At 58.0% G+C, this 55126-nt stretch carries 59 protein-coding genes and 1 tRNA gene (1 of these 60 running past the window's edge); 21 read left to right on the top strand and 39 right to left on the bottom strand.

All coding sequences use genetic code 11. The features are described 5' to 3' along the window. The 11 genes from G482_RS0101940 to G482_RS0101885 all read right to left on the bottom strand — a co-directional run. Positions 1–643, bottom strand: the 5' end (the start) of a protein-coding gene (locus G482_RS0101940) for a flagellar hook protein FlgE (protein WP_028448603.1). 872 nt of this gene lie to the left of the window's left edge; the window shows 643 of its 1515 coding nt (coding positions 1–643); it begins with the start codon at positions 641–643; its stop codon lies beyond the left edge, outside the window. 14 nt (positions 644–657) lie between these two features. Next, complete coding sequence (locus G482_RS16950; protein ID WP_051258654.1) at positions 658–1341, bottom strand: flagellar hook assembly protein FlgD; 684 nt, start codon at positions 1339–1341, stop codon at positions 658–660. A gap of 15 nt (positions 1342–1356) precedes the next feature. Further along, complete coding sequence (gene flgC, locus G482_RS0101930; RefSeq protein WP_028448602.1) at positions 1357–1770, bottom strand: flagellar basal body rod protein FlgC; 414 nt, start codon at positions 1768–1770, stop codon at positions 1357–1359. Positions 1771–1793: 23 nt separating this feature from the next. Beyond that, the gene (flgB, locus tag G482_RS0101925; RefSeq protein WP_028448601.1) at positions 1794–2198 is read right to left on the bottom strand and encodes a flagellar basal body rod protein FlgB; all 405 of its coding nucleotides are present in this window, start codon (positions 2196–2198) and stop codon (positions 1794–1796) included. Between the two features lie 274 nt (positions 2199–2472). Next, entirely contained in the window at positions 2473–2859 is a 387-nt protein-coding gene (gene speD, locus G482_RS0101920; RefSeq protein WP_051258653.1) for an adenosylmethionine decarboxylase, read from the bottom strand. Further along, positions 2856–3023, bottom strand: a complete 168-nt coding sequence (locus G482_RS20415; RefSeq protein WP_169721044.1) for a hypothetical protein — start codon at positions 3021–3023, stop codon at positions 2856–2858. The genes speD and G482_RS20415 overlap by 4 nt, the downstream gene beginning before the upstream one ends. Continuing rightward, positions 3020–4495, bottom strand: a complete 1476-nt coding sequence (locus tag G482_RS16945) for a DUF4178 domain-containing protein (protein WP_051258652.1) — start codon at positions 4493–4495, stop codon at positions 3020–3022. The genes G482_RS20415 and G482_RS16945 overlap by 4 nt, the downstream gene beginning before the upstream one ends. A gap of 21 nt (positions 4496–4516) precedes the next feature. Further along, positions 4517–4918, bottom strand: a complete 402-nt coding sequence (locus tag G482_RS0101910) for a GFA family protein (RefSeq protein WP_028448599.1) — start codon at positions 4916–4918, stop codon at positions 4517–4519. A gap of 107 nt (positions 4919–5025) precedes the next feature. Then, positions 5026–6138, bottom strand: a complete 1113-nt coding sequence (locus G482_RS0101900; RefSeq protein WP_028448598.1) for an SPFH domain-containing protein — start codon at positions 6136–6138, stop codon at positions 5026–5028. 172 nt (positions 6139–6310) lie between these two features. Next, positions 6311–6640, bottom strand: a complete 330-nt coding sequence (locus tag G482_RS0101890) for a hypothetical protein (RefSeq protein WP_028448597.1) — start codon at positions 6638–6640, stop codon at positions 6311–6313. A gap of 21 nt (positions 6641–6661) precedes the next feature. Next, complete coding sequence (locus tag G482_RS0101885) at positions 6662–7063, bottom strand: DUF350 domain-containing protein (RefSeq protein ID WP_034618613.1); 402 nt, start codon at positions 7061–7063, stop codon at positions 6662–6664. A 63-nt stretch (positions 7064–7126) separates the two neighbouring features. On the opposite strand from G482_RS0101885, the gene G482_RS0101880 reads away from it, so the two are divergent. The 3 genes from G482_RS0101880 to G482_RS0101870 all read left to right on the top strand — a co-directional run bounded on the left by G482_RS0101880 (position 7127) and on the right by G482_RS0101870 (position 11609). Then, positions 7127–8638, top strand: a complete 1512-nt coding sequence (locus G482_RS0101880) for a polyamine aminopropyltransferase (protein WP_028448595.1) — start codon at positions 7127–7129, stop codon at positions 8636–8638. Further along, the gene (locus G482_RS0101875; protein WP_211227550.1) at positions 8638–10266 is read left to right on the top strand and encodes an NAD(P)-binding protein; all 1629 of its coding nucleotides are present in this window, start codon (positions 8638–8640) and stop codon (positions 10264–10266) included. The genes G482_RS0101880 and G482_RS0101875 overlap by 1 nt, the downstream gene beginning before the upstream one ends. Before the next feature lie 98 nt (positions 10267–10364). Next, positions 10365–11609, top strand: a complete 1245-nt coding sequence (locus G482_RS0101870) for a glycoside hydrolase family 18 protein (RefSeq protein WP_028448593.1) — start codon at positions 10365–10367, stop codon at positions 11607–11609. Positions 11610–11673: 64 nt separating this feature from the next. On the opposite strand, the gene G482_RS0101865 is transcribed toward G482_RS0101870, so the two are convergent. Next, positions 11674–12000, bottom strand: coding sequence for a DUF2325 domain-containing protein (locus tag G482_RS0101865; RefSeq protein ID WP_028448592.1), 327 nt, complete (start codon positions 11998–12000; stop codon positions 11674–11676). Positions 12001–12272: 272 nt separating this feature from the next. Here G482_RS0101865 and G482_RS0101855 point away from each other — a divergent pair, with 272 nt between their 5' ends. The 4 genes from G482_RS0101855 to G482_RS0101840 all read left to right on the top strand — a co-directional run bounded on the left by G482_RS0101855 (position 12273) and on the right by G482_RS0101840 (position 15555). Continuing rightward, positions 12273–13484 carry a Re/Si-specific NAD(P)(+) transhydrogenase subunit alpha gene (locus G482_RS0101855; protein WP_028448591.1) on the top strand — a complete coding sequence of 404 codons (1212 nt, stop codon included), beginning with the start codon at positions 12273–12275 and terminating at the stop codon, positions 13482–13484. Further along, on the top strand, positions 13472–13828 hold the full coding sequence (locus G482_RS0101850) for a proton-translocating transhydrogenase family protein (protein WP_245575229.1): 357 nt from the start codon (positions 13472–13474) through the stop codon (positions 13826–13828). Before G482_RS0101855 ends, G482_RS0101850 begins: the two co-directional genes overlap by 13 nt. A gap of 2 nt (positions 13829–13830) precedes the next feature. Further along, on the top strand, positions 13831–15198 hold the full coding sequence (locus G482_RS0101845) for an NAD(P)(+) transhydrogenase (Re/Si-specific) subunit beta (RefSeq protein WP_028448589.1): 1368 nt from the start codon (positions 13831–13833) through the stop codon (positions 15196–15198). Positions 15199–15354: 156 nt separating this feature from the next. Next, on the top strand, positions 15355–15555 hold the full coding sequence (locus tag G482_RS0101840; RefSeq protein WP_211227548.1) for a Lar family restriction alleviation protein: 201 nt from the start codon (positions 15355–15357) through the stop codon (positions 15553–15555). Between the two features lie 85 nt (positions 15556–15640). Here G482_RS0101840 and G482_RS0101835 read toward each other — a convergent pair whose 3' ends face one another. Beyond that, positions 15641–16177, bottom strand: a complete 537-nt coding sequence (locus G482_RS0101835) for a DinB family protein (RefSeq protein ID WP_211227547.1) — start codon at positions 16175–16177, stop codon at positions 15641–15643. A gap of 108 nt (positions 16178–16285) precedes the next feature. After that, a complete protein-coding gene (locus G482_RS0101830) occupies positions 16286–18322 on the bottom strand; it encodes a carbohydrate-binding protein (protein WP_028448586.1) in 2037 nt (678 codons plus the stop codon). A 495-nt stretch (positions 18323–18817) separates the two neighbouring features. Here G482_RS0101830 and G482_RS0101820 point away from each other — a divergent pair, with 495 nt between their 5' ends. Beyond that, entirely contained in the window at positions 18818–19015 is a 198-nt protein-coding gene (locus G482_RS0101820; protein ID WP_028448585.1) for a hypothetical protein, read from the top strand. A 77-nt stretch (positions 19016–19092) separates the two neighbouring features. On the opposite strand, the gene G482_RS0101815 is transcribed toward G482_RS0101820, so the two are convergent. The 7 genes from G482_RS0101815 to G482_RS0101785 all read right to left on the bottom strand — a co-directional run bounded on the left by G482_RS0101815 (position 19093) and on the right by G482_RS0101785 (position 24836). Further along, a complete protein-coding gene (locus G482_RS0101815; protein WP_028448584.1) occupies positions 19093–20058 on the bottom strand; it encodes an NAD(P)H-quinone oxidoreductase in 966 nt (321 codons plus the stop codon). Positions 20059–20068: 10 nt separating this feature from the next. Next, positions 20069–21283: a putative hydroxymethylpyrimidine transporter CytX gene (gene cytX, locus G482_RS0101810; RefSeq protein WP_028448583.1), complete on the bottom strand. Its 1215-nt coding sequence runs from the start codon at positions 21281–21283 to the stop codon at positions 20069–20071. A gap of 197 nt (positions 21284–21480) precedes the next feature. Continuing rightward, on the bottom strand, positions 21481–21951 hold the full coding sequence (locus G482_RS0101805) for a GNAT family N-acetyltransferase (protein WP_028448582.1): 471 nt from the start codon (positions 21949–21951) through the stop codon (positions 21481–21483). Between the two features lie 125 nt (positions 21952–22076). Then, positions 22077–22514: a GNAT family N-acetyltransferase gene (locus G482_RS0101800; protein WP_028448581.1), complete on the bottom strand. Its 438-nt coding sequence runs from the start codon at positions 22512–22514 to the stop codon at positions 22077–22079. 45 nt (positions 22515–22559) lie between these two features. Further along, on the bottom strand, positions 22560–22865 hold the full coding sequence (locus G482_RS0101795) for a DUF1330 domain-containing protein (protein ID WP_028448580.1): 306 nt from the start codon (positions 22863–22865) through the stop codon (positions 22560–22562). A gap of 64 nt (positions 22866–22929) precedes the next feature. Then, positions 22930–24081 carry a cell division protein ZapE gene (gene zapE / locus G482_RS0101790; RefSeq protein ID WP_028448579.1) on the bottom strand — a complete coding sequence of 384 codons (1152 nt, stop codon included), beginning with the start codon at positions 24079–24081 and terminating at the stop codon, positions 22930–22932. A 149-nt stretch (positions 24082–24230) separates the two neighbouring features. After that, on the bottom strand, positions 24231–24836 hold the full coding sequence (locus G482_RS0101785) for a peroxiredoxin (protein WP_028448578.1): 606 nt from the start codon (positions 24834–24836) through the stop codon (positions 24231–24233). Between the two features lie 238 nt (positions 24837–25074). Here G482_RS0101785 and G482_RS0101780 point away from each other — a divergent pair, with 238 nt between their 5' ends. Then, entirely contained in the window at positions 25075–25956 is an 882-nt protein-coding gene (locus G482_RS0101780) for a type 2 periplasmic-binding domain-containing protein (protein WP_028448577.1), read from the top strand. 104 nt (positions 25957–26060) lie between these two features. Here G482_RS0101780 and G482_RS0101775 read toward each other — a convergent pair whose 3' ends face one another. Then, positions 26061–26666: an acetate uptake transporter gene (locus G482_RS0101775; protein WP_051258651.1), complete on the bottom strand. Its 606-nt coding sequence runs from the start codon at positions 26664–26666 to the stop codon at positions 26061–26063. A gap of 247 nt (positions 26667–26913) precedes the next feature. Here G482_RS0101775 and G482_RS0101770 point away from each other — a divergent pair, with 247 nt between their 5' ends. The 3 genes from G482_RS0101770 to G482_RS19960 all read left to right on the top strand — a co-directional run bounded on the left by G482_RS0101770 (position 26914) and on the right by G482_RS19960 (position 29205). Next, the gene (locus G482_RS0101770; protein ID WP_028448575.1) at positions 26914–27246 is read left to right on the top strand and encodes a DMT family transporter; all 333 of its coding nucleotides are present in this window, start codon (positions 26914–26916) and stop codon (positions 27244–27246) included. 48 nt (positions 27247–27294) lie between these two features. Next, entirely contained in the window at positions 27295–27768 is a 474-nt protein-coding gene (locus G482_RS0101765; RefSeq protein ID WP_034618609.1) for a methyltransferase family protein, read from the top strand. A gap of 99 nt (positions 27769–27867) precedes the next feature. Beyond that, complete coding sequence (locus G482_RS19960) at positions 27868–29205, top strand: DUF805 domain-containing protein (protein WP_084414422.1); 1338 nt, start codon at positions 27868–27870, stop codon at positions 29203–29205. Positions 29206–29274: 69 nt separating this feature from the next. On the opposite strand, the gene G482_RS0101755 is transcribed toward G482_RS19960, so the two are convergent. Next, positions 29275–30108 carry a sulfurtransferase gene (locus tag G482_RS0101755; RefSeq protein WP_028448572.1) on the bottom strand — a complete coding sequence of 278 codons (834 nt, stop codon included), beginning with the start codon at positions 30106–30108 and terminating at the stop codon, positions 29275–29277. A gap of 30 nt (positions 30109–30138) precedes the next feature. After that, complete coding sequence (gene hisN / locus G482_RS0101750) at positions 30139–30915, bottom strand: histidinol-phosphatase (protein ID WP_028448571.1); 777 nt, start codon at positions 30913–30915, stop codon at positions 30139–30141. Positions 30916–31171: 256 nt separating this feature from the next. Here hisN and bfr (G482_RS0101745) point away from each other — a divergent pair, with 256 nt between their 5' ends. Together bfr (G482_RS0101745) and bfr (G482_RS0101740) are read left to right on the top strand one after the other, a co-directional pair. Then, on the top strand, positions 31172–31645 hold the full coding sequence (bfr, locus tag G482_RS0101745; RefSeq protein WP_028448570.1) for a bacterioferritin: 474 nt from the start codon (positions 31172–31174) through the stop codon (positions 31643–31645). Positions 31646–31669: 24 nt separating this feature from the next. After that, positions 31670–32140, top strand: coding sequence for a bacterioferritin (gene bfr / locus G482_RS0101740; protein WP_028448569.1), 471 nt, complete (start codon positions 31670–31672; stop codon positions 32138–32140). A gap of 153 nt (positions 32141–32293) precedes the next feature. Here the strand turns inward: bfr (G482_RS0101740) and G482_RS0101735 are convergent, their stop codons facing one another. Then, positions 32294–32497, bottom strand: a complete 204-nt coding sequence (locus G482_RS0101735; RefSeq protein WP_245575228.1) for a (2Fe-2S)-binding protein — start codon at positions 32495–32497, stop codon at positions 32294–32296. A gap of 139 nt (positions 32498–32636) precedes the next feature. Between G482_RS0101735 and G482_RS0101730 the strand changes: the two genes are divergently transcribed. Beyond that, positions 32637–32912, top strand: a complete 276-nt coding sequence (locus G482_RS0101730; RefSeq protein WP_028448567.1) for a cupin domain-containing protein — start codon at positions 32637–32639, stop codon at positions 32910–32912. A gap of 36 nt (positions 32913–32948) precedes the next feature. Here G482_RS0101730 and G482_RS0101725 read toward each other — a convergent pair whose 3' ends face one another. Beyond that, on the bottom strand, positions 32949–33512 hold the full coding sequence (locus G482_RS0101725) for a LuxR C-terminal-related transcriptional regulator (RefSeq protein WP_028448566.1): 564 nt from the start codon (positions 33510–33512) through the stop codon (positions 32949–32951). A 31-nt stretch (positions 33513–33543) separates the two neighbouring features. Between G482_RS0101725 and G482_RS19355 the strand changes: the two genes are divergently transcribed. Further along, positions 33544–35415, top strand: coding sequence for a sensor histidine kinase (locus G482_RS19355; protein ID WP_051258650.1), 1872 nt, complete (start codon positions 33544–33546; stop codon positions 35413–35415). Here the strand turns inward: G482_RS19355 and G482_RS0101715 are convergent. Next, the gene (locus G482_RS0101715) at positions 35375–36499 is read right to left on the bottom strand and encodes a hypothetical protein (protein WP_028448565.1); all 1125 of its coding nucleotides are present in this window, start codon (positions 36497–36499) and stop codon (positions 35375–35377) included. The genes G482_RS19355 and G482_RS0101715 overlap by 41 nt on opposite strands. Positions 36500–36715: 216 nt before the next feature. Here G482_RS0101715 and G482_RS16935 point away from each other — a divergent pair, with 216 nt between their 5' ends. Beyond that, positions 36716–38677: a YadA-like family protein gene (locus G482_RS16935; protein ID WP_051258649.1), complete on the top strand. Its 1962-nt coding sequence runs from the start codon at positions 36716–36718 to the stop codon at positions 38675–38677. 121 nt (positions 38678–38798) lie between these two features. On the opposite strand, the gene dxs is transcribed toward G482_RS16935, so the two are convergent. The 3 genes from dxs to G482_RS0101695 are packed head-to-tail and all read right to left on the bottom strand — an operon-like array spanning position 38799 to position 41841. After that, on the bottom strand, positions 38799–40667 hold the full coding sequence (dxs, locus tag G482_RS0101705) for a 1-deoxy-D-xylulose-5-phosphate synthase (RefSeq protein ID WP_028448564.1): 1869 nt from the start codon (positions 40665–40667) through the stop codon (positions 38799–38801). 38 nt (positions 40668–40705) lie between these two features. After that, the gene (locus G482_RS0101700; protein ID WP_028448563.1) at positions 40706–41602 is read right to left on the bottom strand and encodes a polyprenyl synthetase family protein; all 897 of its coding nucleotides are present in this window, start codon (positions 41600–41602) and stop codon (positions 40706–40708) included. A 2-nt stretch (positions 41603–41604) separates the two neighbouring features. Further along, positions 41605–41841, bottom strand: coding sequence for an exodeoxyribonuclease VII small subunit (locus G482_RS0101695; RefSeq protein ID WP_028448562.1), 237 nt, complete (start codon positions 41839–41841; stop codon positions 41605–41607). Positions 41842–42021: 180 nt separating this feature from the next. On the opposite strand from G482_RS0101695, the gene G482_RS16925 reads away from it, so the two are divergent. Next, on the top strand, positions 42022–43785 hold the full coding sequence (locus G482_RS16925) for an SIS domain-containing protein (RefSeq protein WP_051258648.1): 1764 nt from the start codon (positions 42022–42024) through the stop codon (positions 43783–43785). Between the two features lie 73 nt (positions 43786–43858). Here G482_RS16925 and G482_RS0101685 read toward each other — a convergent pair whose 3' ends face one another. Then, positions 43859–44608: a c-type cytochrome gene (locus tag G482_RS0101685; protein WP_028448561.1), complete on the bottom strand. Its 750-nt coding sequence runs from the start codon at positions 44606–44608 to the stop codon at positions 43859–43861. 155 nt (positions 44609–44763) lie between these two features. On the opposite strand from G482_RS0101685, the gene G482_RS0101680 reads away from it, so the two are divergent. Beyond that, positions 44764–44840, top strand: a tRNA-Arg gene (locus G482_RS0101680). 84 nt (positions 44841–44924) lie between these two features. Here the strand turns inward: G482_RS0101680 and G482_RS16920 are convergent. Together G482_RS16920 and G482_RS0101670 are read right to left on the bottom strand one after the other, a co-directional pair. Further along, positions 44925–45863 (bottom strand): extracellular catalytic domain type 1 short-chain-length polyhydroxyalkanoate depolymerase, encoded by a 939-nt coding sequence (locus G482_RS16920; protein WP_051258647.1) that lies wholly within the window; start codon positions 45861–45863, stop codon positions 44925–44927. Positions 45864–45904: 41 nt separating this feature from the next. Then, entirely contained in the window at positions 45905–46807 is a 903-nt protein-coding gene (locus G482_RS0101670) for a LysR family transcriptional regulator (protein WP_028448560.1), read from the bottom strand. Between the two features lie 107 nt (positions 46808–46914). Between G482_RS0101670 and G482_RS0101665 the strand changes: the two genes are divergently transcribed. After that, entirely contained in the window at positions 46915–48018 is a 1104-nt protein-coding gene (locus G482_RS0101665) for an alkene reductase (protein WP_028448559.1), read from the top strand. 66 nt (positions 48019–48084) lie between these two features. Continuing rightward, complete coding sequence (locus G482_RS0101660) at positions 48085–49104, top strand: zinc-binding alcohol dehydrogenase family protein (RefSeq protein WP_028448558.1); 1020 nt, start codon at positions 48085–48087, stop codon at positions 49102–49104. 3 nt (positions 49105–49107) lie between these two features. On the opposite strand, the gene G482_RS0101655 is transcribed toward G482_RS0101660, so the two are convergent. The 6 genes from G482_RS0101655 to G482_RS0101630 form a co-directional block, all read right to left on the bottom strand. Further along, entirely contained in the window at positions 49108–50127 is a 1020-nt protein-coding gene (locus G482_RS0101655; RefSeq protein ID WP_028448557.1) for a LacI family DNA-binding transcriptional regulator, read from the bottom strand. 80 nt (positions 50128–50207) lie between these two features. Further along, positions 50208–51137, bottom strand: a complete 930-nt coding sequence (rbsB, locus tag G482_RS0101650) for a ribose ABC transporter substrate-binding protein RbsB (protein ID WP_028448556.1) — start codon at positions 51135–51137, stop codon at positions 50208–50210. 78 nt (positions 51138–51215) lie between these two features. Then, positions 51216–52154 carry an ABC transporter permease gene (locus tag G482_RS0101645; protein ID WP_028448555.1) on the bottom strand — a complete coding sequence of 313 codons (939 nt, stop codon included), beginning with the start codon at positions 52152–52154 and terminating at the stop codon, positions 51216–51218. Then, positions 52151–53626, bottom strand: a complete 1476-nt coding sequence (locus tag G482_RS0101640) for a sugar ABC transporter ATP-binding protein (RefSeq protein ID WP_028448554.1) — start codon at positions 53624–53626, stop codon at positions 52151–52153. The genes G482_RS0101645 and G482_RS0101640 overlap by 4 nt, the downstream gene beginning before the upstream one ends. 10 nt (positions 53627–53636) lie before the next feature. Further along, a complete protein-coding gene (gene rbsD / locus G482_RS0101635; protein ID WP_028448553.1) occupies positions 53637–54035 on the bottom strand; it encodes a D-ribose pyranase in 399 nt (132 codons plus the stop codon). Further along, positions 54032–54934, bottom strand: coding sequence for a ribokinase (locus G482_RS0101630; RefSeq protein WP_028448552.1), 903 nt, complete (start codon positions 54932–54934; stop codon positions 54032–54034). Before G482_RS0101630 ends, rbsD begins: the two co-directional genes overlap by 4 nt. Positions 54935–55126 lie beyond the last annotated feature (192 nt).

The raw sequence follows: 55126 nt of genomic DNA, 5'->3' as shown, positions 1-55126 counted from the left end.
TGCGGAAGTAATAGGTCTGCGTATGCGCCACACCCAGCGAGTCATAGACTGTCGCGGAGGTCGAGTAGTTGTAAGTGGTTGGGTCGGTCGATGAGAACGTAATGCTGGCCGGAATCACTTTATCCGCCGCATTCAGGTTCAGCCCCATGGTCAAACCTGCGCCGGTCACGCCTGAGGCACCGGTGGCACGCGCGCCGATATTGGAAAACTGCAGCTGAATCGGCTGTGGTGTAGAGCCTTCCAGGAAAATACCGGTACCAGCATCCACTGGCCAGCCAGTTAAAAACTGGCCGTTATTCACGATGAAACCTTCTTTATCCAGCTGAAACTGGCCATTACGTGCATAGCTGATACTGCCGGTTTGATCCTGCATGCGGAAAAAACCATTCCCGGTAATCGCAATATCCAGCGGGCTATTGGTGGTGGTGGTATTACCCTGCGAAAACTGCTGGGCAATCGTGGTCACTTTGGCACCAATCCCGGCAATATTGGCGGCCGTACCAAAGGTGCTGGCGTAGATATCGGCAAATTCAGCGCGCGAGCCTTTAAAGCCAACGGTATTCACGTTGGCAACGTTATTGCCGATCACGTCCAGATTTTTGGCCGCTGCATTCAGGCCACTTAAACCTTGCTGGAAACCCATGATTCGCTCCTTACTTAGGCTTTCGCATCGCGGATCTGCACGATGGTGCCGAATCCTGTTTTATTACCGTTGGTGAGATAGACACTCACGCCATCGCTACCAAACTCGACTGACTTGGCGATTTGCCAGGTTGTCGGTAGTAAAGCAATATCCTTGCCATCTTTCACGGCCGAGGCGGTAATCGTGTAATTACCGGCCGCGGCCATGCTGCCATCCGGTTTTTTCCCATCCCAATTCACCTGCACCAGACCGGATGTCGTGGTATTGACCGGCAATTTGGTCACTTCCACGCCTTTTTCGTCGCGAATCGTCACAAAGCCATTACTCGCCCCATCTGGCACGGTAACGCGCAGATCTGCAGCCGTTGAGCCATCAAAGCGGAAACCGTTGCCGGGCGAGAGGATTTCTTTGCCGATCAGATTTGCCGCCTGCATCACCTGCGTGCCGGCATACATGCCAGCCATTTGTGACATGGTTTGGTTGAGTTTTTCGATCCCGCTCACCGTATTAATCTGGGCGATCTGGCTGGTGGTTTGCGCGTTATCCATTGGATTCATCGGATCTTGGGTTTGCAGCTGCTTGACCAGCAATTTCATAAAGCGATCTTGCTGCTCTTCCATTTCCGTTTTGGTCGTGGTTTTGCGCGTATTGAGCGAGCTGTAATCAAACGAAGAACCAGAAACTGGGGTGGTAGCCATGATTTAACTCCTCAATTACACCTGACCCAGCGATAGCGTACGCATCAGCAGGGTTTTGGCGGTATTCATCACATCAATATTGATTTGGTAAGAACGTGAGGCCGAGATCATATTGGTCATCTCATCCACCACATTCACATTCGGCATTGCCACATAGCCATTGGCATCGGCAAACGGGCTTTTTGGGTCAAACACCATTTTGGGCGGCGATTGATCTTCGATCACCCCCGCCACCTGCACCCCAACGGATTGCTTATTACTCGCCGTTAAAGGCTGAGCCTGAAACACCACCTGCTTGGCACGATAGGGTTGGCCGTTGGAGCTGGTAATCGATTCCGCATTGGCCAGATTACTAGCCACGGCATTCAGGCGCGCCGATTGCGCCCGCATCCCCGAAGCCGCCACATCAAATACTCGAAACATCGACATGCTGTTGTGCGCCCTTTACTTGATTACTGGCCGGTCAGTGCCGTTTTCATCGATTCAATGCGCCGCTGCAGGAAGGTGACAGAGGCCTGATAGCGGATCGCATTGTCGGTAAATTCTTTCATCTCGGTATCCATATCGACGGTATTGCCATCGATCGAGGGTTGCCGCTCATTACGGTACTGCAGCCCCGGCGTAAAGAGATCGATGGTTTGGCTTGGCTGCAGATGCCGGGCATTGCTGGTGGCCAGCTGCGCTGGGGCCTGCTGCTGGCGCGCCGCCTCGTAGGCTGCTTTAAAGTCAAAATCGCGCGCCTTGTAGTTGGGCGTATCTGCATTGGCAATATTGGAGGCCAGCACTTCCTGGCGGTACGAACGCAGCTTGAGCGCGGTTTCCTGATTGCGGAAATGATTGTCGATTTTTGACAGCATGCCGAGGAGCTCCATAAGAACAGCCTAATGCAAGCACAAAATATGCCAACGCCAAACGCATACAGCTTCCCGCGCTGAGCGCCTGATTTAATGGCACTTTTAGCACGCCCCGGGGCCGATCTGCGGGCGCAATGGGCAAAACCGCTCGGCGGCAGCGGCAAGGCTTGCCGCCACGGCTGGCAGCGATGCGGCAAGCACAATAAAAAAGGGATACCCAAATAGGTATCCCCTTAAAATTTAGACTGGCATTAGCTTCCAGCGCCATACCCCTACACTAGCAACCGCGCATAATCACCTGCTCGCGTACCGTACTGGCCTGCAGCTGCACTTGCAACACCGCTAGCGCGGCCGCGGCATTGGCGGCGCCGCACATGAATAAATCCACCGCCGCATAGCCATGCTCGGGCCAGGTATGGATGCTGATGTGCGATTCCATCAGCAGCAGCATGCCAGTCACCCCCTGCGCGGGGCCGAAATGATGAAAATGCTGCTGCAACACCTGTGCTTGCCCGGCGCGGGCGGCGGCCAGCATGGCGGCGGCGATTAGATCTGGATCGGCCAGGTAGTTGGCCGGGCAACCGCTCAAGTCGGCAATTAAATGCCGGCCCACCGCCAGATTTGGCGGGGCCACGCTGGCCAGCGCCTGCGCATCACGCTTCATTTATGTCCCCCACCCGAGCTCCAGCCGCCTGAAGACGAGCCACTACTCCAGCCGCGGCTGCCCCCGGATGACGACGACGATGATTCGCTGCAAGACGAGAGATTAAACAAGGTGCAGATGGTGATGATGGCAATACAGTAGAGCTTATACAAACCGGCTTTCATTCATCATCCCCATTGCCTTGATTCAGCGGCCAATGCAGCGCATAGGCGGCGATCCCCGTCCAGAACAGCTGCTCGATCAGCTCATCGGCAAACAGCGCCAGCGGCAGATTGATGGCCAGCAAAATCAGCGTATAGCGCCATGCCAGGCTACGGCTCACCTCGCCATCGTCGCCCGCTGGGCGCAGGCTTTTAATGTCTTGTTTGCCAAACCACTGCGCGATTTGCTGATTACTCACCACCTTGGCTTGCGACCACACTACTTCTTCGGCGTTGACTTCTTTACTGAGCGTGAATTCGCCCTGCCGATATTCCTGCAAATGCACCCGATCGCCGACGCTCACCCGCCAGTTAAACGCCCCGGCGGCATACAACACTTTGGCGCCATAAGCGGGAAAACGCTGTGGATAGCGCTGGCCATCGAGCACCACATGCTGCGCGCTCCAGCTCTCCGGCAGACGATTAAGCACTGTCACCCAGCTCCAGCCATCTTGCGCTTCCACCAGCCAGCGAAAACCTTGCTGCCAGTTGTACAGCAGGTATTCGGTCCAGTGGCTATCCGCATCGTCGGTTTCGGCCATTTCGATCAGGCCGATGACGGTCCATTTCACGCCTTCGATCATCGCGCCATCGCCGCAATCCAGCGTGGCATGATAGCGCTCGGCTTCCGTATGCTTGGTCAGCACCAGCGCCCGATCGCCCGAGCAATCCACTTCCGAACCACACGCCGCGCAGACCAGTTGCGTCGCCACCCCGGCCCGATACGGCAAAGGGCTGCCGCAATTGGGGCAGTCGAGCACATGCGCCGCGCCCTTGATGCGCCCGGCGCTGCGCTGAATATCTTCATCACTGCGCAGTAATTGCATTTGCAGCGCCGCAAGCTGCACCGCCTCACCCACATAGAGTTGCGGCTGGGTTTGCGTTGCGGATACATCGGAATAATCCAGCGTCAGAAAGCGCTCGCCACTGCGACAATCCACCACCTGCGCCTGATAGCCATTGCCCACCACAAAGGGCAATTCGCCCTGCCCGCCGACGCAATTGGCCACCCGCTTGTCGGTCACCACAAATGCTCGCCCGCCGTGCTCGTAGCGCCCCTCGGGCTGCAGCGCTGTCCAGGCTGGCGCATTGCTGGCCAGCCCTAACGGCAAAGTCACCATATACTGGCCGCTGGCATCGGCCAGCCAGCCAAATTTGCCATCGGCAAAACCAATAAACCACTCATTCCACAGGCCCGCAGCATAGCGCAGCTGAATCCGCCCCAGCACCGTAAACGCACGCCCGGCAAAGACGCCACTAGCGCCAATTTGCAGCGGCGAATAGTCTTCGAGCACCTGGCCAATCTTGCCGAGGTCTTTCACCTCGTCAGCATTGCGCAGCACCCGGCTTTGACAATACTCGCAGACCGCCAAAGCCGAAATGGTGGAGCGAAAAAGCACCTCAGCGCCGCACGAGGGGCAAGCGGTACGGAACATCAACAATCATCCTTCATTCTGTTATCGCCCCGGCTGCCACTCGTCATACTCAGCCAAGCCCTCATACCCCAGCCAAGCCTTACGGTGTGAAGTCCAGATATGCATACCGCCGCGAATGCCCGGATCGTCTTGCAAGGTACCGACGCGCACAATCAGGTTTTCTTGCCCGGCTTTTTCGCCATACAAATGCGTACCGCATTCGCCGCAGAAATAGCGCGATTTACCCGGTGATGATTCAAAGAATTTAAGCTTATCTTGCCCCGCCAGCACCCGAAAATGCGCGCGCTTCGCGCCCGCGACGCTATTAAATGGCGTACCAAGTACGCGGCGGCAAGTATCGCAATTGCAATGAATTACCGGGGTAAAAAACTCGTCGACTTCATATTGCACCTGACCGCAGGCGCAGGCTCCCTGTACGCTCATTCTATGTCCTTGTGGTATTCATCAAACGCCCAGTACGCCCACATCATGCAGACTGCGCCGACCACACCCAAAATCATCACCAGTGTATTCATCGCATTGCTCCAGAATTAACCAATCAGCTTTTTCAACACTTCCGCTTTCGCGCTGTCGTAATCGGCTTGGCTAATCAAGCCCTGATCGAGCAAGCCTTTGAGCTGGCCGAGTTTGGCTTGCGGGCTGTTTGGATCTGCGGCAGGCGCAGCATTACCCTGGGCAGGTACTGGCGGCTGAACTCCTCCAGCCATTACCCCTACGCCCATACCCCCATCAGTACCAATCACCACCCCCGCGCCCGCTGGCGCTGCTGCGCCGCCTAGCCCCAGAGCATTGGTCATTGCGCCGGCCATCACTTGGCCGACGCCTACACCGGCGGCCATGCCAGCACCGATACCGGCCAAGCCACCTTCGTTTTGCGCTGCGAGCGGAATGGCGTTGGCGGCTTGGTATTGGGTATAGGTTTGCATATTGCCGATCATGCCCATCGTGATGCGCGTATCGATGGCTTTTTGCAGCTCTTCGGGCAGGCTGATGTTTTCTACCGCGAAGTTATCGAGCTCAAGGCCGTATTTGGCAAACACCGGCGTTAGTGCTTCGCTGATTTTCTGGCTCATCAAGCCTTGATTACCGGCCATATCGAGGAAAGGCACGCCCGCGCCACCGAGCGCCGAGGTCATCGTCGCGACGACAAGGTTGCGCAATTGCAGCTCGAGATCATCCCGCGTGTAAACCTCACGCGTGCCGCTGATTTCGCTAAAGAACAGTTTCGGATCGACCAATTTGTACGAATACACGCCAAACGCGCGCATGCGCACCATGCCAAAATCGGCGTCGCGAATCGTAATCGGCTGCGGCGTGCCCCATTTGCGACCGAGCTGCAGGCGGGTGCTAAAGAAATACACATCCGATTTAAATGGCGACTCAAACAGCTTGTCCCAGTTTTTCAGGTAAGTGAGCACCGGCAGCGTTTGCGTGGTGAGCTTATACATGCCCGCGCCAAACACATCGGCAATCTGGCCTTCATTAATAAACACTGCCGCTTGCGATTCGCGCACCGTCAGGCTGGCACCATACTGAATCTCGAAATCGGCCATCGGATAGCGATACGCCAACACGCCATCGCTGTCCTCATTCCACTGCAGAATGTCGATAAATTGCTTTTTAATAAACGAACCGAGACTCATGATGCACTCCATCTGCCAGGCAGAAAAAGACTTAAAATAAACCGCTTAAAATGTCCAAAATAGCATCGAGGCCGAACTCTAAGCCCCATTCGATCGCTTCTTCCAGTAAATCGAATCGCAACTGAGCTTTCTCTCGCGTACCCATCATTTACTCACTAACCGCGGTGGGAGATTATTTGCGCGTAATACGTCGACTTAAACTGGCCGTCGCTTGGGGTTTGGATAAGGCCGAAGTAGGATTGATCACTCGCAGGTCATCGCCTGGTTCGGAGTTAATTTGGCGCCCAAATAAAAACCCGTTGATGGTGAATTCCCCGCCAAAATTAATGACATTACCGAATACAAAACCATCGACTTTAATTTTAGCGCCAGCTCGTATCGTAATTGAGCCAAACACAAAGCCATCTACTTTGCAGATTTGCCCGGCTTTGACTTCTAGATGCCCCAGATGGAAACCATCGATCTTTTGACGCGTTTCAAATACCGACGACAGAAAAACCATTTTGATTCTCCAACACGTAAATTAAGACAAACACCCCGCATTAATCACCCCGACGGCCACCGAGATACACCCGGCTAGTATCCCCACCGCCACGTTATTGGCAGCGATCTGCGCGGGCATACCCTTGATGCATTTCACCAGAAAGGCATACACACCAATCTGCACTACCCCAGCCAGCGCGCCCCAGATTAAAAAGAATTCCAGGCGGTTTAAGTGCCAGGCGCTTGAGGCCAGCGCCAGCGAAAAACCGATCAGCGCGCCGGCCAGCGATAAGGCCGCGGCCACATTGCCTTCACGGATCAGCTTCAATTCGTCGTAGGGCGTGATTTTGATGTACAGCATCGCAAACACAATCAGCATCGCGACGCCGCTAGCGAGGTAGCTGAAATAGCCAATCAGCGGGGGCAAGTAGCTGGCAAACATGGGTATTCCTTACTTGTCTCAGGCATAATGCTGTCATTTTGCTCTAAAGCTATCGAAATATCCATGCGAGAAAAACTGCTGATCCTTTCGGTTTTTATTGTTGCCTCTTGCGGGCTGGCCTATGAGCTGATCGCGGCAGCGCTGGCCAGCTATTTGATGGGCGATTCGGTGTTGCAGTTTTCCTCGATCATTGGCTGCTATCTGTTTGCAATGGGTATTGGCTCGCATTTATCCAAATACGTGCCCGAAGGGCGCACGCTGGATCGCTTTATCGAGATTGAGCTGCTGGTGGGCCTGATTGGCGGTCTATCGGCAACGCTGCTGTTCGTGGTGTTTGCCTGGGCGGCCGCGCCGTTTCGCTCGGTGCTGTATGCCCTGGTGTTTCTCACCGGCACGCTAGTGGGGATGGAGATTCCACTGGTCATGCGGGTTTTGAATCAGCGCAAAACCGATTTTGCCGAGCTGGTGAGCCGCGTGCTGACGTTTGACTATATGGGCGCGCTAGCCGTATCGCTGCTGTTTCCGCTGGTGCTGGCACCGCATCTGGGGCTGGCGAGATCGGCGCTACTGTTTGGTTTGGTCAACGTGGGCATTGCCCTACTCACCACCAAAATCTTCCGTCACGAATTAGCCCACGCCAAACTGCATCTTTTACGCGGCGGCGTGGTGGCGCTGGTGTTGCTGGGCGCGCTGCTGGGGGCGGATAAGCTCACCAAATGGAGCGAAAAAACCCTGTATGGCGATGAAATCATCCACGCGCAAACCACGCCCTATCAGCGACTATTGATCACGCAGTGGAAAAACGACACGCGCCTCTACATCAACGGCAATCTGCAGTTCTCCAGCCGCGATGAATACCGCTATCACGAAGCCTTGGTGCACCCGGTGCTGGAAAAACTGCCGCAGGCCAAATCGGTGTTGGTACTCGGCGGTGGCGACGGGCTGGCGGTGCGCGAGATTTTGAAATACCAAAATATCGAGCACATCACCTTGGTCGACCTGGACCCGGCGATGACCGATTTATTCACGCATAACGAAAAACTGGTCGGGTTTAATCAACATTCGCTATCCAACCCGAAAGTCAAAATCGTTAACGCCGATGCCGCCCAGTGGATCGAGCAAAACCTGCAGGTTTTCGACGCAATTATTATTGATTTCCCCGACCCGAGTAATTTTGCGCTCGGTAAATTGTATTCGGTACCGATGTATCGCTTGGTGAAAAAACACCTGAGCGAAAACGGCCTGATGGTGGTGCAATCGACGTCCCCCTTGCATGCCCCCCGCTCGTATTGGTGTATAGATCAGACTTTGAAAGAGGTTGGGCTGTATACCACCCCATATCATGCGTTTGTGCCGTCGTTTGGCGAATGGGGCTTTATTCTGGCCAGCAACAAGCCCGGCTATACGCCACCGACGTCGTACCGCGTAAAAACGAAATTTCTCGATGGCGAAACCACGCGACAGATGTTCTTTTTCCCGCCCGATATGCAACCCGTTAAGGTCGAAGCGAACCAGCTGAATAACCAATCGCTGGTGCATTATTTCGAGCAAGATTGGTCGCAGGTGATTCGCTGATGTTTGCGATGAATCGCCGCCAATTTTTGCAAAACAGCGCCGCACTGGGGCTGGCGATGACGCTGCCGGCCTGTCGCGAGCTGAGCCACTGGGGCATCCCTATCCAGGTGTATCTGCCTGGCATGCAGGAGGGGCATCGCTTGCGCGACCATACCCCCCTGCCCAAACCCAGCGAAACTCGCCGAGTCAAAGTGGCGATTTTGGGCTCAGGCGTAGCGGGCTCGTTTGCCGGCTGGCGGCTACAGCAGGCCGGGTTGCGCGATGTGGTCTTAGTCAGTGGCCCCGAGCCGGCGGGCAATGCCGCCGCTGGGCAATTTGGCGCCAGCGCGGAGAGCGCCTATCCGCGTGGGGCCCATTATTTGCCCCTGCCCTCGCTGGCCTCGCGCCATGTGCGCGAGCTTTTGGCGGCCATGGGCGTCATCGAAGCCGACCCATACAGCGAACGCCCACGCTACAATGAAACCGCGCTGATTCACGCGCCGCAGGAGCGGCTGTGGGTACAGGTACAATGGCAAGAAGGCTTGTTGCCACATCAAGGCATCCCCGCGGCCGAAATCGCCGAGCAGCAACGCTTTATGGCCGCCATACAGCAGTTGCAGCATGCGGTGGGCGCGGATGGGCGCAAAGTGTTTGCGATACCGCTGGCGCTCTCAAGCCAGGACCCACTGTGGCGCGGGCTGGATCAACTCAGTTTTGCCCAGTGGCTGGCGCAACAAGGCTACCGCGCGCCCAGCCTCTTGTGGTATCTCGATTACGCCTGCCGCGATGATTATGGCATTGGCCTGGCGCAAACCTCGGCCTGGGCTGGGTTGCACTATTTCGCCGCGCGCGGCGGCGAAGCGCACAATGCCGAGCCGGGCGCCGTGCTGACCTGGCCCACCGGGCTCAATCCAATATTGCAATTTATGCAGCAGCCCCTACGCCAAGCCGGTGGCTGGCTGCCGGGTATGGCGGTGGCGCTGCAGCCAGAAGATCAGCACGTGGCGGTGGATATATGGCAGCAAGGCAAAGTGATCCGCCTGCTGGCCGAGCGGGTGATCTGCGCCATGCCGCTGCATGTGGCGCAGCGTTTGCTGGATTTACGCACGCTGGGCTATGAGCCCGCCCAAGCCTTGCCCCATGCGGCCTGGCAGGTGAGTAATTTTCTGCTCAAACGTTATCCGGCCGAGCCCGCGCACACGCCGCTGAGCTGGGATAATGTGGTATACGGCAGCCCCAGTTTGGGCTTTGTGAATAGCACTCACCAGCTGATCCGCGCCGCCAAACCCGCACACACCGTCTTTACTGCCTATCACGCCTACGCCGGCCAAGACCCACGCCAGGTGCGCGCGCACTTAGCCAGTGCCAATGCAGATGCGCTCTATCAAACCGCAGTGCAAGATTTGGCCACCGTGTACGGGTTCGATCGCCCCATCATCGCCCAAGAACACATCGCCGCCGTCGAAATCACTCTGCGCGGCCACGCCATGAGCAGCCCGATTCCTGGTTTTTTAAGCCACAGCGGCCTCGCCGCCCTGCGCCAGCACAGCGGGCAGATTTTGTTTGCGCACAGCGATTTAAGCGGGCTATCGGTATTCGAAGAAGCCAGCTGGTGGGGCGAACAGGCGGCGCAGCGAATTTTAGGCTAGAGCTTAGGAGCAAAAATTACAACATTAAAAACAAGCAGATACTCAAAGCCGGCATAAATCCATACACTGAACTTTCTTTCACAGAGGAGAAAGTCGTAATGCGCACACTAATCAGTGTCATTGCAGGTAGCTTGGTATTAGCCGGCTGCGCCACACCGGAACCAAAAGCAGAAAATACTTATCCGGAACTGCAAAAAACCAACGCGGTGGTTCAAGATCATGGCAAACAAGTCGTGAGTTACATTCGAACTTGGCCATTGGGTTCTACGGTCAAAGATATGGATGCGGGCGTATATTGGCGAGCAGACCAAATCCGTTGCGAATTGCTGACTACGCTGAATATCAGCTTCGCCCAAATCCGCGACGGTGAGGCCTACATCAAAGAGCTGGAAGTGCAGCCCAATTCTGACAAGTCAGGCACAGTCCCACCTTTCACGAATTTGTGGCAAGAAGTGGCGAAAGTACAGCAAAAATGCCCACACTTGAAAACCAATCTCTCGATTGGCGGCTGGGGAGCAGAAGGCTTCTCCGATCTCTCTAAAACCCCAGAATCACGCGCTAAATTCATTGCTAGTGTCCTAAAAATGGTCGAAGCGAATCAACTGACAGGGGTTGATATTGATTGGGAATATCCAGTCGGTCCAGATTGGGGCGTGCCAATCAAAACATCAGCCGATGATCGAGAAAACTATCCCGCTTTACTCGAAGATATCCGAGCAGCCTTGGATAAATTGGCCACCAAAACCGGCAAAAAATATCAGGTTTCAGTCGCGGTTCCTGCCAGCCCATGGTTTGTGCAAAAGAACAACATTCGCCGCATTGAAAATGCAGTCGATTACCTGAAAGTCATGGCCTATGACTATTACGGTACTTGGAGCAAAACCACTGGCCACAATAGCAATCTTTATCGCAACCCGAGCGATCCTGCCTGGGGTGGCTGGGGTTCTGATCAAGGGATGCAGGTTTATCTGAATGCTGGCGTAAAACCGCAAAAATTGCTTTTGGGCCTAGCTTACTATGGCCGAGGCTGGAAAGGGGTAAGTAACAGCAACTCAGGTCTATTCCAGAAATTTACTGGTGCCGCGTATGAAGACGGTGTTACTTACACCGACATCCAGACTAAATTCCTGACCAACCCAGCATACAAACGCTATTGGGACGAAACCGCCAAAGCCCCTTGGCTTTATAACGGTGACGTTTTCATTTCTTATGAAGATCAGGAAGGCCTGAAATACAAGGCCGATTACGCCAAAAAGCATGAACTGGGTGGCGTAATGATTTGGGAATACGCACACGATATGAATGGTGAACTCCTGCAGGCCACCAATAATTTCCTGCGCTAATCCTCGCAATATTCAATGCAAAAACCGGGCTAAGGCCCGGTTTTTTTATGGCGTGACCTTTAAGCTACTTGCACTTCTTGCGCTTCGGGCACTGCGTGCAGTCTTTTACCTCATTGAGTTTTTCCAGACTCTGGCTCAAGGCACAGACCGAGCGGCGGCAGGCGAGGAAACGCACATTCTCTTCATTGGCCAGCTCGCGGTAGGCTTTCATCACGTTGTGGCTGAGAAAATCGGTAAACAGAATCAGCAAATCAGCGCCATTGAGGCTGGCCGGTTTACGCTGATGGGCCACATTGCGGCCGCTCACATGTTTATGCACTTTAATCCCGTGCTCGGCCAGGACTTGCGGGATATTGCCGAGGACGTCGGCACCAACCAGATAGGCGTTCATTGCGGCTTCCTTGTCAGTTTCAATTCAGATGAGAATGATTATCATATAAACGATAATTATTCTCAATAGCATTGGTGTGTATTTTCTATGAACGGCGCAAAGTTTGCGCTAGCGCAAATTCACCGCGGCTGCGGCGGGCGGGGGTTGCGCTGGGTCAAACGGGCGGGCCCACAGTTGCGGCTTAATATCCTCACCTCGCTGCGCAGGCAGTGGTAAGGCGCCCCGCGCGCGGCCCCGGTGTCCGCTGGCGGCCACACATAAGGACTCCACCGATGCTGTTTTTGATTCCCAAAGAAATCCAGCGCGACGAAACCCGCGTCGCGGCGTCACCCGATACGGTGAAAAAACTGGTGCAACAGGGCCATCAGGTGCTGGTGCAAAGTCAGGCGGGCCTGGCGGCCGGCTGGACCGATGAAGCCTATTCGCTGGCCGGCGCCAGCATTGCCGCAGATACCACCACCCTGTATGCCGCCAAAGGCATTATTCTAAAAATAGCTGCGCCCGATACCCACGAGATTGATCAATACGCCCCCGGCTCGGTCTTGATTGCGCAGCTGCACATCCATCGCTTTCAGCATCTCCCCCAACTGGCGGCCCGACAAATTGACACCTATGCGCTCGAGCTGATTCCGCGCATTACCCGCGGCCAAAGCATGGATGTACTGTCCAGCCAGGCCAATATTGCCGGCTACCGCGCGGTGTTGCTGGCGGCGCAGTATTTCCCGCGCTTTATGCCGATGTTTATGACCGCCGCCGGCTCGGTGAAACCGGCGCGGGTGCTGATTCTGGGCGCTGGCGTGGCCGGTTTGCAGGCCATTGCCACCGCCAAACGCTTGGGCGCGATTGTGGAAGTCTTTGACGTGCGCCCCGCCACCCGCGAGCAGGTGGAATCGCTGGGTGCTAAATTTATCGAAGTGGCCCTTACCGCTGAAGAACAAGCCGCCTTTGCCCATACCGGCGGTTATGCCAAAGAAATGTCGGCCGATTATCAGGCCCGCCAGCAGGCGCTGATTGCCCAGCAAGCGGCGCTGGCCGACATCATCATCACCACCGCCCTGATTCCGGGTAAACCCGCTCCTGAGCTGATCAGCGCCGACACCGTAGCCGCCATGCGCCACGGCAGCGTGATTGTGGATCTGGCAGCGGGTCTGGGCGCCAATGGCGGCGGCAATTGCCCGCTGTCACACCCGCAAGACGTGGTGCGCACGGACAACGGCGTCATCATCGTCGGCCAAGCCAATCTGCCTGCGCTGATGCCGGCCGATGCCTCGGCAATGTTTGCCCGCAATGTATTGACTTTCCTTGGCCTGCTGCTGAATGCCGACGGCCACTATGCACCTCAGCTGGATGACGACATCGTGAAAGCCACGCTGGTCACCCATGCCCAGAGTGTGTATTTCGCTGCAGCTCAAGCTGCGCCTGCCCTGCAGAGCCATACCCAGAATAACAACAAGGAAGTTGAGGAGTCCGCATGTCAAGCCTAGCCCTGGCAGCATCTGCTGCAGCTCATCTCCCCGCCACCAGCGGGCCCGACCCCATCATCGCCAGTCTCACGATTTTCGTGCTGGCGATTTTTGTCGGTTATCACGTGGTATGGAATGTCACCCCCGCCCTGCATACGCCACTGATGGCGGTAACCAATGCGATTTCCGGCATTATCGTGGTGGGCGCCATGCTGCAGGTGGTGGATATCCACGCCCAGCAGATCACCCTCACCAGCGTGCTGGGCGCGATCGCGATTTTCCTCGCCAGCATCAATATCTTTGGCGGCTTTTTGGTTACCCAGCGCATGCTGGATATGTTTAAAAGCAAAAAAGGGGAGCGCTGAGCATGGCTAATCTGACTGCGCTGTTATACCTCGTCGCGGCGGTGCTGTTTATTCTGTCGCTGCGCGGCCTCTCTTCGCCCAAAACCGCGCTGCGCGGCAATCTGTATGGCATGGTTGGGATGACCATCGCCATTCTGACCACCTTTTTTGTCGCCAATGAGCCGGTCATCTGGCTGATTTTGGCCGCGATGGCCGCCGGTGGCCTGGTGGGCGCCTACAAAGCGCGCACCGTGGCCATGACGGCCATGCCAGAGCTTGTCGCCGCCATGCACTCGCTGGTGGGGCTCTCGGCGGTGCTGATTGCGGTGGCGGCGGTGTTCCACACTGGTGTCAGCCACACTGGCGCGCAGCAAATCGAGCTGTTTATCGGCGCCTTTATCGGCGCGATTACCTTCACCGCCTCGGTGGTGGCGTATGGCAAGCTCTCTGGCCGTTTTGGCGCCAAAGCGCTCAATTTCAAAGGCCAACATCTGCTAAATCTGGTCTTGGCGCTCACCATGCTGGGCTTGGGGCTGGTGTATTACGCCACCGGCAGCGCGGCGGCGTTTTTAATGATGCTGGCCGTGGCCCTGGCGCTGGGGGTGCTGCTGATTGTGCCCATCGGTGGTGCGGATATGCCAGTGGTGGTGTCCATGCTGAATTCGTATTCGGGCTGGGCGGCCGCCGGGATTGGCTTTACGCTGGATAATCCGGTGCTGATTATCGCCGGCGCCTGCGTGGGCGCCTCGGGGGCGATTCTGTCCTACATCATGTGTAAAGCCATGAACCGTTCCATCATTTCGGTGCTGCTCGGCGGTTTCGGCGCCGAAGTGAGCGCCGGCAATGGCGCAGCGGGCGGGGCGAAAAATTATCGCTCGGGCTCGGCCGATGACGCGGCCTTTTTGATGGAAAACGCCGAAAAAGTCATCATCATCCCTGGCTATGGTCTGGCGGTATCGCGCGCGCAGCATGCGCTGCAAGAGCTGACCGATCTGCTCACCGAGCGCGGCGTGGATGTGCGCTACGCGATTCACCCGGTGGCGGGCCGCATGCCCGGACATATGAATGTGCTGCTGGCCGAGGCGGAAGTGCCGTATGAAAAAGTCGTGGAAATGGAAGAGATTAATAGCGAGTTTTCCAGCGCGGATGTGGTGCTGGTGATCGGCGCCAATGATGTGGTGAACCCCGCGGCGAAAAACGACCCCAGCAGCGCGATTTACGGCATGCCGATTCTGGATGCCTACAAAGCGCGCACCGTGATGGTGGTCAAACGCTCGATGAATGCCGGCTATGCCGGGCTGGATAATGAGCTGTTTTACATGGATAAAACCATGATGGTGTTTGGCGACGCGAAAAAAGTCGTCGAAGAAATGCTGCAAGCCGTGCATTAAGCCGGCCACGTAGCCCACTCGGCTCATCCCGCAGCACCTCTGATCGCCCCGCCGCCCCTCTGGCGCGCGGGGCGTCTATGCTAAAGCCGCTGGCGCACAGATGCATTTTCCTGGCCGGCGCGTTATCCTTGCCGACCTTCGACAGTGAGTCAGTCCATGAGCATAAGCCCCACCACCCCAGCCACTTCCGCTCAAGCCTGCCCCAAATGCGGTGCCCCGGCCGAGCCGCAGAAAGCGGGCTCGAATCGCTACTGGGTACAGTGCAGCAAATTTGGCAAAAACGGCAATTGCAACGCCATCAGCCAACAAGGCAGCAGCAAGAAAGAAGCCATCGCCAACTGGAATAAGCTGCGCTAAACCTACCCACCACATACCCAGAAGGGTATTAACCCTAAAAGCTCAGCCAACAATCGCTTGCGGGCTATACCCTATGAATCACGTGCTACTGCGACGGACCTTGCTGCAAGATATCCAGTAGCGGCAAATCGGTAATCCCCACCTCCACCCCTAGCTGCTGCAGTAAAGTGCCCACTTGCCCGCGATGATGGGTCTGGTGGTTGAACATATGCTGTACCAACACCCAGCGTGGTACGGTCTGGGTAAATTGATAGAGCCGGCTCGTCCACGTGACCGGCTCGGCCAGCCACTCGGCGCTCAGGTTGGCGGCCCAGCTGATCAGCTGTTGATCCAGCGCCTCGCGCGCGGCGCTGAGGCTTGCAAAATCGGGATGGAGCAGCTCACCACAGGGCTGCGTCACCAGCGTCTGCTCGGTAAAGCGCCCCAGCCAGATTAAATCGCCCCACAGCAGATGATCGAGCGTGCCATGCACCGAGCGGAAAAACGCCCCGCGATCGGCCTGACGCTGCTCTTCGCTCAGCTGTGCCGCGGCGTGATACACCTGCCGGTTTTGCCACTGATTGTAGGCCACCATCAATTGCGGCAGATTGCCATCAAACATCGCCTTCCCCCGTTTGCGCATTAGCCTTTACCTTAGCAGCCTGCCTGGCTACCGCCCAGCTTGATCCGTGCGGGCAAGAAAAAACCGCCCCGAGGGGCGGTTTGGTTATACAGCTGCACAGCGTCAGATTTAGCGACAAAGGCCCAGATCCTGCCATACCCCCCAGGTGCCGGTCTGGCTTGGGTTTTCGTTCACCGTCCACCATTTGGATTGGTAGTTATGCCCGCCGAACGACACCACGGTGCCGGCCACGCTGTATTGCGTGCTGGCCGACCAGGCGGGGGCGCAAACGGTGACGCCACTGCCCGGCGTTGCCGTCGGGGCAGGGCTTGGGCTGGCCGTTGGTTTCACGGTGGGGGTGGCGGTGGGGGCCGGGCTTGGCGTCGCGCTGGGTTTCACCGTGGGCGTCGCCGTTGGGGCCGCGGTGGGCGCTGGCGTCGCCGTCGGCACCGCAGTAGGAGCCGCGGTCGGCGCTGGCGTCACACTTGGGGTCGCGGTGGGCCGCGCGCTAGGTGTGGCCGTGGCGGCGCTGGCGACAATGCGCCAGACTTTACCGCTGCCATCCGGGCCAGACTCGGTGGCTGGATCATTACCCTGGCTATACCACATGGCAGTATAGGTCTGGCCGCCTTTAGTCACGCAGGCTCCAGCCTGATACACCGCAGTGGCTTCCCAAGCATTGCAGCTAGCGCCCGGCGCATTGGTGGCTTTCGGTGGCAAGGTAGGAATAGGCGCACTGCTACCGGTGCCATTATTCAGCCCCAACGCTTTGAGTCGATTCCACAACCAGCCACCATCGTCGGCCACATTATCGGTGCCGACAATCGACGTGGTTGAGCCGCCGCCCCAGATCACCGAAAACACATTTGCCGCTTTAAGCTGCGCCAAATGCCCGGTTTGCCAGCACGCGCTTTCGCTGCTTGGGCATTTCAGAAAATCTTTTACGGTGACGGCGCCATTGAGCACATAAGAGCTATTGGTCGGCATCGCCAGATTGCCGAAATAGGCCTGCAGATTGCTCGCCGCCGAATCCACATTGGCGTCGCCCAGGAAATACGTCGCATCGGAGCTAGCGTGATCGCCGCGGGTATCGACATCGCCATTCACTTGCAAATGCCCGCCTGGCACTTGCCACAGCATCACTGGCTGATTGCCGAGCAATTGCGACACCTGCTTTACGTATTCGGTGTAAACGCCATAGGTGGGCGCATTGTATAAATAACCGCCCTGCAGGCCATTGAGCGCCATTTTCGAGAAGACATCGCGCTCCCATTTATCAAAGGCGATAAAGTCGGGATTAAGCTGCGCCTCGGGGTTGCCGTAGGCCTTCATGGTGTAGAGAAAATCTTTCACCGCCTTGGCATGTGGCGCGATCAAGGCCGAATTTTGGCTGGCCTGATGCAGCCAGCCGTGGCCGGTTTGATCACCCGCCCACACGTTGTAATGCCAGCCATACGGGATATTCGGGCCAAACTTGCGCACCAGCCAATTGAGCGAGCGTATGTAATTGGGCAAGGTGGTGTTGGCCGCCATAAATTCAGCCGGAATGTCGGCTTTATTCAGGCCCAGATAATCAAACGCCTCGGTCAAGCCGCTGGCCACCGGTACAGCGTAATCAAACGGCGTTGGGCAATAGCCCGGCTGGCAGGATTTATGCATTTCACCCAAAAAGTCAGGGTTGAGCAGCAAAGTGGCCGGCACCGGATGCTTGGCATCTTTGTAGCCTTCCAGCTGTTTCAAGAGGCTAATCAGATTGATGTAGTGATTGCGCAAATAATGCTTGCTGCTGTCATTACTGAGATCGAGCTGGATGGTGTAGTGGCTGGAGCTGCCATCCACGGTGTAAAACACAATCGTCGGCATGAAGGTCTGCCCGGCCAGATTGCTCTCCATCGCGCGGATATAGTGCATCAGCCGTTCCACCTTCACATCGGTGGTCAGAATGCTCTCGCGATCGCCATCCCCGCCCTGCCCGGCATAGCTAAACAGCGCATCGACCGGGCGCTGCTGCAACAGCGGTAGCTCCGAGCCCCCGTTAATCACGCCACCCATCGAAATTTTGCTGCTAGACCAGCCTGGTACGGCGGCGGCAATAGGGGTACTAAATTGGGCAGCCAAGAGCGCGCCCAGCACTGCGCGGCGCAGTGCGGTGTGGTTTGTTTGCATGTCTCTTCCAATTTCTTTTTAAAATAAAAGCGCGGAGCGCCTGTCTTTCTGCAGGCTTTCCGCTGCGCACCGTACCCCGATTACCGGACCAAAAAAGCCAAGCAATCAAGTACGTAGCAACGATAGTTGGAAGAGGCCGCCAGGCGGTCAAGTGAAGCGCATCACAGCAATTGAGGCGCGCGGTGAATGGTCTTAGCTGGCCAACATCCGTCTGCCCGTGGCGGCCATCGCCAGCGCACAGAGGTCACAGCATCGCCGAACTTGCAGACCAGTGTTTTTAGGTAGTTTTCGCTCACCGACTACACAGGCCGATGCAGTCGGCCAGCCGGCAGCCGATCAACGGCGTCAGCAATTCGACAGCAAAAACGTCGCTGAAAGGTAAAAATCGAGAAAAATAGCGGCTTGGCGCCAGATCAAACCATCTATCAGCTTACGGAAAAACTCGAGAATAGTTTTCATATACTTTAGCGTGTCGTCAACTAACGGAGCGCCAACATGAATCCCAAAACGCTCGATGCACTGGAACTGATTGCGATCGAAGACGAAGCCCGCAAAGTGATGGAAACGGCGAAAACCGCCAGCTATCTGTATCAAACCGCCCGCCGCCTGCGCTCGGTGATGCAGCTAGAAATGATCCGTCGCGGCTTATTCGAGCGGCAAAAGCGCCAGCTTTTGGGTCGTTCTACGGCCTAAGCCGCACGCCCAAGCAAAAAAGCCATGCCGGCTGGCATGGCTTTTTTCATTGTTGCGCTCGTTTATCCAGTGCCAGCCTAGGCCACGCTCAGCACCACTTTGCCCAGATTCTGGTTTTGCGCCAGATAGGCATGCGCGGCGGGCGCATCCTGCCAGGCAAATACCCGATCAATGCTCAGCTGCAAGCGGCCATTTGCCCATTGCGGCAAGAGCTCGCGCGCCACGGCTTGGGCCAGCTCGGTTTTGCGCGCCAAGGGCAAGCTGCGCAGGGTGGAGCCCAGCAGCTGCTGGCGTTTCACCAGCAGTTGCCCCAGATTCAGCTCCGCGCTGGCCCCGCCCAAAAGGCCAATCAAAATCAGCCGGCCATCAAGGCGCAAACAGCGCTGATTGCCGGCCAGATAGCTGCCGCCGACCGGATCCAGAATCAGATCCACCCCGCCCATGGCTTTGAGCTCCGCAGCAAAATCTTGCTCGCGATAATTGATCACGCAATCGGCGCCCAGCCCGCGGCAGAAATCCAGCTTGGCAGGCGAGCTGGCCGTCGCGGCCACCCACGCGCCCTGCGCCTTGGCCAGCTGAATCGCCGCCGCCCCCACGCCACTGGCGCCGGCGTGAATTAGCGCCCGTTGCCCGGGGCGGAGTTGCCCAAGCGTGATGAGATTTAACCATGCAGTTAACCACACCTCCGGCAAGCTGGCGGCCTGGATACTACTGAGGGTATCGGGCTGCAACCAAGCCAATGATTGGTCTAGCAGGCAATACTCCGCATAAGCACCACCAGCCACCAAGCCAAACACCGCTTGCCCCAGCCTAAAGCCCTGCACCTGCGGCCCCAACGCCACCACTTCACCGGCGATCTCCAAGCCAATGATGCTGGATTCGCCCGGCGGGGGTGGATACAGCCCCGCCACCTGCACCAGATCAGCCCGGTTCACCCCGGCCGCGGCCACTTTCACCAGCAACTGCCCCGGGCCGGGCTCGGGGCGCGGCGCTGGGCCCAATTGCAATTGGCCCGCCACCGCGGTGTAGGCTTGCATTTGCATCCGCGTGCCTTTAGGCCGTTACCGCACGGGCGGCGCGTTTGCGCCCCACCACGCCACACAGGCAAGCCACGCTGGCCACGATCAGCATCACTGGTAAGGTGTTGCCCACGGGTAGATCCCAGCTCATGGAATAGCGATACAGACCAAACCCAGCCAACCACAAGGCCAGATTTGGCCAGCTCACCAGCTGAGCCGAGGCATCCTGTTTCAGTACAAAATAATCCGCCACCATGATGGCAATCATCGGCGCAAACACCGAGCCAATCAAAAACAGGAAACTCTCAAAACTATTCACCGGCGCCCACAGCGCCAGCGCAGTGCCCAGCACCACGGCAGCAATGCCCGCGGCACGCTCAGGTAGTTTTGGATTAAGGCTGGCCGCCGAAATCCCCGCTGAGGCCGCATCCAGAAAAGTGGTGGTCACCGTTGAAAACACCACCACCAAGATCGCCGCTACACCCAGACCGGCCTTAGCCATAATCGCCGCCACATCGCCAGTGCCGGCAAACAGCGCAGCGCCCAAGCCGATGATGAACATCCAGCTGCTGCCAATAAAATACGCCAGCGTGGCCCAGGTGGTATCACGCCCTGCGTGGCGCGCCGAACGGGTGTAATCGCTCACCAGTGGCAACCACGATAACGGCATGGCCACCGCTAGCTCGACTGCCATGCCAAAACTCATGGTTTGCTGCGCCGCAGCCGGCAGCTGCGCCGCCTCGGCCTGAAACACCACCACACTGAGTAAAATAGTCAGCAAAAACAGCAGTGCGGCGGTCACCGACTGCAGGCGCGACATGTTTTTCAAATCGAGCGCGATCCACAAGGCAATCAAGGCCCCAATCACCAGCGACCAACCGGCATTGCCCACTTGCGGCACCAGAAAATTCGCCGCTGCCGCGCCAGAAAACACCATAATCGCCGTCCAGCCTACCAGCTGCACTACATTGGCCAGCGAAAACAGCGTACTGCCGCGCTGACCAAACGAGCGCTTGACAGTTTCCATCGCCGATTTACCGGTCTTGGCGCCGATATAGCCCGCCAGCCAGAACAGCACGCCGCCAATCATATGGCCGAGCAAAATGGCTTTCACGCCATCAGCAAAACCCAGCGGAGCTAACAAAGTACCCGTCATGATTTCGGCCAGCGACACGGCGGCCCCAAACCACAGCAAGCCCAGCGCCGGGCCGGACAAGGTGGCGCTGCTAGTTGGTGTTGTATTACTCATCGCATTCCCTTTTGTCTTGGCGTGGCCGGGGAGAAAACCCGGTCGCCCTGTTATCCGCGCCCCGGCAGGCAGGGCACAGTCGCCATGATACACGGGCAGCCATTCGCCTTCGCAGCCGAATGCGGTGCATTGCATCTAGATCAAATTAGAATGCGCTGAGCCAAGTGTTGCGCCAGACAACGCCGACCCAATTAGCCTCAAATCACCGGCGTATGCAGGCTTTTGCTCATAAAGAGGCTAAAAGGGTCGGGCTGGTACTGCGCAAACGGCCCGCAGGGCTGATAGCCTTGCTGCGCATACAGCCGATGCGCTGGGGCAAAGGCCGGCGTGGTGCCGGTTTCGAGGCTTAATCGCTGAATACCCTGTGCGCGGGCCTCAGCCTCTAGCGCCTGCAACAGCGCCCGCCCCACCCCGCGCCGCACATACCGCGCAGCGGTGCGCATGGATTTAAGCTCGGCGTGCTGGGCATCCAGCCGCTTGAATGCACCACAACCGAGCAAAGCCTCGCCTTCCCAAGCGGTCATAAAGGTAATTTCTGGCGCTTTGAGTGCGGCTAAATCCAGTGCAAACACACATTCCGCCGGCGAGTTGGCATACATACCGGCCAGATGTTCCTGCAATAAATCAGCAACTTGGGGGTGGGTAAGGTCGTCGATGATGATGCGCATTGGTCACTCCATGGCCACAGCTATGAGTAAGCTATGCAGCAAAATGTGTGCCTAAGTATTGAGTGCCGAAGGTGTTGGCTAGTGCATGCTGCGAAAGGCTAAGCGCCAAAGTGCCGCAGACGACCTCAAGGGCGTTTGATCACAAAGGCTTTTTCAATCCCGCTTTTAAAGCCAACCGCCTCGTACACCGAATGCGCCGCAGTCAGCTGCTCGCCCGACAGCAGCATCACTTTGTAGCAATCGGCCTGCCACGCCAAGGCCAGCGCGAATTCCAGCACTTGGCGACTCAGCCCGCGGCGGCGATAGGCGCTGGCGGTGATCACATGCTCGATGAGGCCAAACGGCCTAGCGCCGTTGGCGATGCTGCGATTGATGCTCAACGCGCAGGTCGCAGCTAGCAAGCCATCGATCTCGGCCACCACAATCTGCGTGTTTGGATCGGCAATGATCTGCGCCCAACGTTCTTGCGCAAGATCATCGGCCAAGGCCGGATCATGCGGGCGCAGCTCTTGATACAAGCGCAGCACGCCGGCTAGGTCATCGTGGTTTGCGACTCTAGTCATCAATTCAAATCTCAAGCTTAAAATCAGCTATCCTAGCGCCCCTAATTACCTCGGCTGCACCCCGTCATACCCTTCCACAACCACCAAATCAATCTCACACGCGCCGTCGCGCAACGCTTTGGCATTTTGATACGGCACGGAGTGGTAGCAATCGAGTGCGGCTTGGTAGGTGGGAAACTCGACGATGGTGTTGCGTGAACGGGTATTGCCTTCCACGCATTGATACTGGCCTGCTCTAGCCAGATACTGGGCGCCGTATTCTGCGAGAGCCGCGCCATTGGCTGCGATATAGGCTTGAAAGGGTTCTAGCTGGGTGATGTCGAGGCGGACGATCCAATAGCCTTTGGCCATGGCCTTGCTTCCAGATGTAGTGAAAGCAAAACCATAGCATGAAGTCAGCGACATCCGGTGAGGATTAAGTCTCGATCAGCCCTGCTTGCGCTTGCTCGACGCTTTGATGCGCCAGCGCGAGGTATTCTTTCGATTGCATTTCGGTCAGGCGGCTGGCGGTGCGGAAGAATTCGCTGGCTTGCAGACCCTCGACATACACCTGATCCACCGGCACATCAGCGCCGATGATGAGTTTAACGCGGTGGTCGTAAAACACATCCACCAGCCAGGTAAAGCGGCGAGCCAGATTGCTGTTTTCCGGCTTGAGCTTAGGCAGGCCAGTGAGGAAGACGGTGTGATATTCCTGCGCCAGCGCCAGATAGTCGGCCTGACCACGGCCATCGCCGCATAGCACGGCAAAATCAAACCAAATGGCGCCACCGGCGCGGCGGCGGGCTTTGAGCTTGCGGCCTTCAAGGGTGAGCTGCGGATCTTGATCGTGGCCGGTTGCCATTTTGGCAAACAGCTCGCCTAGCTCAGCCTCGCTGGCGGCATCTTGCGGGTACAGATAGGTGCGCGCGGCGGTGAGCGCGCGCAAGCGGAAATCTTGCCCGCCGTCGACATTCAGTACATCCAGCCGCGCTTTCAGTAGCTCGATGGTGGGCAGGAAATTCGCGCGCTGCAGCCCGTTCGGGTACAGCCCATCGGGCGGGTAATTCGACGTCGTTACCAGCACCACGCCGCGATTAAATAGTTGCTCCATCAGCCGCCCCAGAATCATCGCGTCGGCAATGTCGGAGACGTGAAACTCGTCAAAACACAGCACGCGCACGGCTTTGGCCCATTTGTCGGCGACTTTGGTGAGCGGGTCGTCACTGCCTTGCTGTGCGCGCAGTTCGCGGTGCACTTCCTGCATAAAGTAGTGAAAATGCAGGCGCTTTTTGCGCTTATACGGCAGGCCGGCGTAAAACGCATCCATCAAAAAGCTTTTGCCGCGCCCTACGCCGCCCCAAAAATACAGCCCGCGCGGTAAATCGGGCATCGGCAGCAGGGTTTTGCCAAACAGGCGATTGCGCTTTTGCTTGAACACCACCAGCTGTTGCCACAGTGCTTCCAGCCGCTCGATGGCGGCGGCTTGCGATTGGTCGGCAATAAAGCCGGGCTGGCTGGCCAGGGATTGATACCAGGTCAGCGGGCTAACGCCGGCTTGCGGCGGGGCAATCACATGTTGAGACATAGTTTTCCTGCGGCATTTTGGTTAGCCAGATTATACGGCATGCGCGGCCGCGGGCAGATTGGCAAGGCCATGCAGATACAACAAAGCCCCGCTAGGCGGGGCTTGGCGGAGCGATCACTTCGCGCATGGCGCGAAGTGATGAGCTTCAATTACAGTGCAGCGGCGTTTTCAGCCAGGTAAGAAGCCACGCCATCCGCGTCGGCTTTCATACCTTTTTTGCCTTTGTTCCAGCCGGCTGGGCACACTTCGCCGTGCTCTTCGGTGAATTGCAGCGCGTCGATCACACGCAGCAGTTCGTCGATATCACGACCCAGTGGCAGGTTGTTCACCACTTGGTGTTGTACTACGCCGTTTTTGTCGATCAGGAAGGTACCGCGCAGTGCCACGCCCGCATCGGCCAACTCAACATCATAAGCTTGGCAAATTTCGTGCTTCACGTCAGCCACCAGGGTGTAACCCACTTGGCCGATACCGCCTTTTTCGACTGGGGTGTTGCGCCATGCAGCGTGGGTGAATTGGCTGTCGATCGATACGCCGATCACTTCCACATTGCGTTTTTTGAATTCTTCCAGACGGTGATCAAAAGCGATCAGCTCAGATGGGCAAACGAAAGTGAAGTCCAGTGGGTAGAAGAAGATGGCCGTGTATTTGCCGGCGGTGGCTTCTTTCAGGTTGAAGTTGTCAACGATCTGGCCATTGCCCAGAACGGCAGCGGCGGTGAAGTCAGGGGCTTGCTTAGCAACCAATACAGCCATGTTAAAACTCCTAAAAGGGTTCGGTAAAAGTTGGCAACACTGTAGATATCTGGGCGACGATCGTCAAATCAAGAGTTTTCATCTGCCCGATAGCTAATTTCTATTCAGCCCATAGCCTCCGGCACATTGGCGCGCCGGATGTTGTCAGCTTTATGCAGTTGCGGGCTACAGGCTTATCGCGATTGCCTTTTGCCTTACAACTTGCCATGATGGGTTCAGCCCATTCTAGGAGGATTTGATGATGCGCTTGTTTCAACGTTTACTCTGCGCGCTCACCCTGACCGCCGCAGCCACCAGTACCGCTTGGGCCAACGATAAAACCATCACCATCCTGACCCAGCAGGATGTCTACAACGATTACCAAAAATTCATCGGCCAGCGCGATCCGCTCACCCTCAGCAACTACGGCGGCCCAGGCTCGCGCCGCGATGTGGTCGAAATCGTCTTGGTGATGCAGGCGCTGAAAGCTGGCGGCAATGACTTACCGATTAAGCTCGTGAAAGTTGATAACAGCAGCGATTCCTACAATCGCTACATCAAAGAAATCATGACCGGCAATGTCACCATGGGGGGCAATAGCGCCTGGCAGATCGATCTTAAGCCGCTTAGCGATAAGGTGTTCGTGTCTGAGCCGGTGATTCGTAATGGTGAATTTGAAGCCGGCTTTTACACCACCGCCGATAATGTGGAAGCCCGCCTCACCCGTACGCTGCCCGAGCTGCAAAAGCTCACCGCGGTGGTGGCCGATAGTTGGAAGCCCGATGTGGCCACACTGGAAAGCCTGAAGTTTTCTAATCTGCTGAAAACCCAAAGCTGGGATTCCATGGTGGGCATGCTGGTGAAAAAACGCGCCGATGTGGTACTGGCGCCCTTCCAGCCCACGCCTGATTTATCCATGGATGTAGGCGGCAAAAAATTAGTGCCGATCACCAATGTGAAAGTTGGCCTGCAAGGCAGCCGGCATTTCTTTGTTAGCCGCCTCGACCCCAATGGCGCACTGGTAGCCAAGCAGCTGAATATCGGTCTAGATCGCCTGCGCGATAAAGGCATCATCGAAAAAGCCTACCGCGAGTCGGGCTTCTTTAATAGCGCCACCAAAAGCTGGAACCGGCTGAACTAAACCACCGCTCGCCACAATAAAAAAGCCCGCAACTGCGGGCTTTTTTAATCTCAACACACTTTGACAAGCAACGCAGCAAGAGGCCGGCTACTTGCGCGGCAGGCTTAGTGCGCCTTGCCACCCATCGGCAGCAATTCGCGGCCGTAGATTTCATTCAGCACTTGCGCCATGGCCGAGTAAATCGCCGCGCTACCGCAGATAATGCCTTCGATACCGGCGATGGTTTTGATGGCAGCGCTGCCGGTGAAATCACCAATCGCCAGCAAGAAAAACAGCACGGTCAGTGAGCCGAAAATAAACTGGGTGATGAAATTCATCCGCAGCGTGCCCACAAACAGGAATGCGGTAAAGATACCCCAGGCGAGTAAATACCAGCCCATCGCGGTTTCACTGGTTTTGGGAGCAATACCCCACTGTGGGAATACAATCAGCGCCACCAGCGTCAGCCAGAACATGCCGTATGAGGTAAACGCCGTCATGCCAAAGGTATTGTTCTTTTTCGATTCGAAAATACCGGCAATCACTTGCGCCAGGCCGCCGTAGAAAATCCCCATCGCCAGAATCATGGCGTTCAATTCGAACAAACCGGCGTTATGCAGATTAAGCAGTACCGTGGTCATGCCAAAGCCCATCAGGCCCAATGGCGCTGGATTGGCGGCGGTTTCGGTCACGGTAAGGGTGGATTGGGCAAGCGGGTGAGCGGCTGACATGACGCGTCCTATGACAAAAGCAGGTAAAAGGAGCGGCATTCTATACTGTGAAACCCTGATCGGCGCTTGGTCAGGATCAATATTTCATGACCAATGGCATTATTTACAGTGCATCACTGCATCAGATCAATTTCCCGCCAGCCTGGCGCCGCGCGCAGCGGTAATTCTTGACAATGGGCGACAGGCCGCTGGCTATTTGCCGCCCACCTCTGCACAATCGCCGGGATGATTGGATGAAGGAATAGAAATGAAACCCTGGCTGATTTTATTGCTGGCCATTGTGGCTGAAACCATCGCTACCAGCGCCCTTAAAGCCAGTGAAGGCTTTAGCAAACTGGGCCCTTCGCTGATTGTGATTGCCGGCTACGGCGTGGCGTTTTATTGTTTGTCGCTGACTTTGCGCACGATCCCGGTTGGCATTGCCTATGCGCTGTGGTCGGGGATCGGGATTGTGCTGATCACCGTCGCCAGCTGGTGGCTCTATGGGCAAAAACTCGATCTTGCCGCCCTACTGGGCATTGCACTGATTGTCAGTGGCGTGATCGTAATGAATGTTTTCTCTAACAGTACTGGCCACTAAGCCAAGTAGGATATTGCCTCGCAGGCAATACTACGCAGGGGTATATAGATGCAACCATCACCACACCCACTCGAACTGAAAATCATGCCCATGGCTTTGCTGGCCATCACCGCCGTGCTGATGGCGGCCGTGGCGGCGGCCACCCCGGCGCTGAATATCGCCTTGCCACTCAATGGCCCGGTGGGCTTGTTGCTGCTAGCGCTGGGTTTGGCCCTAGTATTGGCCGGCGGGCAGGCTTTTAGGCAGGCCAGCACCACCTTCGATCCACGTCAACCCGCCGCCGCCAGCCAGCTGGTGCGCAGCGGGGTCTACCGCCATACCCGTAATCCGATGTATCTGGGCTTTGCGCTGATGCTAGCGGGCTGGGCCGACTGGCAAGCCAATCTGGCCGCGCTGGCACTATTGCCGGCCTTTGCGCTGTATCTGCAGCGTTTTCAAATCATCCCCGAAGAACGGGCCATGTTGGCGAAATTTGGTGCGCCATTTGCACGCTATTGCCAAGAGGTACGGCGCTGGTGCTAACTAACTGCGCCAGAAAATCTTGCACAAATTCAAATTAAAACTGGCTAATAAATTTCGTGAAAAATTAAAATAACCGGAAATTTACTTACCGAGCATAACATGACGCAAAGTGTGTCGATCGAGCTAACCGGGCGCCTGCTGGCAGAAACCACTATCGAACAGGCGCTAAGCAGCTTGGCTGCTGCATTTAAAATCGACGAATCACGAGCGAGACAGCTCCTCAATCAAGCGCCTACGGTCATCAAAAAAGAGTTACCTGCTCAGCAGGCCACACAGTACATTCAACACTTTGCAAAAATGGGGGTTGAACTGCGTGCAATCCCGATCCGCACCGAGCTAACTCTGATGGAGCCCATCAGCACTTCGACAGCGCCTGCCACAACCGCAGCAACCGCAGCGCCAGTTGTATCCGATACACCTAACTCACCGACACCAAGTTCACCTGCCGCCACCACAAACCAAGCTCCTACATTCGACGAGCAGAGCTACACCCCGCCATGGACAGCTCTTAATCTTGAGGGGCGCTTTGGGCGACGTCGTTACACGCTCAATCTAATCTACTCATTTCTCCCCTGCGTCATTGCGGCTCTGTTATTGCCACCACTGTTAATCCGCATGAACATTTCCCCACAGACTGGCGGGGGGTGGTTACTGCTTTTGCTCATCGGGCCGCTGGTGCTCTGGACAGGTTGGCAGTATTTCCGCTGCGCCGCACTGCGGCTGCACGACTTGAATTTGCCTGCATACTGGGCCGCAACATTCGTACTAATTATGGGGGCATGCCAGCATCTATTGCGCAACGGTGCCGATTTAAGCTACGGACAATATGCGATATGCTGGTGCTGCAGCGTGTTGCTGCCCCTCCTATTAGCGGTCTGGCCGGGTAGTGAGCATGACAATCTTTATGGTGCACCCAGCGAACCACCAGGCACCGCTCTCAGCATCTTGGTGGCTGGCATCTTACTGGTCAGTGGCTTCCTTGGCGTTGCCCAGCTAAGCAACAGCCGTTATCTATTTACGCTAGAAAAAGCCATGGCTGGCCGCCCTTTAAATGAGCAAGAAGTGCAAGTCTTGTTTAAAGCTGCACGCAAAACGGTCGACGACCGTTGGCTGAAATTGGCAATGGCTGCCTATTTTGAAGAAACCGGCAAAGCCATTACCGATGCCGAGGCCTATCGTGCGCAATTGCAAGCCCAAGCCGATGCAGCCCTGCTGACCGCAATGCGTAGCCTGCAACAACCACTGCCAGCAGCAGACCTGCCACCAGCGTTTCGACATATAGTTGCTGATGCCGAGGTCGCTCCCTTTATGCAACGAGTAGAACATGAGTCTGGCGCTGGATACCCGAATACAGCGCTAGCTAAACGGGCGCTTCAAAGTAATTACGACAGGCAATTGCGCCAAAAGCTAGGCCTACCAGACCCTGAGAAGCAATAACCAATTAAAAAGCGCACCGTGGTGCGCTTTTTAATTGGTGTGGGCTTTACCGTCCTGTACACGAAGGCATTAGCACTCAACTGGCCGGGCTGGGTCGCTGCACCATTCGCTCCACGAACCCGGATACAGCCGCCCACCACCGAGGCCGGCATATTCAAGCGCCAGCAGATTATGGCAGGCCGTTACCCCACTACCGCATTGGTGCACAAGCTGCGTAGGGCTTAGCTCACCGAGCAATACCCCCCATTCTTGCTGCAATTGCGCCGGGCTTTTGAAATAGCCGTCGCTGAGGTTATGCATAAAAAAGCGGTTGGCGGCGCCCGGGATATGCCCACCGACCGGATCAAGCGTTTCGCCAATGCCGACAAAGCGCTCGGGCGAGCGGGCGTCCACCACTTGAAACTGAGGCTGGCTCAGATTATTCAGCACCGCCTCGGCGCTCACCGCCAGATCGCTACGCAGCGCCAGCGGGAACGTTTGCGGCGCAATCGCGGCAATGCGCTGCTGTACGGCTCCGCCGGCGGCCAGCCACGCGGGCCAGCCCCCGTTCAACACTTGCACGTAGTCATGGCCCAGCCAGCGCAACAGCCACCATAGCCGGGCGGCAAACGGCCCGCCGCTGGCGTCATAGGCAATCACACGGGTACGCGGGCCAATCCCCAGTCCGCCGAGCTTTAACGCCAATGTGGCCGCGGCCGGCAAAGGGTGGCGACCATTCCGGCCGGTTTTGGGGCCGGATAGATCATCGTCCAACGCCAGAAAATGCGCCCCAGGCAGGTGGCCGGCCAGATAGGCGGCGCGGCCTGCGTCGGGGTTGGCCAGATCATGCCGGCAATCGATGATGACCACATCCGGCTGGCCTTGCAGGGTGAGTAACTCGCCAACTTCAATCAATACCGACATGCTGTACTCCAATTTAACAGGGGTATAGGCTTAGGCGGCCTGCATTGCCTGCAGTGCAGCCTGATACACCTCAGGGGTAGCGGCGGCGATCACGCGACCGCTGCTGCTGCGGGTGAGCGGCTGGCCTTGCCAGTCGGTCATCAGGCCGCCAGCGGCGATCACCACGGGGGCAACGGCGGCGAAATCGTGCAGTTTCAGGCCCTCTTCCACCACCAGCTCCAGGCCGCCCGTGGCCACCAGCGCATATTGATAGCCATCGCCACCATACACGGTAAAGCGCCCGCCTTGCTGCAATTGCATAAAGGCGGCGCGGCCACTGTCGCTAAAATACTGCGGGCCGGTAGTGCCCACGCGGGCACGGCTAAAATCGCGAATATCGCTCACGCTGATCGGCTGATCATTCAACGTGCACCCCTGTCCCACCACGCCCACCCAGCGCTCGTTGGCGATGGGCTGGTTGATCACGCCCAGCACCGGCTGGCCGCGATACAGGAGGCCAATCAAGGTTACAAACATCGGCCGGCCAGTGATAAAGGCCTTAGTACCATCGACGGGGTCCAGCACCCACACCCAATCGGCATCATCGCGTTCGGCGCCAAATTCTTCGCCAATAATGCCGTCTTGCGGGCGCAGCTGATTAATCAGCGCGCGCATGGCCAGCTCGGCCTCGCGATCCGCTTGCGTCACCGGGCTGCTATCGCTTTTGTCATCAATCGCCAAGCCGCTGCGGTAATACGGGCGAATCACGGCGGCGCTGGCCTCGGCCAGTTGGTGGGCAAAAGCAATTTGTTCGGCACTGACAATCACGGGTTTACTCCTCAAAAATTCATCTACACCATTTTACGGGCTTTTTATTGCAGAATGGCGGCGAGCCAGAAAATTCACCAATTCACTGAATTAGCGAGAATTATTTGTATTTATGTTTCGATTTACATTTCTATTCAATTACTTGCATTGAAATTTTCAATTGAAATTCCCGACTAAAAGCGTACACTTTTATTCAATTGGCAGGTTGACCACCCTGTCTCACCGTCAGACTGGCCCAGCCAGCAAGGAGAACACGATGCAAGGCGATAAACAAGTCATCAAGGCATTGAATGGCATTCTCGGTAACGAGCTGATTGCCATCAACCAAACCTTCCTGCACGCCCGGATTTACAAAAACTGGGGTTTCAAAGGCCTGAACGACAAGGTCTACCATGAGTCGATCGACGCCATGAAACGCTCGGATAAACTGATCGAGCGGATTTTATTCCTCGAAGGACTGCCTAATCTGCAAGATCTGGGCAAGCTCTTGATCGGTGAAGACGTACAGGAAATGCTGGGCTGTGATTTGCAGCTGTATACCGGTTTTCTGGCCAGCCTGCGCAGCGCGGTGCAAACCTGTGAAACCGCGCAGGATTATGTCAGCCGCGATCTGTTGACCGAGATTCTGGAAGAAGTCGAAGAATACGTCGACTGGCTGGAAACCCAGCAAACCCTGATCAAGGAAATGACCTTGGCCAATTATCTACAATCGCAGGCTTTCGGCGACTAAGCCGCCCACGACAGGAGCATCATCATGCAAGGAAGCGCAAAAGTCCTCGCCGGCCTCTCTGAGCTGCTGGCTGCCGAACTCACCTCGGTCGATCAATATTTCGTCCACAGCCAGATGTATCACAACTGGGGCTATAGCAAGCTCTACGAGCGCATTGATCACGAGCGTCAAGATGAAATTGGCCACGCCACACTGCTGATCGCCCGGATTTTATTCCTGGAAGGCACGCCCAATGTTGCGGCGCGCACCCCGCTGCGGGTGGGCAAAGATGTGCCGGAAATGCTGGAACTGGATCTGCAAACCGAATACGAAGTGGCCGCCGCATTGAAAAAAGTGATGGCCATCTGTGAAACCGAGCAAGATTATGTGACCCGCGACATGCTGCTCACCTTGCTGGACGACACCGAGCAAGATCACGCGCACTGGCTCGAACAGCAGCTGCGCCTGATCAAAGCGCTGGGCCTGCCCAACTACCTGCAATCGCAGGCGAGCTAATTGGCAGCGGCGCCTACCGCGTAGGCTGGGCCAGCTACGGCTGACTGCAGACCAAACAAAAGCCCGAGCATGCTCGGGCTTTTGTCATCATCGGGGTATATAACGCTAGGCAATATTTCAACAAGCCTGCCAGCACATACCCAGATGGTGTATTTAGGCAAAGGCCAGATCTTGCAGATCGGCCAGCATTTTCTCTTCGTAATGATCGACGGCCTCTTTCAGCACCTGTTTGGCGCAGCTACCGCATTTGCCGCAGCAAGTGCCGGTTTGGGTAGCCCGTTGCAGCTGGATGTAGGTGCGAACGCCATCGTGCTCGACCGCCCGTTTGATGGCTTTATCACTGACATTGTTGCACACGCAAACGATCATTGAAGTGAGAACCTTGTTAATAATTGTTCTCATTATCTAAAAAAGTGCAAGGGCTGACAAGCGAAAATTTCACCCGAATCGACTAGCGGCGGCGGTACAATCGGCGCATCGAATTGGGAGTTTTGCCATGTCGCGTATTCAACTGGAACGTCAAATCAGCGCCGCCCGGCAGGCCGAGCTGGGTCTGGACCGCTGGCCGATCTGGGAAAAAGGCATTGCCACTTTTCCCTGGACTTACGACGCCAGCGAAACCTGCTATTTACTGGAAGGCGAAGTAGTGGTCACACCGCAAGGGGGCGAGCCAGTCACCATTAGCGCCGGCGACTTGGCGACTTTTCCGGCGGGGATGCGCTGCACCTGGCAAATCACCACCCCGCTGCGCAAACACTATCAGTTTGCTTAATGGCATTGGCGTAACAACGCCGCCGCGGGCCGCGCCCTAATCGGCCAAGAGCTGCGCCTGCCGCGCTTGCTGCACCAGCTGCATGGCATTGCTGACCTGAAATTTCGCCAGCAGATTTTCGCGATGTTTATCCACCGTGCGCGCCGAAATCAGCAAGCGCGCGGCAATTTCCTGGCTGGATTGCCCAGCGGCAATAGCCTGCAAGATCTGAAATTCGCGCGGGGTGAGTTGCAGCGCCTTGGCCTGATTAATCCGCGCCGCCACCGCAGGGCTCACATAGTGAACACCAGCCAGCACCTGGGCCATGGCGTGCAGTAATTCGCTGGCCTCACCGTCTTTAAGCACCACGCCATCGGCGCCCGCCTGCACCAGTTGCGCCAGCACGGCGCCGGCTTGCACGCCGGTGAGCATTAAGATCTTGGTGGCCGGATAGCGCTGCTTGAGCCACGACAACACCGCCGCACTGTCTTCGCCCGGCATCTGGTAATCCATCAGCACCAGCTCGGCCGGCTGTTGCGCCAGGAGCTGCCGCAGCTCGCCAGCACTCGCGGCTTCGCCAACAATGCGATAATCCGGCTGTTGCCCCAGTAATAATTTCAATCCGCTCCGGAAAAGGGCGTGGTCATCCGCAATGAGTATCCGCATCGATCTATTTCACATCGCTCGCTTGATCATGCTCAGCATTGTCATGGCTTTGCCGCTGCTTGCCAAGCCAGCCTTGGCCGCTAGTGCGGTGCCTTATCAGATGCTGGCCGATAGCCCCGAGGGCGTACCCAGCATGGCCGCACGCTGGCAAGCTGGCTGGGTGCGCGCCGATGCCGGCGAGCGCGAACGCTGGGTACGACTCGAGATCGCCGCCAGCCCGCAGACGCGGCTATTAACATTGGGCGTGCCCGATATTGAAGCGCTCACTTTGTATCAAGGCGAAGGCCCAGCGGCCCGCCCGCTACTGCAATTACACCCAGATAGCCCGTATGCCGCCCGCCCCTGGCCCAGCCGCCTGCTAGCCTTACCGATTTCGCCCAGTACGCAGCCTCAAGTTTATTTATTGAGGTATCGCGTGCATGCCGATACCCCGCTTAGCCTACAGCTAGTTACCCCTACGGAGTATGCCGAGCAGCTGGCGCGCAGCAATCTATTTACCGGCTTGGTAATCGGCGCCTTGCTGGCCTTGCTGCTCTTGGCCGTGCTGCATTACCACATCGAGCAGCAACCCGCGTATTTGTACTACGCCATGACGGTGGGCTTGGCGATTGTGTTTTTGCTGCAGATTGGCGGCTTTTTATTTCCATGGCTGTGGCCCAATGCGGGGCTGTGGAATCAGGGCTTCCCGATGTGGCTACAGGCGGCGATCCATTGCAGCCATGCAGCGTTTACCATCAATCTCTTTGATCTGCGCCGCCGCGCGCCGCGGCTGTGGCAGGCCTATTTGCTGGTAATGGCCGCCGCACTCTTGAGCGCCACCGTCTATCAGTTCACCGGTAGCCTGGCTTTGCTGATGCCCACCGCGCTGCTGCATCTGCCCCTACCCTTGCTCGCCGGCTGGCTGGCCTGGCGACAACGCCTACCCGCAGCGGGCTGGTATCTGGCCGGCACCACCTGCCTACTGCTGTTTGTGAATGTGTTGTTTGGTCTCAGCATTATGGGCGTGCTGCATGGCCTACCTTTTTTTGTGTTTCCGCCGCTGGGCTATTTACTGGAAGCGCTGTGTTTTGCCGCCGCGCTGGGCTGGCGCATGCACAGCCTGCAGCGTAGTCACGCCCGCCAGCTGGAAGCACGACTGCTGGAGGCCGAGCAACTAGCGCAAGCCGAGGCCGATAAACTGGCTCTGCAGCAGCGCCAGCAGCAACAGCAACTTGAGCTCGCCGCCGCCGGGCATGATCTCTCGCAACCGCTGGCGGCAATCCGGCTGGCGATTCCGGCTCTGCAGGCCCAAGCCGGCACCGCCGGCATTGGCCAGCATATCGCCGAGGCGCTGCGCTACACCGAAGATCTGCTGCAAGAATTGCTACAAGATGCCCGCCAGCAGCATGCGGCTGGCCACACCGGCCAGTTGGCGCTGGATGAGGTACTGATCGCCGCCTACCAGCGCCATTTGCCCACCGCGGCGGCCAAAGGCTTGCGCCTGCGCTATGTGGCTACGCGACTGAGTTACCCCGCCTCGGCTACGGTTCTAAACCGGCTGCTGGATAATTTATTGGTCAATGCGCTGCGCTACACCGAGCAAGGTGGCGTGGTGTTTGGGCTACGCCGACAGGCCGGTCAACTTTTGCTGCAGGTGTGGGATAGCGGGCCGGGAATTCATCCCGCCGACCAGGCCCGCCTGTTGCAGCCCTTTACCCAAAGCGGCCGTCGCTCGGCCGAACATCAGGGCTATGGGCTGGGGCTGTATATTGTGCAAACCCTGTGCGCCCAATCTGGCTATCGGCTGCAACTGGCCTCCGGCCCGCGCGGTAGCGTGTTTAGTATTGTGCTGCCGCAGCCCCCAGCGCAAAACTGCTAACCGGGGCGCCAAAGCAGCGCGGTGCGGGTAATTCCACCTGCGCTGCGGCGAGGGCTGTGGCCACGGTTTGCATGCGGGCTTTATCCACCACAAACCAATCTACCTCGCCCAACTGCGCTTCGCCCGCCTGATGAATCGCCCGATACAGCGCCATGGCTTCGGCAAAACAGCCAAACATCACCCCCCGCGATAACATCAACATCCGCCACGAGAATGGCCCCAGCACATACTGCAGGCGGCGGCTGTAGGCATTGCCCGCGTCCTGGCGCACCACTTGGGCGCGGCAAGCGGCATAGGCGCTGACATCCAGATTGGCGGGCTCCGCCACATCCACCACCAAGAGCCGCCGCCCCGGGCGAGACAGCTGCGCCACCCGCGCAGCATCAAGCTTGGCGGCGGCGCTGTGGGTGCAGGCAATCACCGCATCCACTGCGCCCACATCGGCAAGCTCGGTATGCGTGGCGATTGGATAGCGCTCGGCCAATTCGGCCAAGGCCGTCGCATTCGCGCCATAGCCCACCACCTCATACCCCGCCTGCAACAGCTGCCGGGTCGCCATTTCGCCCAGAATGCCATACGGCCCGATCACCAGCACCCGCGCCTCGGTGCCCAGCTGGGCAGCGCTCAGGGCGCGCTGCATATCGGCCCACAGCATGGTGGCGGTGCCATTATCGCCAATGGTAAATAGCAGATTTGGAAAACGCGCTTTTAAGGCCCGGCCATCGCGCCCGAATAAACGCTTGGTGGAAGCCGCCAGCAAAATCACTTTGGCCCCGCGCTGCTCGGCCCATTCGCAAGCCGCTATAAACAGCTGCTGCGCCCGTTTGCGCCCTTCTTTACTCAGCATTTCTTCTGCGGTGACATCAATGCCGCGAATGCGCCCGGCGATGCCTCCCAAATACAGGCGCGGGCCATTCGCATGCCCGCAGCGCGGCCGCCAGCGGCCAAAAAACCGCTGCCGCTCGGCTTCATCGCGCAGATTGCTGATAAACACCACATCGACCACCGCCTGCCCGGTTAGCAAACGCCACCAACCGCGCCAATCCAGCAGCGCCACTAGCCAGCGCCATAGTTCTCCCAACATCGTTGCACTCCTTTGTCTTGATACCGGCCATTGTGACGAGCGGATGCGGGCAGATGAATACGCATATTTGCGTAATTGCAGCGGTTTAGGCCACGCGCACCCCGTAATTACGCAAATTTGCGTATTCCGCCACGCCCCCCGCCCGACCGACAATCCGCCCCGATTTCGCCACCACACCATCACTAAAGGCGAAGCTCTACAGACAAGGAATTCAACATGCCCCCGTTTCAATTACGCACGCTGCACCTCACTCCACTGCTCTTGGCCGGCTTGCTGGCCGCCCCCACGGCATACGCCGGCGATGAACTCGCAGGCGGCAATACCGCCGGCAGCAATCAATCGCTGGCAGTCGGCAGCCTGAGCGAAGCCAGCGCTGATCAGGCCACGGCGGTGGGGGTCAGTAGCCTGGCCAATCAGGAACGAACACTGGCCGTGGGCTATGGCGCGCAAGCCACTAACAACAGTGCCACCGCACTGGGCACTACTAGTGAGGCCAGCGGGGGGAATAGCGTGGCAGTTGGCTCATCGGCCCGCGCGAGCGGCGACTATGCCCAGGCGCTGGGGGCGGATAGCCAAGCCAGTGGTGAAGGCAGCGTGGCGCTGGGGGTAAGTAGCATAGCCAGCGGCGAGAATGCCCTCGCCCAAGGCAGCAATAGTGAAGCCAGCGGCAAATGGAGTACCGCCACTGGGGGTAGCAGCAACGCCAGCGCGGAAGCCAGCACGGCCAATGGTTTTGGCAGCCAGGCCAGCGGGTCGGCCAGCAGTGCCATCGGTAGTTTTAGTCATGCCAGTGGCGAAGCCAGCATCGCCGCCGGCACCTCCAGCGTGGCCAGCGGCAATTTCAGCGCGGCCTTTGGGAACGACAGTCAGGCCACGGCCAACGATACTCTGGCCATGGGCGGCACCAGCCAGGCCAGCGGGCTGGGTAGCACCGCGGTGGGCAGCAAAACCCTCGCCAGCGGACTGAAAAGCATTGCCGTTGGTAAAGACAGCGAGGCCAGCAGTAATTATGCGATTGCGATTGGCGGCACGGCTTCTGGTCGCGGCAGCATCGCCTCCGGCAACGATGCCTACGCCAGCGGCGATGCGGCCATGGCGCTGGGCGAGTCGGCCAGCGCGGACGGTGGCAATGCCGTGGCCGCGGGCAATTTAAGCAGTGCAGATGGTGCCAGCAGTGTGGCCCTGGGAAGCGAAGCCAGCGCCGATGGCTCGATGGCGGCCGCCTTGGGCTCAGGCAGCACCGCCGGCGGTGAGCAGGCCGTGGCCGCTGGTGCCAATAGCAATGCCGCGGGGGAAGGCGCCGTGGCACTGGGCGCGGGCAGTAGTGCCAACGCCAATGGCAGCCTGGCACTGGGACAACGGAGTCAGACCGATGGCGAGGCCAGCTTAGCGCTGGGCCGTGATAGCCAAGCGATTGGCAGCGCCGCCCTAGCCAGCGGCAGCCAGAGCCGCGCTAGTCAGCAACAGGCCGCGGCTTATGGTTATGCCAGCCAAGCCACGGCAGAACGCAGTGTGGCGCTTGGGAGTGAAAGTCAGGCCGGCGGCGTGCGCAGCATAGCGCTGGGGGCACAAAGTAGCGCCAGTGGCGAGCGCAGTATGGCGCTGGGTAGCGAAAGCCAAGCTAGCCAGAGCCGCAGCCTGGCCCTGGGGGAGCGCAGCCTGGCTGGCGCCACCGACAGCATTGCCATCGGTAGCAATGCCCAAGCCACCCACCGCAATGCTGTCGCACTGGGGGCTGGCTCGCGCACCACGGCCGACAATACCGTCTCGGTCGGCAGCAGCGGGCAGGAACGCCGCATCACCCAGGTTGCCCGCCCGCTCGAGGCGAGCGACGCCGCCACCAAAGGTTATGTAGACGAAGCGCTGGCCGAGCTGAATTTTGATTCGGTCAGCCCGCAATATGTCGACCAGAAATTTCAAGAATCGGTCAATTACACCGACTATGTGCGCAAAATGGCGGCCCGCGGCATTGCCGCCAGCATGGCCAGCACGCCACAGATGAGCGTGGCGCCGGGCGAAACCAGCATCAGCGTGGGTTTCGGCCATTATGACGGGCAAAGCGCGGTGGGGATTAGCGTGGTGCATGTGAATCAAGCTGGCGCACAAATCAATGTCGGCGTTGGCCATGCCCTGCAAGGCAAACCGGCTTTCCGTACCGGCATTGCCTGGAAACTCTAAGAGAGTATACGCCCATAAACCTTGAATTTATTAACCCGTAGAGGAATACCCCGCCACATAAAGAAAAAGCCAGACTCAAGTCTGGCTTTTTGCATGCGGTACAACTGCGGCAGTTGATCGCTTAGACAGCGAGGCGTGCGCGAATGGCGGTGGCAATGCCATCGGCATCCAGACCACATTCGGCCAGCATTTGTTTTTGCTCGCCATGCTCCACATAGCTATCGGGCAAGCCCAGTTGCAACACCGGCTTGCACTGGCCAGCTGCCATCATGGCTTCCAGCACCGCACTACCGGCGCCGCCCATAATCGCGTTGTCTTCCACTGTGACCAGCAGATCGTGGCTGGCCAGCAGGGTGCTGATCAGCTCGGTATCCAGCGGCTTGATAAAGCGCATATTTACTACCGTGGCATCCAGCTGCTCGCCGGCGTGCAAGGTCGCTTCCAGCACGGTGCCGAAGGCCAGAATAGCGACTTTCCGCGCGGCGCTCGGCCCGACTTGCCGGCGCACTTCACCTTTACCCCAAGGCAAGGCGCGCATTTCAGACTCGACGGCGCCCCCCATGCCACTGCCACGCGGATAGCGCACACAGGCCGGGCCAGGGTATTGATACGCGGTGTAAAGCATTTGCCGGCATTCGTTTTCATCGCCCGGCGCCAAAATCGCCACGTTCGGAATACAGCGCAGGTAAGACAAATCAAAACTACCGGCGTGGGTTGGGCCATCGGCGCCAACGAGGCCCGCGCGATCAATCGCAAAGGTCACATCCAGATTTTGCAGCGCTACATCATGCACCAGCTGATCGTAGGCGCGCTGCAGGAAGGTCGAGTAAATTGCCACCACGGGCTTGAGCCCTTCACAGGCGAGGCCGCCCGCAAACGTCACCGCATGCTGCTCGGCAATGCCCACATCAAAGTAGCGGCTTGGGTATTCCTGATGAAAGCGCACCAGCCCCGAGCCTTCGCGCATGGCCGGGGTAATGCCCACCAGCTTGTCATCTTGCGCGGCCATATCACACAGCCAGTCGCCAAAAATCTGGGTAAAGGTCGGTTTGCCACCGCCTTTGCTGCCGGCCATGCCATCGGCCGGGGTAAATGGCGTGACCGCGTGGTATTTCACCGGGTCGGCCACGGCGAGCTTGTAGCCATTGCCTTTTTTGGTCACCACATGCAGAAATTGCGGGCCTTTGAGCTGGCGAATATTCGACAGCGTGGCCACCAGCGTTTCCATATCGTGACCATCGATCGGGCCGATATAGTTAAAGCCGATTTCTTCAAACAGCGTGCCCGGGGTTAAAAAGCCTTTTACGCTTTCTTCGCCGCGTTTGGCCAGCTCTTTAAGCGGTGGCATCGCTTCAAGCACTTTGCCCGAAGCCTGGCGAATGCCGTTGTAAAACTTGCCGGATAGCAGCTTGGCCAGATAATTATTAAACGCGCCCACATTCGGTGAGATCGACATTTCGTTGTCGTTCAAGATCACCAACAGATCGGTCAAATCACGGTGGCCCGCGTTAAACAGTGCCTCAATCGCCTGTCCGGCCGTCATGGCGCCATCGCCAATTACGGCAATGGCTTTGCGCTTTTCGCCCTTGAGCAAAGCAGCTTCGGCCATGCCCAGCGCCGCGCCAATCGAGGTGGAAGAATGGCCAACGCCAAAGGTGTCGTATTCCGATTCGTCGCGCTTGGGAAAACCCGCCAAGCCACCCTTTTGCCGCATGGTGTGCATGCGGTTTTTGCGGCCAGTGAGGATTTTATGCGGATAGCTTTGATGCCCCACATCCCACACCAAGCGGTCATGCGGCGTATCAAACACATAATGCAGCGCCACAGTCAGCTCGACCGCGCCGAGATTGGAGGCAAAGTGCCCGCCGGTGCGGCTGACCGAATCGAGCAGAAACTGCCGCACATCTTGCGCCAGTTGCGGTAATTGCTCGCGCGCAAGGGCACGCACATCAGCCGGGCTATCAATTTGATCGAGAATTGGGTAAGTCATTTTATTCAGCCCCAAGGGGTATTTACTTCCAGGCTTGATTAATATTTGCGGTCAACAATATACCCAGCCAGGGCATGCAAGTATTGCGCACGCTCGCCAAACGGCAGCAATGCATCGAACGCGGCCTGTTTCAGCTCCGCGGCTTTGTCTTTCGCCCCCTTCATGCCCAGCAGGGCCACGTAGGTGGGTTTGTTATTGGCGGCATCTTTGCCGGCCGTTTTGCCCAAGGTCGCCGAATCTGCCTCGCAATCGAGGATATCGTCAACCACCTGGAAAGCCAGACCAATGCATTTGGCAAAATGATCAAGGCCTTGGCGCTCGGCTTCGCTCAGCGGCTGGCCGCAATACGAGCCCAGCAACACTGCCGCGCGAATCAGCGCACCGGTTTTCAAAATATGCATCCGTTCCAGCTCGGGCAGCGTCAGCGCTTGCCCCACACTATACAGATCAATGCCCTGCCCGCCGCACATGCCCAAGCTGCCAGCCGCGCGGGCCAGCAGGTGCACCATTTTCAGCTGATCGGCCGGCGAATCAGCCAGCTGCCGCTCACTCAGTACATCAAAAGCCGCTGCTTGCAGCGCATCACCGGCCAGCAAGGCGGTGGCTTCACCAAAGGCCACGTGCACGGTGGGTTTGCCGCGCCGCAGCACATCGTTATCCATCGCCGGCATATCATCGTGCACCAGCGAATAGGCATGAATCATTTCGACCGCGGCGGCGGCCGCCTGCAGCCGCTCGGCGGGGGCATTCACCAAATGGCCGGCCGCAAAAGTCAGCAGCGGGCGCACCCGTTTGCCGCCATCGAGCACGCTATAGCGCATCGCATCATGCAGGCGCTCAGGCAGCTGGGTGCTGGCTGGTAAAAAGATGCTCAGTGCGCTTTCCATCTGCGCCTGTACATCGCCCATCCAGGCTTTGAAATCGATTGCGGCCATGCTTATGCTCCTTGCTCATCCAGCGGTTTGAGTTCTCCCGCTTCCAGCACCTTGATTTGCTGCTCGGCCGCGGCCAGTTTGCCTTCGCAAAAGCGCAGTAATTCGATGCCGCGCTGATAGGCCGCCAGGCTTTGTTCCAGCGGCAGCTGGCCGCTTTCCAGCTGGCTAATCAGCTGATCCAGCTCGGCCACGCCGGCTTCGTAATGTTCGGGTAACTGGGTTTTCGCCGCTTTTGCCATTCAGTCTCTCGATCGGTGGGCTGCCCGGCGCTGGAGTTTGCTCATCCAAGGGCCCGGCAGAAAATTGCAAGCGCGTTATTCTACCTCAGCCAACCGCTTTGGGCTTGTTCTGGGCTAAATGCAGCGCTGGATTGCGGCATTGCTGCCGACCGCTGGCAGAGCGGCGGGCCAGCAGCTAGGATGAAAACACCCCATTTCTGCTTGCTGGCCATGATCAAGTTCATCTTTGGCGCCGTCGCCCACCATGCCGCGCAACCCCTGCTCAAACGCCTGCACAAAATCCCGACGCCGGAATACACCCTGGGCTGGGGGGCGCTCAATGCCGAGCGGGTGCAACAACACAGCGGGCTGGGCACTACCGATGCCGATAGCACCGTCGCACTGGGGTTATTGAGTATTTTCCCGCAAGACCGCCCACCCACCCTCTTTCGCGATCGGCTGCTGATTGTCTTATTGGGCCAGCTGGATAACCGGCTGGCCATTTTGGATAAGCTGGAAGCGCTGGGTTACGACACCAGCAATGCGCCAACCGAATGGCTGCTGGCCGCGCTGATCGACTGGCATTTGCGCACTTTGCGTGACCTGCGCCTGGCCGTACAGCAAGTGGCTTCCGAGCTGGAAGGCCATTTAGCCGTGCTGGTGGCCAGCAAAGATCAGCCTGATACCTTAATAGCCATCACACTGGGCCCTGAGCTTTATCTGGCCCAACATCCTGAAGGGCAGTTGCTGGCCAGCGAGCCCGCACCACTGCGCGAGCTGGCGGCGACAATGCAATTACTGATGGCCGGCGAATGCGCCGAACTCACGCCGCTCACGCTCACGATCTGGCAAGCCGATGGGCAAGCCTGCAAACGAGCGCCACAGGCGGCGCATGCGGTAGGGCAATATTTACACCATATGCAGGCCGATATGCAGCAACAGCCACTGCTGTTGGCCGAGCTGGCGCACCATGCCCACACCCAACAACTGAGCCAGCTACTGAATCAACTCGCGCGCGGCCATGCTTATCGGCGAGTATTGCTGCTGGCCAGTGGCTCCAGCCACCATGCCGCCATGCTGGCGAGCCAGTGGTTTGAAGCCATCGCCGGCCTGCCCGCCCGCTATGAGCTAGCCAGCGAATACCGTAGCAAGCTCAGCCCTTTTGAGCCCGACACCCTGGTGGTGGCCTTATCGCAATCTGGGGAAACCGCCGATACCTTGGCTGCACTGCAGCTGGCGATTCAAAGCGGGCATCAGCATACGATTGCGATCAGCAATAATCCGTTTAGCCGGCTGATGCGGCTGGCTAGCCAAGGCTTGCCACAATTTGCCGGCCCCGAAGCGGGCGCGACCTCGACCAAAACCTTTAGCAGCCAGCTGGTGGTGCTCTATAGCCTGGCGCTCGCCTTGGCGCGCGGACTGGGGCGCGATGTCCGCCAGGCCGAACAGGCCTTGCGCGGCTTGGGCGCGCTGGCGCAACACACCTTGCAGCTCGAACCCAAAATTAAGGAATGGGCGCAACTACTACACCGCACTGACAATCTATTTATTACTGGCCGCCAGTTGCATTGGCCGATTGCCCTAGAAGGCGCCCAAAAGCTCAAAGAAATAGCCTATCAGCACGCCGAAGGCTACCCGGGCGGCGAACTCAAACACGGCCCCGTAACACTGATTAACCGCGTGGTACCGGTGATTGCCTGCCTGCCTTGGGATCATCTGGCCGATAAAATGCTCGCCAACCTGCAGGAAGTGCGTGCCCGGCACGGCATGATTTTTATTTTAAGCGATGCCAAACTCAGCTCGGGGGAGGGTTTTTATTGCCTGCAGCTACCCAAAGCAGCGGCGGAAACCGCCCCCATTCTGTACGCGCTGGCTTTGCAGTTGCTGAGTTATCACTGCGCCTTGCTGCGCGGCAATCATATTGATCGCCCGCGCTATCTGAGCAAAGCCCAAACCAGCGAGTAAGATCGGCCGCCATTTGGCGCAGACAATAAAAAACGCCGCAGGAGCGGCGTTTTTTATTGCAGCAACTCAAGGCTTATTTTGAGTTGTTGATCATGTACAGTGCAGCGGCTTTGAATTCTTCATCCGAGCCAGAGTAGCCGCCTTTCGGTGGCATAGCGTTAATCCCTTTGATACCCAAAGCGACAGCAGCATCAACGCCATCTTTCAGACGTGGCGCCCAAGCCGCTTTATCGCCAAATTTTGGTGCGCCAGCAGCACCTGACTGGTGACAGGCCACACATACGCTAGAGTAAATTTCTTTACCTTTGGTATTTGGATCAACCGCACCACCCGCCGCAGCACCTGCGACTTTAGGCTCTTCAAATTTGGCGCCAGCCGCGTTACCCATAAAGGCAATGGCACGTTTCACTTCGTCGTCGGTCAGGTCAGCCGCACCACCTTTGGCTGGCATGGCGTTAAAGCCACCGATGGCGTGTTTGGCCAAAGTTTCAAAACCTTGCGCAATGCGCGCGCTCCAAGCACCTGCATCGCCAAATTTCGGCGCACCGGCCAAACCGGCACCGTGACAGGAAATACAGACCGCTTCGTAAACCGCTTTACCGCTGCGCGAACCTGGCGCGCCGCCTTCAACAACTTTGACAGCACCCACTGGCTGCAGGCGGGCAGACACCGCTTCGGCAGTCATGGTTGAGCTGCTCAGATTGGTTGACATCCCAGATGTAAACAATTTGATCAGCAAATACACTACCAATGGCAGGCCGATCAAAGCCGCCACTACCAAACCAGCAACGCCCTTAGACGCAGTTGCGTTGGAACCGCTCATGCTGTCATCCCTTGTATCAATCGTTAATAATCGAGCTTAAGTCAGCTTCTAGACTGTGCAATTATACCGCTAATCCCTATCACCACAAGGTGCGCAAGGTTTTGCGGCGCTAGACGCACAGCAATAAAGCAGTTATTATCTGCGCCTTCCTAAAAGCGTCCATAGCTCAGTTGGATAGAGTGTCAGTTTCCGAAGCTGAAGGTCGCAGGTTCGATTCCTGCTGGACGCGCCAGAATTTCCAATAGCCTATTGTAGTTGAACTGCAATCTGCCTAGCTATCTCCCCAAAATACTTTTTCGCTAGCCTCCTGCGCTTTTCAGTGCTCGCTCTGCCGCTGGAAAAACGACCACAATAAATCCGTAGCCGAAATGGCCTGACTGGGATCGGCTTTGCCTTTTCTGGGGCTTTGCCCGCCTGGCCAGCTGTGGCCACCCGTGGCTGTGGTACACAATTGCACTTCGGTGCCGGACTGGCACGGTGCGAATTGAGTGCATTGCGCGCCAGCTTGTTGTAACACCACTCGCCCTTGCGCTGGACAGGCTAGACGCTGAGTCCAGCGGGTAAGGGTGGCGGGCACCGAGGTAAAATCGGTGACTTGTTCGCGCAAACCGTCCTGCCGGCCCGCGCCGCCGTTGAACAACACCCGTTCATCATCCAGCGCATGAATATGCAATACCGATACCGCGCGGCCGCGCGGGCAGCTACGGGTGTTGTCCGTGCCAGCAACGGCGGCAATGGCGCGAAATACATCGGGCGCTTCACAAGCCAGCCGATAAGCCAGCATTGCGCCATTCGACATCCCTGTGGCAAACACCCGCTGGCGATCCACCGGCCAGCGTTGGGCGATGGCGGCAACCATGGAGCGGATAAAGCCGACATCATCCACCGCCTGATCACGGGCAGCACCACAACAATTTCCGGCATTCCAGGTGGCAAACTGCCCACCCGGCCAGCGACTTACCCCATTGGGATACACCACGATAAAGCCAGCCTGATCGGCTTTAGGGCTCAAGCCATACCAGCGCGGGTCGGCCATAATGCCGCGATGCCCGCCGCCGCCATGCAGAGCCACCACCAGCGGTAAAGGCTGTCCAGACTTCAGCTGGAGTGGCAAATGCACGCGGTAATATCGTGTCTGGCCCGCATGCTCGAGCTGCAACTCCAGCTCGCTACCGATATTGGCGGCACCGGCGACACTGGCTAGCAGGCATAGGCCGAGTGCACCAGTAATGAAACGTAGCCAAATACTCTGCATAGGTATTAACCCCGAGCAATTAATTATTAATATCTACAAGGCTATACCCCAGCATATGCAGCGCAGCAGCTTTGCAAATGCTGGCGCAAAGCCTGCACCAGCGGGCTGAGCTGGCGGCGATCGGCGCAGACTAAATACAGCGGCGCCAATTCCCCCTGCCAGTCAGTCAACAGCGGCAGCAGGCGCCCGGCAGCTAAATCGGCCGCCACATCCAGCCATGATTTATAGGCTAGACCATGCCCGGCCAAGGCCCAGCGACGCACCACATCACCATCGGCCGAAAAGCGGCGCGCGGCGATCTGCACTTGCGCGCTTTCAGTGCCTCGGTAAAACCGCCAGCGCGGGTGGGTTTGCTCGCCCAGCTGAAAGCTCAAACAGGCATGCGCGCTGATCTCAGCTGGGCTGGCCGGTGCGCCATGGGCGGCCACATAGGCTGGCGCGGCGCACAGCACCCGGCGGTTGTGCGCGGCCAGCGGCAGCGCCACCAAGCCCGAATCCGCCGGCTCGCCATAGCGTATCGCCACATCCACCGGGCTGCGATAAATATTCGTAAGCCGGTCAGTAAGCTCAAGGCGCAGCTCAACCGCCGGATGCCGCGCCAGAAATTCATCCAGCCAGGGCAGCAGCACATTGCGGCCTAAATCCGAAGGCACCGACAGCTGCAAAACCCCGGCGATTTGCTGTTGGCCGGCCTGCAGGGCCAGTTGGCCCGCGCGGATTTCTTCCACCGCCTGGCGCGCATGCCCCAAAAATAACTCGCCCGCCGGGGTGAGCCGCAAATGGCGGGTCGATCTCGTGAGCAAGGGTACGCCCAGCTCGGCTTCCAGCCGCTTGAGCATGGCGCTGGCCACCGCGGGCGATAAATCCAGTTGCCGCGCCGCTTGCGACAAACTACCAGCAGCGGCCGTGCAGAGTAATAACTCCAGTTCGCGCAGAAATTTCATCGACTCATTTTCAAATAAATATTGAAATTGATTATACAAGCTTGTAATTGATTGAAAATTAAAGCCGACGGATGATGATGGCCAGACAAACCCACGCGAGATTGGCCATGTATCCTACCCTGCTTAGCCCCACCGCCCTTGGGCCGCTGCCGCTCAACAACCGTTTGGTCTTAGCGCCAATGACCCGCTGCCGCACCAGCCAGCCTGGTGATGTGCCGAACGCCCTGATGGCCGAGTATTACGCGCAGCGCGCTAGCGCCGGCTTGCTGATTACCGAAGCCAGCCAGATCTCGGCGCAAGGTCAGGGCTATAGCTATACCCCCGGGATCTATACGCCGGAACAGATTGCAGGCTGGCGCTTGGTAACCGATACCGTGCATCAAGCTGGCGGCAAGATTTTTCTGCAACTGTGGCACGTCGGGCGAATGTCACATGCGGCCTTTCAAAATGGCGGCCTGCCGGTAGCGCCCTCGGCGATTAACCCGCAAGCCCAAATCTGGCTAGCGGACGAGCACGGCCAGGGCCGGATGGTGGATTGCCCCACCCCACGGGCGCTCACGCTGGAGGAAATCCCCGGCCTGATCGCCGATTATGTGCAGGCTGCGCGTAACGCCATGGCCGCCGGCTTTGACGGCGTGGAAATCCACGCCGCCAACGGCTATCTACTGGATCAATTTTTACGCACCACCGCCAATCAGCGCACCGACGCCTATGGTGGCAGTCAGGCCAATCGCTTGCGGCTTTTGTTAGAAGTGAGCCAAGCCATTAGTACAGCCATTGGCGCCGAGCGCGTGGGGGTACGGCTGGCGCCTTACATCACCGCCCGCGGTATGGCCTGCCCGGACATTATTCCCACGATTCTGGCGGCCGCCACGGCGCTGGATGCGCTGAATGTCGCCTATCTGCATTTATCGGAAGCCGATTGGGATGATGCGCCAAGTATTCCCGAACATTTCCGGCGCCAGCTGCGCGAGCAATTTCGTGGCCGCCTGATTTGCGCCGGCCGCTATACCGCCGCGCAGGCCGAATCGTTGCTACAAGCAGGCTGGGCCGATTTGGTGGCCTTTGGCCGGCCATTTATCGCCAACCCCGATTTACCCGCTCGCTTTGCCAATGGCTGGCCACTGGCCCAGTTTGACCCCAGCACACTATTTGGCGGTGATGCCCGTGGCTACACCGATTACCCCGCCTATGCTGGCGCGGCCGCTTAGGCCTGGGCCCACGTGGCTAAAGACGATATGGCTTTACAGATTGAATAAATAACTAAGGAATTCATCATGCGTGCAGTTGCTTACCAAACCCCACACCCCATTGATCACCCCGCGGCTTTGCTCGATATCGAGCTGCCGCCCCCCACGCCGCAAGGGCGCGATATTTTGGTTGCCGTTCAGGCGATTGCCGTTAATCCGGTCGATACCAAAGTGCGCGCCAATCGCTCCGCAGCCGCGGGCGAATGGGTCACCCTCGGCTGGGATGCCAGCGGGATTGTTGAAGCGGTAGGCCCCGACGTCGTAGGCTTTCGCCCCGGCGATCGGGTTTGGTATGCCGGCGATTTGCAGCGCGCCGGCAGTTACGCCGAGTATCAGCTGGTGGATGAGCGGCTGGTGGGGCAGATGCCGCACTCGCTGGATTTTGCCACCGCCGCCTCGCTCCCCCTCACCGCCATCACCGCGTGGGAAATGCTGTTTGATCGCCTGCAATTGCGCCGGGATGATCCAAGCCCCGGGCAGCTGCTGATTATCGGCGCAGCCGGGGGCGTGGGCTCGATCATGGTGCAGCTGGCGCGGCAGCTGACTAACTTCACCGTGATTGGCACCGCCTCACGGGTCAGCACGCAAGAATGGGTGCTCGCGGCTGGCGCGCATCATGTGATTGATCACAGCCAGCCTCTGGCACCGCAGCTGGCTGAACTAGGCTTTGCGCATGTTAGCCATGTGGTGTGCCTAACCCATACCGACGAGCACTACGCGCAAATCGTCGAGATCTTGGCGCCACAAGGGCATTTCGGCCTGATTGATGACCCGGACACCTTGCTGGATATCCGTCTGCTGAAACGTAAAAGCATTGCTCTGCATTGGGAACTGATGTTTACCCGCTCGCTGTATCAAACCGCCGATATGGCTGCCCAGCAAGCGCTGCTTAATCAGGTGGCGCAGCTAGTGGATGCGGGCCAGCTCAAGCCCACAGTGGGCGAGCATTTCGGTCTGATCAATGCCGCCAATTTGCGCCGCGCCCATGCCCTACTAGAAAGCGGGCAGACCCGGGGCAAGATTGTATTGAGTGGCTTTGCTGGCTAAGGCTTAAGCCGGTAGCGGATAGGGCTGGCGCCAGTTGATGTGCGCTGGCACCCAGGCCGCGCTCACCGGCTCCCCCGCCAGCAGCGCCTGAATGCGGGCCAGGCCTTGGGCGGCCAGGCCGGCGCTGTCTTGCACCACCGCATTGATCGGCCGCGGTAGGCAATCGAGCAAGCGATGATCATCAAAGCTCATTAAATACCGCGGTGCAGTGCGAAAGTGATCATGCTGGTTCATAAATTCCAGCACCCCTTCCAGCAGCGAAATCGAGGCGGTAAAAATCGCCTGCGGATACCGCCCCAGCTGGGCATAGCATTCCTGCATCATTTCCAGACCACTGTGCTGCTGATAATCACGGTGATAAATCAGCGTTGCATCAGCGGTTTTGCCCACCGCTTGCCAGGCCTGATGAAAGCCAGCCAGACGATCAATACTGGGCGACAAATCCTTTTGCCCGCCAAAATAGGCAATCTCGTTCACCCCCTGCGCTAAAGTCTGGCTAATCAGCTCGCAAACCGGGGTTTGCGCGTCGCTCACCACAAACGGCAAAGGGCTATCGATCACGCGCCGATCCAGCAGCACCAGCGGCAAACGCTTGGCCCACTTGGCATAGAGCTTGGCCTGATTGGTGCAAGGCACCAGCAGCAAGCCATCTACCTGCCGCGCCAGCAGTTGCTCCACCGCTTTGACTTCCATCTCCGCGTCATCGTTGCTGCTCACCACAAAGAGCTGAAAACCGGCATCGCGGCACAGGGGTTCCAGCGTTTGCGCCAACATGGCGTGGGCAAAGTTGGTTAATTCGGGGATCACCAAGCCCAGTGTGCCGCTGCGGCGCGAGCGCAGTAGCCGCGCCGAAGCCGAGGGCTGGAAATGATGCTCCGCGGCCACCTGCTGCACGCGGGCCACAGTAGCTGGCGCAATGCGGTATTGCTCGGCGCGGCCATTTAAAATCATGCTAGCCGTCGTTTTCGACACCCCGGCTAGCGCCGCAATATCGGCAATGGTGAGGCGCTGATAGGCCGTCATCACAACTCCAAACACAAGGGCCGAGCCCCAACAGGGTGGGACTCGGCCAAGGTCACAATCAAGGGCACAGGCCCGACGGATTACTGTTTCACCAGATCCAGCGGTACCGGGATAAATTTGTCCACGGCTTCGCCTTTGCTCAGTTTCACGGCCGTATCCACGCCCATTTTACCGATCAGCTCAGGTTTTTGTTGCACGGTGGCCGCCATTTGCCCAGCTTTAACCGCAGCAACCGCATCGGCCGTGGCATCAAAGCCCACCACGATCACGTCTTTTTTACCGGCAGCTTCCAGTGCTTTCAGCGCACCTAAAGCCATTTCGTCATTGTGGGCAAAGACACCTTTGATGTCTTTATTGCCCTGCAAGATGTTCTCCATCACCGACAGCCCTTTGGCGCGATCAAAATCTGCCGCCTGTTTGGCCACCAGTTTCAGCTCAGGCTTGCCATCCACCACACTGTGGAAACCCTGGCCACGCTCGCGGGCCGCAGATGAACCGGGAATCCCTTCCAGCTCAACGATATTGCCTTTGCCACCGATTTTCTCCAGCAAAAATTCTGCGGCCATTTTGCCGCCAGCAACATTGTCGGAAGCGATGTGGGCATTCACTTCTGCGCCATTCACGCTGCGGTCGAGCGACACCACCTTAATGCCGGCGTTCAGCGCTTCTTTTACTACGCCGGCCACGGCAGCCGAATCGGCAGGGTTAATCAAAATCACCTGCACTTTTTTCTGGATCAGATCTTCGATATTGGCGATCTGTTTGGCCGAATCATCCTGCGCATCCACGGTGATCAGTTTCACGCCCTGCGCTTTGGCTTCGGCATCGGCGCCGTCACGCAGTGCGACAAAGAACGGGTTATTTTGGGTTGAGATTGCCAAGCCCACGCTCAGCTGGCTGCTGGCGGCAGCTGGCTCGCTCGCGGCTTGGGTTTCGGGGCCCTGTTTCGAACACGCCACCAAAGCAGTGGCCAACAAACCGAGCAGTAAAGGGGTAAGTACGCGTTTCATAGCTGACTCCAATCAGAGAAGAAAATCTACCGGTCTCCGGCGACGGGCCGGCAGTTGGTTTTTTACTGAACTACCGCACTACTTCTTGCCAGCTCGGTCGAGCAAGACCGCCAGCAAAATCACCACACCCTTGATCACCTGCTGGTAGAAGGACGACACGCCCAGCAGATTCAAGCCGTTATTCAAAATCCCGATCAGCAAAGCGCCGACCAGCGTGCCGAAGATCCAGCCACGGCCACCGGTCAGGCTGGTGCCGCCCAGTACCACCGCCGCAATCGCATCCAGCTCATAACCCGTACCGGCAGTCGGTTGGGCCGAATTCAGCCGTGAAGTCAGAATCATGCCGGCCGTGGCGGCCATGGCGCCGGAAAGGGTGTACACCCACACCTTGATCTGGCCGGTTTTGATGCCCGAAAGACCGGCGGCTTCTTCATTGCCCCCCACGGCATACACATGGCGGCCAAATACGGTGCGTTTAAGCACAAACCAGAACACGCCAAACATCACCACCATGATCACCACTGGCACCGGGATCAGCCCCGCCACATAGCCGCCACCCAACATGGCGAAAAAGTCGCTATCCAGCCCGGTAATCGGGCGACCTTCGGAGAACACCAGCGCCAAACCGCGCAAAATGGTCATCGTGCCCAGCGTGGCAATAAAGGGTGCAACCTTGCCTTTACTAATCACCAAACCATTCACCATCCCCATGCCGGCGCCGGCCAACACGCCCAGCCCTGTGGCAGCCACCGGATCAATGCCGTGGCTGATCATCAGCGCGGTCAGCACCGACGACAGCGCCAGAATCGAGCCCACCGACAGATCAATCCCGCCCAGCAAAATCACTAGCGTCATGCCAAAAGCGATCAGCGCATTGATCGACACCTGCCGGAACACATTCAGCAAATTGCCCAGGGTGAGAAAATCGGGGCTGGTGATGGCCAGGCCCGCCGCCAGCACCAGGAGCGCCAGAAATGGCCCGAGTTTTTGTAGTGTTGCTTTCTGTTGTACGTTCATTGCAAACCTCCTGTCGCTGCAGTCATCACCGTTTCCGCATCCGGCTGGGTAAAGATCCCGGCCTGACGTCCTTGGTGCATCACCAGCACGCGATCACTCATTGCCAGTACCTCGGGCAATTCGGATGACACCATCACGATCGCCACGCCAGACTGAGCCAATTCATTGATAATTTGATAGATTTCGGCCTTGCCACCCACATCGACCCCACGGGTGGGCTCATCGAGCAGCAGCACCTTGGGCGCAATACCCAGCCATTTGGCAAACACCACTTTTTGCTGGTTACCACCGGAAAGTGCTTTGACCTCCAGCTCGGCATCGCGGGTGCGGATATGCATGCGCTCGATTTCGCGCTGCACGGCCGCCAGCTGCTGCGCCGAGTTGATTACTCCCCAGCGGGCGTAGTGGCCCAGATTGGCCAGTGTGGCGTTTTCCCGCACCGACATTCCCAGCACCAAGCCCTGCCCTTTGCGATCTTCGGTCACAAAGCCGATCCCAGCGGCAATGGCCTGATGGGGCGCACTGGCCTGCAGCGGCTGGCCATCGAGCTCAATCTCGCCGGCCAGGCGCCGGTTCAGGCCAAAAATCGTGCGCAAAATTTCACTGCGCCCCGAGCCCATCAGGCCGGCAATGCCCAGCACTTCGCCCGCCCGCACCGCAAACTCGACGCCGCTGATGCTGGCATCGGCCAGATTACGCACCTGCAGGCGAATCTCGCCCAGCTCGGCCTTGCGCGCCGGAAAGCGATCACCGATCTCGCGCCCCACCATCAGGCGCACGATCTCGTCAAAGCTGGTGTGGGCAATCACCCGCTCGCCCACAAACTGGCCATCGCGCAGCACCGAAATTTTGTCGCAAACGCGGAAAATCTCTTCCATCCGGTGCGAGACATACACAATGCCCACGCCGCGCGCTTTCAAATCGGCAATGATGCTAAACAGCCGCTCGGTTTCCCGCTCGGACAGCGCCGCGGTGGGCTCATCCATAATCAGCACTTGGGCATTGAGTGACAGTGCCTTGGCGATTTCCACCATTTGCTGCTGGCCAATGGATAGGCTGCCAGCCTCGGCATCGGGGTCGAGGTTATCGATGCCCAACAGCTGCAGGTATTCCAGACATTGGCGGCGCAATTGCCGGCTATCAATCACGCCAAAGCGGCGTGGCTCGCGGCCCAGGAACATGTTTTCCATCACCGAGAGCTGCGGAATCAGATTGAGCTCCTGGTGAATAATCGCGATACCCTGCCGCTCGGCATCGCTGGTGTTACGGATGGGGGTATCTTTACCATCGACAGCAATACTGCCGCTGTCAGCCTGATACACCCCACATAAGATCTTCATCAGCGTAGATTTGCCCGCGCCGTTTTCGCCCATCAGCGCGTGAATCTCGCCGCGTTCCAGCGCGAAATCCACGCCTTCCAGCACTTTCACCGGGCCGAAGGCTTTGCTGATGCCTTGCATCTTGATCAACATGGCCCGCCTCCTAGAAGATCACGCCCGAATACAGCACGATATTGGCGTAGGGGCTGGCTTCGCCGGTGCGGATAATCGCCTTGGCCTGCTGGCTCAGCCGCTTAAACTCGCTATGCGGCACATAGTCCACCTGCACGCCTTCTGCCGCCATGCTTGCCGCCTGCGCCGCTACCGCGGGATTAGCGCTCTGGCACTCGCTGGCCAATACCGCGCGCTCCACCTGAAAATCGGCCAAAATGCTTTCCAGCGTGGCGAAATAACTCGGTGCGCCCAGTGTCACCGCCAGATCAATGCATTCCACCCCCGGCGGAATCGGCAAGCCGCAATCGGCAATCACCACGCAATCGGTGTGCCCCATACTGGCCAGCACGCGGCTGATATCGCGATTTAAATGTCCATGCTTTTTCATGCTGCGCCTCCTTGTGCGGCCAGAAAGGCCTGCAACTGCGCCAATGTGGGCATGCCGCCCTGCGCCCCTGCGCGGGTGACCGACAAAGCCGCGGCGGCACAAGCTAGCCGGGCGGCCGCAGGCAAGCCCTGCGCCCAAAACGCGGCCAAGGCACCATTAAAAGTATCGCCCGCGCCGGTGGTATCCACCGTCTCGACCGGGAAGCTGGTTTGCTGCTGCAGCTTGCCCTCTGGCGTGGTAAACCATGCGCCGGCAGCGCCCGCCGTCATCAAAATCCGGCCTGGCTGGCTGGCCAGCACGGCTTGCCATTCGGCCTCGGGGCGCTCAAACACCACGCCCAGCTCAAATTCATTCGGAGTTAATAAGCTCACCTGTGCCAGCAATTCGGCCGACAAGGGCTGCGCCGGTGCGGGGTTCAACAGCAAGGGTTTGCCCCATTTGCTAGCCAGCGCGGCCACCTGCTCGATGGTGGCCAGCGGCGTTTCCAGCTGCGCCACAATCACATCGGCCGCAGCAAACTCAGCCTCTGCGGCCACGATATCAGCCGGGGTGAGCAAGGCATTGGCGCCGGGCACCACGATAATGGCGTTATCACTGCCCGCCAGCGTAATCAGCGCGATGCCGCTGGCACTATTGGCGGTGGGCAATACCCAGCGGGTATCCACCCCCTCGGCTTGCAAGCCCGCCAGCAATTGCTGCCCAAACGCATCATCACCCACGCGGCCCAGCATGGTGACTTGCGCCCCCAGCCGTGCGGCGGCCACCGCCTGATTCGCCCCTTTGCCACCGTGATAGGTCGCAAAATGCGAGCCCAGCAGCGTTTCGCCCAAGCGCGGGTACTGACCTACCTGCGCCACCAAATCCATATTGATACTGCCTACGACCAGAACCTTCGCCATTACCGCCTCCATTAACCAGCTAATTCGGTTTAGGTGTGTTGTGAAGCCATGCTAAACCGTAATCAGCAAGCAGGATTGATTTATATCAACGAATGTAGTGCCGCAATATAAACTACATCCCTAATGCGAAAATCATGTATCGCCGCCGCTAAGCTCAAGCACGCCGGCATGCTCGCAGCGCCGCAACCCCGA

The organism is Chitinibacter tainanensis DSM 15459 (assembly GCF_000429785.1).
Taxonomy (GTDB): Bacteria; Pseudomonadota; Gammaproteobacteria; order Burkholderiales; family Chitinibacteraceae; genus Chitinibacter; species Chitinibacter tainanensis.
The sequence above is the reverse complement of the archived record's forward strand: the minus strand, read 5'-3'. Positions and strand labels throughout refer to the sequence as shown.

Excerpts from the sequence above, each read along its gene's own strand:
- G482_RS16950 (WP_051258654.1), bottom strand. The coding sequence starts at position 1,341 with ATGGCTACCACCCCAGTTTCTGGTTCTTCGTTTGATTACAGCTCGCTC.
- flgC (WP_028448602.1), bottom strand. The coding sequence starts at position 1,770 with ATGTCGATGTTTCGAGTATTTGATGTGGCGGCTTCGGGGATGCGGGCG.
- flgB (WP_028448601.1), bottom strand. The coding sequence starts at position 2,198 with ATGCTGTCAAAAATCGACAATCATTTCCGCAATCAGGAAACCGCGCTC.
- speD (WP_051258653.1), bottom strand. The coding sequence starts at position 2,859 with ATGAAGCGTGATGCGCAGGCGCTGGCCAGCGTGGCCCCGCCAAATCTG.
- G482_RS20415 (WP_169721044.1), bottom strand. The coding sequence starts at position 3,023 with ATGAAAGCCGGTTTGTATAAGCTCTACTGTATTGCCATCATCACCATC.
- G482_RS16945 (WP_051258652.1), bottom strand. The coding sequence starts at position 4,495 with ATGTTCCGTACCGCTTGCCCCTCGTGCGGCGCTGAGGTGCTTTTTCGC.
- G482_RS0101910 (WP_028448599.1), bottom strand. The coding sequence starts at position 4,918 with ATGAGCGTACAGGGAGCCTGCGCCTGCGGTCAGGTGCAATATGAAGTC.
- G482_RS0101900 (WP_028448598.1), bottom strand. The coding sequence starts at position 6,138 with ATGAGTCTCGGTTCGTTTATTAAAAAGCAATTTATCGACATTCTGCAG.
- G482_RS0101890 (WP_028448597.1), bottom strand. The coding sequence starts at position 6,640 with ATGGTTTTTCTGTCGTCGGTATTTGAAACGCGTCAAAAGATCGATGGT.
- G482_RS0101885 (WP_034618613.1), bottom strand. The coding sequence starts at position 7,063 with ATGTTTGCCAGCTACTTGCCCCCGCTGATTGGCTATTTCAGCTACCTC.
- G482_RS0101880 (WP_028448595.1), top strand. The coding sequence starts at position 7,127 with ATGCGAGAAAAACTGCTGATCCTTTCGGTTTTTATTGTTGCCTCTTGC.
- G482_RS0101875 (WP_211227550.1), top strand. The coding sequence starts at position 8,638 with ATGTTTGCGATGAATCGCCGCCAATTTTTGCAAAACAGCGCCGCACTG.
- G482_RS0101870 (WP_028448593.1), top strand. The coding sequence starts at position 10,365 with ATGCGCACACTAATCAGTGTCATTGCAGGTAGCTTGGTATTAGCCGGC.
- G482_RS0101865 (WP_028448592.1), bottom strand. The coding sequence starts at position 12,000 with ATGAACGCCTATCTGGTTGGTGCCGACGTCCTCGGCAATATCCCGCAA.
- G482_RS0101855 (WP_028448591.1), top strand. The coding sequence starts at position 12,273 with ATGCTGTTTTTGATTCCCAAAGAAATCCAGCGCGACGAAACCCGCGTC.
- G482_RS0101850 (WP_245575229.1), top strand. The coding sequence starts at position 13,472 with ATGTCAAGCCTAGCCCTGGCAGCATCTGCTGCAGCTCATCTCCCCGCC.
- G482_RS0101845 (WP_028448589.1), top strand. The coding sequence starts at position 13,831 with ATGGCTAATCTGACTGCGCTGTTATACCTCGTCGCGGCGGTGCTGTTT.
- G482_RS0101840 (WP_211227548.1), top strand. The coding sequence starts at position 15,355 with ATGAGCATAAGCCCCACCACCCCAGCCACTTCCGCTCAAGCCTGCCCC.
- G482_RS0101835 (WP_211227547.1), bottom strand. The coding sequence starts at position 16,177 with ATGCGCAAACGGGGGAAGGCGATGTTTGATGGCAATCTGCCGCAATTG.
- G482_RS0101830 (WP_028448586.1), bottom strand. The coding sequence starts at position 18,322 with ATGCAAACAAACCACACCGCACTGCGCCGCGCAGTGCTGGGCGCGCTC.
- G482_RS0101820 (WP_028448585.1), top strand. The coding sequence starts at position 18,818 with ATGAATCCCAAAACGCTCGATGCACTGGAACTGATTGCGATCGAAGAC.
- G482_RS0101815 (WP_028448584.1), bottom strand. The coding sequence starts at position 20,058 with ATGCAAATGCAAGCCTACACCGCGGTGGCGGGCCAATTGCAATTGGGC.
- cytX (WP_028448583.1), bottom strand. The coding sequence starts at position 21,283 with ATGAGTAATACAACACCAACTAGCAGCGCCACCTTGTCCGGCCCGGCG.
- G482_RS0101805 (WP_028448582.1), bottom strand. The coding sequence starts at position 21,951 with ATGCGCATCATCATCGACGACCTTACCCACCCCCAAGTTGCTGATTTA.
- G482_RS0101800 (WP_028448581.1), bottom strand. The coding sequence starts at position 22,514 with ATGACTAGAGTCGCAAACCACGATGACCTAGCCGGCGTGCTGCGCTTG.
- G482_RS0101795 (WP_028448580.1), bottom strand. The coding sequence starts at position 22,865 with ATGGCCAAAGGCTATTGGATCGTCCGCCTCGACATCACCCAGCTAGAA.
- zapE (WP_028448579.1), bottom strand. The coding sequence starts at position 24,081 with ATGTCTCAACATGTGATTGCCCCGCCGCAAGCCGGCGTTAGCCCGCTG.
- G482_RS0101785 (WP_028448578.1), bottom strand. The coding sequence starts at position 24,836 with ATGGCTGTATTGGTTGCTAAGCAAGCCCCTGACTTCACCGCCGCTGCC.
- G482_RS0101780 (WP_028448577.1), top strand. The coding sequence starts at position 25,075 with ATGATGCGCTTGTTTCAACGTTTACTCTGCGCGCTCACCCTGACCGCC.
- G482_RS0101775 (WP_051258651.1), bottom strand. The coding sequence starts at position 26,666 with ATGTCAGCCGCTCACCCGCTTGCCCAATCCACCCTTACCGTGACCGAA.
- G482_RS0101770 (WP_028448575.1), top strand. The coding sequence starts at position 26,914 with ATGAAACCCTGGCTGATTTTATTGCTGGCCATTGTGGCTGAAACCATC.
- G482_RS0101765 (WP_034618609.1), top strand. The coding sequence starts at position 27,295 with ATGCAACCATCACCACACCCACTCGAACTGAAAATCATGCCCATGGCT.
- G482_RS19960 (WP_084414422.1), top strand. The coding sequence starts at position 27,868 with ATGACGCAAAGTGTGTCGATCGAGCTAACCGGGCGCCTGCTGGCAGAA.
- G482_RS0101755 (WP_028448572.1), bottom strand. The coding sequence starts at position 30,108 with ATGTCGGTATTGATTGAAGTTGGCGAGTTACTCACCCTGCAAGGCCAG.
- bfr (WP_028448570.1), top strand. The coding sequence starts at position 31,172 with ATGCAAGGCGATAAACAAGTCATCAAGGCATTGAATGGCATTCTCGGT.
- bfr (WP_028448569.1), top strand. The coding sequence starts at position 31,670 with ATGCAAGGAAGCGCAAAAGTCCTCGCCGGCCTCTCTGAGCTGCTGGCT.
- G482_RS0101730 (WP_028448567.1), top strand. The coding sequence starts at position 32,637 with ATGTCGCGTATTCAACTGGAACGTCAAATCAGCGCCGCCCGGCAGGCC.
- G482_RS19355 (WP_051258650.1), top strand. The coding sequence starts at position 33,544 with ATGAGTATCCGCATCGATCTATTTCACATCGCTCGCTTGATCATGCTC.
- G482_RS0101715 (WP_028448565.1), bottom strand. The coding sequence starts at position 36,499 with ATGTTGGGAGAACTATGGCGCTGGCTAGTGGCGCTGCTGGATTGGCGC.
- G482_RS16935 (WP_051258649.1), top strand. The coding sequence starts at position 36,716 with ATGCCCCCGTTTCAATTACGCACGCTGCACCTCACTCCACTGCTCTTG.
- dxs (WP_028448564.1), bottom strand. The coding sequence starts at position 40,667 with ATGACTTACCCAATTCTCGATCAAATTGATAGCCCGGCTGATGTGCGT.
- G482_RS0101700 (WP_028448563.1), bottom strand. The coding sequence starts at position 41,602 with ATGGCCGCAATCGATTTCAAAGCCTGGATGGGCGATGTACAGGCGCAG.
- G482_RS0101695 (WP_028448562.1), bottom strand. The coding sequence starts at position 41,841 with ATGGCAAAAGCGGCGAAAACCCAGTTACCCGAACATTACGAAGCCGGC.
- G482_RS16925 (WP_051258648.1), top strand. The coding sequence starts at position 42,022 with ATGAAAACACCCCATTTCTGCTTGCTGGCCATGATCAAGTTCATCTTT.
- G482_RS0101685 (WP_028448561.1), bottom strand. The coding sequence starts at position 44,608 with ATGAGCGGTTCCAACGCAACTGCGTCTAAGGGCGTTGCTGGTTTGGTA.
- G482_RS16920 (WP_051258647.1), bottom strand. The coding sequence starts at position 45,863 with ATGCAGAGTATTTGGCTACGTTTCATTACTGGTGCACTCGGCCTATGC.
- G482_RS0101670 (WP_028448560.1), bottom strand. The coding sequence starts at position 46,807 with ATGAAATTTCTGCGCGAACTGGAGTTATTACTCTGCACGGCCGCTGCT.
- G482_RS0101665 (WP_028448559.1), top strand. The coding sequence starts at position 46,915 with ATGTATCCTACCCTGCTTAGCCCCACCGCCCTTGGGCCGCTGCCGCTC.
- G482_RS0101660 (WP_028448558.1), top strand. The coding sequence starts at position 48,085 with ATGCGTGCAGTTGCTTACCAAACCCCACACCCCATTGATCACCCCGCG.
- G482_RS0101655 (WP_028448557.1), bottom strand. The coding sequence starts at position 50,127 with ATGACGGCCTATCAGCGCCTCACCATTGCCGATATTGCGGCGCTAGCC.
- rbsB (WP_028448556.1), bottom strand. The coding sequence starts at position 51,137 with ATGAAACGCGTACTTACCCCTTTACTGCTCGGTTTGTTGGCCACTGCT.
- G482_RS0101645 (WP_028448555.1), bottom strand. The coding sequence starts at position 52,154 with ATGAACGTACAACAGAAAGCAACACTACAAAAACTCGGGCCATTTCTG.
- G482_RS0101640 (WP_028448554.1), bottom strand. The coding sequence starts at position 53,626 with ATGTTGATCAAGATGCAAGGCATCAGCAAAGCCTTCGGCCCGGTGAAA.
- rbsD (WP_028448553.1), bottom strand. The coding sequence starts at position 54,035 with ATGAAAAAGCATGGACATTTAAATCGCGATATCAGCCGCGTGCTGGCC.
- G482_RS0101630 (WP_028448552.1), bottom strand. The coding sequence starts at position 54,934 with ATGGCGAAGGTTCTGGTCGTAGGCAGTATCAATATGGATTTGGTGGCG.